Source organism: Campylobacter sp. RM16704 (assembly GCF_000816245.1).
Taxonomy (GTDB): domain Bacteria; phylum Campylobacterota; class Campylobacteria; order Campylobacterales; family Campylobacteraceae; genus Campylobacter_D.
On the sequence record NZ_CP007769.1, the window covers coordinates 456,513 to 514,183 of the forward strand.

Here is a 57,671-nt window from a genome sequence, read left to right on the forward strand (position 1 = left end):
TGCCTTGACTGGTAAAGGCGATGAAGGACGTACTAGACTGCGATAAGCTACGGGGAGCTGTCAAGAAGCTTTGATCCGTAGATTTCCGAATGGGGCAACCCAGTATATAGAGATATATACTACCATAATGGAGCGAACGTAGGGAATTGAAACATCTTAGTACCTACAGGAAAAGAAATCAATAGAGATTGCGTCAGTAGCGGCGAGCGAAAGCGTAAGAGGGCAAACCCAGTGCTTGCACTGGGGGTTGTAGGACTGCAATGTGCAATAGGTAAGGTTAGTAGAACACTCTGGAAAGTGTAGCCATAGAGGGTGATAGTCCCGTATACGAAAACCAAACCTTAGCTAGCAGTATCCTGAGTAGGGCGAAACACGTGGAATTTTGTCTGAAGCTGGGTCGACCACGATCCAACCCTAAATACTAATACCAGATCGATAGTGCACAAGTACCGTGAGGGAAAGGTGAAAAGAACTGAGGTGATCAGAGTGAAATAGAACCTGAAACCATTTGCTTACAATCATTCAGAGCACTATGTAGCAATACAGTGTGATGGACTGCCTTTTGCATAATGAGCCTGCGAGTTGTGGTGTCTGGCAAGGTTAAGCACACGCGAAGCCGTAGCGAAAGCGAGTCTGAATAGGGCGATTAAGTCAGATGCTGCAGACCCGAAACGAAGTGATCTATCCATGAGCAAGTTGAAGCTAGTGTAAGAACTAGTGGAGGACTGAACCCGCTAGCGTTGAAAAGCTATGGGATGACTTGTGGATAGGGGTGAAAGGCCAATCAAACTTCGTGATAGCTGGTTCTCTCCGAAATATATTTAGGTATAGCGTTGTGTCGTAACTAAAGGGGGTAGAGCACTGAATGGGCTAGGGCATACACCAATGTACCAAACCCTATCAAACTCCGAATACCTTTAGTGTAATCACAGCAGTCAGGCGGCGAGTGATAAAATCCGTCGTCAAGAGGGAAACAACCCAGACTACCAGCTAAGGTCCCTAAATCTTACTTAAGTGGAAAACGATGTGAAGTTACTTAAACAACCAGGAGGTTGGCTTAGAAGCAGCCATCCTTTAAAGAAAGCGTAATAGCTCACTGGTCTAGTGATTTTGCGCGGAAAATATAACGGGGCTAAAGTAAGTACCGAAGCTGTAGACTTAGTTTTACTAAGTGGTAGGAGAGCGTTCTATTTGCGTCGAAGGTATACCGGTAAGGAGTGCTGGAGCGAATAGAAGTGAGCATGCAGGCATGAGTAGCGATAATTAATGTGAGAATCATTAACGCCGTAAACCCAAGGTTTCCTACGCGATGCTCGTCATCGTAGGGTTAGTCGGGTCCTAAGCCAAGTCCGAAAGGGGTAGGCGATGGCAAATTGGTTAATATTCCAATACCAACATTAGTGTGCGATGGAAGGACGCTTAGGGCTAAGCAAGCTAGCGGATGGAAGTGCTAGTCTAAGGAAGTAGGAGCTTATATAGGCAAATCCGTATAAGAATACTCCGAGATCTGAAAGGCTCTTCAAAGTCTTCGGACAGCGAGGAGAATTGCTGATGCCGTCGAGCCAAGAAAAGTTTCTAAGTTTAGCTAATGTTGCCCGTACCGTAAACCGACACAGGTGGGTGGGATGAGTATTCTAAGGCGCGTGGAAGAACTCTCTTTAAGGAACTCTGCAAAATAGCACCGTATCTTCGGTATAAGGTGTGGTTCGCTTTGTATTAGGATTTACTCCGAAAGCAAAGAAACTTACAACAAAGAGTCCCTCCCGACTGTTTACCAAAAACACAGCACTCTGCTAACTCGTAAGAGGATGTATAGGGTGTGACGCCTGCCCGGTGCTCGAAGGTTAATTGATGGGGTTAGCATTAGCGAAGCTCTTGATCGAAGCCCGAGTAAACGGCGGCCGTAACTATAACGGTCCTAAGGTAGCGAAATTCCTTGTCGGTTAAATACCGACCTGCATGAATGGCGTAACGAGATGGGAGCTGTCTCAAAGAGGGATCCAGTGAAATTGTAGTGGAGGTGAAAATTCCTCCTACCCGCGGCAAGACGGAAAGACCCCGTGGACCTTTACTACAGCTTGACACTGCTATTTGGATAAGAATGTGCAGGATAGGTGGGAGGCTTTGAGTATATGACGCCAGTTGTATATGAGCCGTTGTTGAGATACCACTCTTTCTTATTTGGGTAGCTAACCAGCTTGAGTTATCCTCAAGTGGGACAATGTCTGGTGGGTAGTTTGACTGGGGCGGTCGCCTCCCAAATAATAACGGAGGCTTACAAAGGTTGGCTCAGAACGGTTGGAAATCGTTCGTAGAGTATAAAGGTATAAGCCAGCTTAACTGCAAGACATACAAGTCAAGCAGAGACGAAAGTCGGTCTTAGTGATCCGGTGGTTCTGTGTGGAAGGGCCATCGCTCAAAGGATAAAAGGTACCCCGGGGATAACAGGCTGATCTCCCCCAAGAGCTCACATCGACGGGGAGGTTTGGCACCTCGATGTCGGCTCATCGCATCCTGGGGCTGGAGCAGGTCCCAAGGGTATGGCTGTTCGCCATTTAAAGCGGTACGCGAGCTGGGTTCAGAACGTCGTGAGACAGTTCGGTCCCTATCTGCCGTGGGCGTAAGAAGATTGAAGAGATTTGACCCTAGTACGAGAGGACCGGGTTGAACAAACCACTGGTGTAGCTGTTGTTCTGCCAAGAGCATCGCAGCGTAGCTAAGTTTGGAACGGATAAACGCTGAAAGCATCTAAGCGTGAAGCCAACTCTAAGATGAATCTTCTCTAAGCTCTCTAGAAGACTACTAGTTTGATAGGCTGGGTGTGTAATGGATGAAAGTCCTTTAGCTGACCAGTACTAATAGAGCGTTTGGCTTATCTTTTTTATAAGCATCACTTCCTTGTTAAGGTTTTTATAAAGCTTTAAATGTTTTTTATAAAATATTTCAATAAATGATATTTAAGCTTGATAAAATCTTTACAAGTAAAGTTTATATTAGAATTTGCTCTTAACATTGTTTTTTAAGTATTCTAAAGTAAAACAATAAAGTATTTAGCTTAGATAAATAAAATATCTAAATACAAGACTAAGAGAAAACTAAAATAAAAATAGTTTTATTTGATTATTTTTTATTTTACTATGTTTTTATACTTTTAATGGAATATTTAAATAACAATGTCCGTGATTATACAGATGTGGAGACGCCTTGTCCCATCCCGAACCAAGAAGCTAAGCACATCGTGGGTGATGATACTACGCCTTACTGGCAGGGGGAAAGTAGCTCATTGCGGACTTGTTAATTCTTATTATTCTTACTACTACTTATATTCATTTTTTTGATTTAGTTTATTCTTGTTATTTATATTATTTATATTATTGATTGTATTAAGTTTTATTTAGATTGTTGAGCTAGATTAAATCTTATTAGCTAGGTTTATATTTTACTTTTTTATTTTTTAGTATGTATTGTTGATTGTATTATTCTAATAAGTTATTTGATGATTTGTTTGGGTTTATTAGTTTTTTAATATGTATAATTTAGAGGATTTAGTTGGATTATTATAGTTGTTTTTTTGTTGTTGGGTTATAGATTTAAATTTATTAGTTATATAGTGTAAGTTGTGTAATTGTTTGATTGAAATAAAACTGGTTTTAGTTTAAATTATTCAATGTTAGGTATATATGTTTTTAGTTGTTGTTTATAAATTAGTTTTTATGTTTAGTAACGTGTTGTTTTATGAATATTTACTAAGAATTATAAGATTTGATTGCTTTAATAATATAGGTATTCTTATAATTGTTTGAATTGTGAGTTGGTTTAATTGGTTGGTATTTTTTGTTTTTATGGTATTTATTGAATATTTTTTTGATATGGGATTTGGTTGTTAGTTAAAAGGAAGAGGAGATATTTTAGTTAGTTTTATGGTTGCTGCTTATGGGTTGTGGTTATTATTGTTGATATAGATTGGACTATTGATTTTATTATTATATTATTTGAGTTGACTTTAGTATGAAAAAAGTGAAAGTACGACCAGTATTGTTTGTATAATTAAAGTTATTTGGCAGTAAAGATATAATATAAAAGGAATAAATATTGCTGTCGAAATTTGTATTTTTATAAAAGAGGAATAATATGTTTCGTATTGAGCAAAATGGATTTTTTTAATCACTCATATGACGTTTTTTACTTTAAAACGAAAAAACGAAGATCAGTTATTCAAGATAAATCTAGTTTATACGATAGACCTTTAAAGAGTTATTTCAAGAAGCAAAAGATACTTCAGGGAATGCCTTAAAAGAATACAGAGAAGAAATGTATTGCAATAGAGAAATTGGTAAATACGAGAAGAAATTTGTAGAAAGCAGTGAAAATATAAAGAAAAGATAAAAGAGAAAATAGAAGAACAAATTAAAGATAATATACAAAATAGTGTGCAAAAATTTTCCCATATTAATATTCAATTGAGTCCTAAACAATTAATAACTCAAGTACAATTTGAAGAAAAATAAAAAGTTACTCTTAAAACATCAGATGTTTTTATGTAGTTATTTGAGAAAAGGAAAATTATGAAGAAAATTATATTGGTATTTTAATATTATCAAGTATAACTTTAATGAGTGGAGATAAATTATTAAATATTTATGAAAGTCCTACTTGTGGATGTTGTGATCTTTGGGTTGATTATATGAAAACTAAAGGTTATAAGGTGCTAGTGCATAAAAGTGATGATTTTTAAAGATAAAAAAAGAAATGAATATTCAGTCTATATATCAAAGCTGTCATACTAGTGTGATTGATGGTTATGCTATGGAGGGACATGTTCTTGAAGATGCAGTTGCTTGGCTTTTGGAAAATAAACCTAAAGATGTTATAGGTATTTCTGCTTCTGGTATGCCTCAAGGAAGTCCTAGAATGGAGCAGGGTTATGAAGAAAGAATATCCTGTTGTTTTAATGCTTAAAAATGGAGATTGTAAAATTTATGGAAATCTATAAAGGACATGATTTAATCAAGACAAATTAAGTAGTTTTGTTTAGTTTATTTTATATATCAATGGTATTTTTATATGAAAAGTTTTTTCATATTGTGGAAAATTCTTAGATGCTATGCGTATAGTTTCTAAGGCACTATCGTTTAATAATTTGTATTTTGATGGTTTTAATATTTTTAAGTTTAGTAAGTTTTTATCTTTAGTCCATGTAAATTCTACTAAAATTTCACCACTCATACGCATTTTTTTAGCTTGTCTAGGATAAACTAAAGCTTCATCTATAGCTTGTTTGACTTCTTTTAAAAGTTCATTATTGTTAGACAAGGTTATGTTTTCTTGAGAAGCTAGTTGAGTTTTTTGTTCTTGGGTGATAATGGGTTGTTGAGACTTTACTTCTTTTGGTTGATTTATTGTTTTAGTATTAGTTAAAGATTTTGCTTTTTTAGGCTGAATAATAGCTTTTTCTTTGACTTGCTCTATTTTTTCAACTCTTTTTTGTTTTGGTTGTTCGTTTTTTGCTTTAGAAGACTCTTCTAAGAATTGTTTTATGGCTATGTTAAATTTTTCTTCTTTTGTAGTGCTATGCTGTACATGTAAAAAATTTTTAGAATAAATGAAAACAAGAAATAAAGGTGTAAAAAGAAATAAAGTGATAAGAAATGATTGATTTTTATGGTTGCTTATAAAAGTTTTCATCTTTTTTGCTCTGTCAAGATTTGAAAATTTTCATGATTTTTATTTTTTAAAATATCAATAATTTGTATAAAACTCTCAAATTTTGCTTCTTTATCGCTTTTTAACTCTACTAATGTTTTAGAGTCTATAGTGTTAATTTTTGCTTTTATTTCTTCTAGGGAAGTTGTTTTTCCATCAATATAAAATTTATTTTCTTTATCAATCAAAATACTTATTTTATCTTTGTTTTCATTTGTAGAATTTGAATTTTCACTTTGAGGTAGATTGATTTTGATTTCACCATGTGCTATAAAAGTAGATATGCTTAAAACAATGGCTAGTAAAACTAACATTATATCTATAAAAGGAATAATGTTTAAACCTTCATTTTTTGGCAGTTTAAGCATTTTTGTCCTTAAAAATGCGATAGGAGTTACTTAAAAGAGATACTTTTCTAAGTAATCCATTGTAAGCCATCAAAGATGGAATGGCGACTAAAATTCCCAAAGCAGTAGCTTTTAAAGCTAGTGATAATCCAATAACGATGGATTGAACATCAATATTTCCACTTAAACCCATATCGTAAAAAGTAATCATTATTCCAACAACTGTTCCTAAAAGTCCTACATAAGGTGCATTGGTATAAATAATGTAAAGCATAGTGAGATTTTCACTAATAATATCATCAAATTTTTCTTGATTTGGATAATCATTGAGATTGATTTTTCTAAAAAATAAAATACGCTCTATTGTACACCAAAGAGCAACAAAAGCCATAATTCCTAAAACAATAAAAATGATTAAATCAATATAAGTCTTTAAAAATTCCATGTATTCCTCTAAAAAATATTTTTGGGATTATAGCAAGGAAAATTAAATTTTTAATTAATATCAATTATCATAATTAATATAAAATTTATTTAAAATTAATAATTGTTATCATAATATTTGATTTTTGAAATTATTTTTTACAAAGGAGAAAAATGAAAAAATTATGCCTATCAGTTTGTACCATTGGCTTTTTAATTTCTAATGCTATATCGCAAGTTGTAGAATTAGATAGTTCGATCGTTAGTGCTTCGGGATTTTCTCAAGATATCAAAGAAGCCCCTGCTACTATAAATGTGATTAACAAAAAAGACTTAGAAAGCAAACCTTATAGAGATGTTGCAGAAGCTATTGCGGATATTCCAGGGGTTGATTTGTATGCTAGTAAAGGAAAAACAGGCTCTTATAATATTACTATGAGAGGTATTACTGGATATACTTTGGTTTTGATTGACGGGCGTCGTCAAGGGATAGGCGGTGAAGTTGGTCCTAATGGTTTTAATGAAATATCAAACTCGTTTTTACCGCCAATTTCTAGCATAGAAAGAATAGAAGTTATAAAAGGACCTATGAGTACTTTATATGGTTCTGAAGCTTTGGGTGGTGTTGTAAATATCATCACAAAAAAAGTGAGCAATGAATGGGCAACATCAGTTAGTTTAGATGGTATTTTTAATGCACATAAAGATTGGGGTAATACTTATGGGACAAGTATATATTCTAGTGGTCCATTGATGAATGATCGTTTGGGACTTACTTTGCGTTTTAGAGAATTTTATAGAGAGCAATCTAATGTTGAATTTACAAACGGAAGCGGACAAAGGGTTCAAGGAGATCAAGCACAAAGTCCTACAAAAGCAAATAATTTTAATTTTGGAACTAGATTAAATTATTTAATTAATGATTATAATACTTTAATATTTGATATAGATTTTTCAAGAAATCATTATGATAATAAAAAAGGTCAATTAGGAACTATTACAAAACCAGGTAGTACGCCAGGTAGTTTAACTGGTGGTTATGCAGATACTATGCAAGTTGATAAATTAGTTACTTATTTAAGTCATGAGGGTGTTTATGAAAATTTTTCTATTATTTCTACTTTACAATACAATAGAGTGAGTAATGATGGACGCGAGGTTGTAGGACAAGCTACACAGCCATTCTTAGGAGAAAATAGAGATATAATTGCCGAAGATATTATTTTAGATACAAAATCGGTAATTCCTTTGGGGAAAAATCATATTTTGAGTGTAGGCGGTGAATATAGACTTGAAAAAATGCAAGATAAAATAGCCAATCCTACTAATTTTGATCAATATTTATTAGCAATTTTTGCAGAGGATGAATATAGTATAAAAGATGATTTAAGATTTACTTTTGGGGCAAGGTATAATCATCACGAAATTTTTGGAAATAATATTTCTCCAAGGGCTTATTTGGTTTATAACCCTACCAATGAACTTACTTTAAAGGGGGGTGTATCTACAGGATTTAGAACACCTTATGCAAATAGATTGATAAATGGAGCTTATAATTATAGTGGTCAAGGTAGATTTCCTATATATGGAAATCCTAATTTAAAAGAAGAGACATCTTTAAATTATGAATTAGCAGCTATTTATAATAATGACTTATTTTATGTTTCAGCCACTGGATTTTTAACAAATTTTAAAGATAAAATTTCCAGTCAAGGATACAGTAGTGGTATTATGATTCCTGGTATCGGTGTTTGTAGTGCTAGTAGATGTTTTAGGGCAATTAACCATGGCGAAGTTGAGTATAAAGGTATAGAATTTGGAGCAGGAATAAATCCCATTGAAAATTTAAATTTAGATTTTGCTTATACTTATCTTGATAGTGAAGTTAAAGATGCACAAGATAGAAGTATTGTAGGTAAACCTGAAGAAGATAGCTTAAAACATAATATCATGTTAAAAGCTGAATATAATATCTTTAATAAATTTACCCCTTGGGTAAAGGGAGAGTGGCAAATAGACCGCTATATGGGTGATGCTAATATTGATAGAGAATATTATAAAGATATATTTTTAGCTTCTATGGGTGTGCGTTATGATATTAATAAAAAATGGAATATTAACGCAGCTATTTATAATCTTTTTGATAAAAGTTTTACTAATGCTTGGGAGTCTTATAGTGGTAGTAGTGGTGTTAATTGGGTGAATACTTATAACCGCATAGAAGAGGGAAGAAGAATTTATATCTCAATCAATGGTAGTTTTTAATTTTGTATTGTTGGAGAACCAAAGAGTTTGTTAAGAGCTTCTTTGGTTTCATCTTTTGGATCATATTTCTTAGCATCTTTTTTAAAATTTTCAAAATGTTCATTTAAATTCGGAGTATTTTTTGCTTCTTGTTTTATAGGTTCTTTGAATATATTTTGTAATTTTTGTGTATCTATAGTTTCTATTTTTTGAATTTTAATTTGTGTTTTTTCTCCAAAAAGCTCATGAAGTAGAGTTTTGATTAGTTTAAAACCATTGTTTAAAACTATTCTATCATCATCTTTAGCATGCGAACTAATGCTTAAAATATCATCTTCAAAAGAAATAAATTGTGTCGTTTTTTTGAAAACTTCAGCCAAATCATAGTCTCTTTTATATATAGCATTTAAAAGATTTTCATAAGGACTAAACTTTTCTTCTTTAGGAATTTGTACAGAAAGAATTTCTTGTTGTTTTGGAATTAATATATTATCTTGTTTTGGACTTTTACTATAAATAGCCTCATCAATACTTTTTAAATAAGTTGCTTCTATAAGCATGAAAGCCATAACACAAAGTACAAAACTATCATCATCACTAGAAATTAACATAGTTTTAGCACGTGAAAGAATCCTGAAAAATCTTTCATAAATTAACATAGAAAAGAGACTATTTTTAGCAAAAAACGCTTCTTTTAGGTAAAATATCATCTCATCAATGATATTGCTTGCTTCATAATCTTCAAATTCTTTTAAAAACTCAAGAACTTTGTCTTTGTTATTAGCTAAGATAGCTTGATAAAATTCTTCAATTTTAGCTGGATCTAAAAAGCCCAACATAGCTGTGATTTTTTGTGTTTGTATATGGTTTTGACAATATATTATGGCTTGATCTAACAAAGTTAAAGTATCTCTTAAAGATCCATTTCCACTTCTTGCTATAAGTTTTAAAGCTTCTTTTTCATAGTTGATATTTTCTTTTTCTAAAATCCATTCAAGATGATTTAAGATATCATGAGTGGAAATTTGTTTAAATCTAAAATGTTGCGTTCTTGAAAGAACTGTAGCGGGAAGTTTTAAGGGATCTGTTGTTGCTAATATAAATTTTACATAGCTTGGTGGTTCTTCTAATGTTTTAAGTAAGGCATTTGCAGCTTGTGGGGTAAGCATATGCACTTCATCTATAATAAAAATTTTAAATCTAGCTAAAGATGGCGCGTATTTTACTTGCTCGATAAGTTCTTGAATGTCTTCTAAACCTCTATGACTTGCTGCATCCATTTCTATAATGTCTATATTAGATCCATTTAATGAAGATAAGCATTGAGAGCATTCGCCACATGGATTGGCTCTTGGTCCTTTTTCACATACTAGGGCTCTTGAAAAAATTCTTGCACTTGAAGTTTTTCCACTACCTCGTAATCCTGAAAATAAATAAGCATGTGCCAAACGATTGTTTTCAAGAGCATATTTTAAACTTGTAGAAACAGTATTTTGCCCTATGAGTTCATCAAAATTCTTTGGTCTATATTTTATAGCAAGTGCTTGAAGCATTACTACTCATTCATAATAGATAGCAATTCATCATTGCTTTTGGTTTTTAGCATTTTAGAGTATAAAAATTTTAAAGCTTCTATGTCATCCATTTGCGAAATAGCCGATCTAATTGCCCAAATTTTTTGAAGTTTTTCAACTCCTTGGAGTAATTCTTCTTTTCTTGTGCCTGATTTTATGATGTTGATTGCAGGATAAATTCTTCTATCTGAAATATTTCTATCAAGAACAATTTCGCTATTTCCTGTGCCTTTAAATTCTTCAAAAATAACTTCATCCATTCTTGAACCTGTTTCAATTAGAGCAGTTGCTATAATGGTTAATGAGCCACCATGCTCTATATTTCTAGCAGCTCCAAAAAATCTTTTTGGCTTATGAAGAGCATTTGCATCAACCCCACCGCTTAAAACTTTTCCACTACTTGGTGTAGCAGTATTATAAGCTCTTGCTAATCTTGTGATAGAATCAAGTAAAATAACCACATCTTTACCTGTCTCAACCATTCTTTTTGCTTTTTCTATAACAAGTTCAGCTACTCTAACATGGTTATAAGCAGGTAGATCAAAGGTAGAGCTAAATACCTCCCCTTTAACGCATCTTTGCATATCAGTAACTTCTTCTGGACGCTCATCAACTAATAAAACAATCAAATGAGCTTCTGGGTGATTTTTTGCAATAGCAGTAGCTAATTCTTTCATAAGTTCAGTTTTACCTGTTCTTGGAGGTGCTACAATTAGACTTCTTTGGCCTTTTCCAATAGGCGCAAAAAGATCAAGCATTCTACCTGTTAGTTTTAAAGGATCGTATTCTAATTTGATTTTTTCAGTTGGGAAGATTGGAGTAAGATTATCAAATAAAGGTCTTTCTCTAGCTTCTTTTAACGGAAGATAATTAATCGCTTCTATTTTTAATAAAGCATAGTATTTTTCTTGATCTTTGGGTTCTCTAACTTGTCCTGTTACTATATCTCCAACACGAAGAGCAAATTTACGAATTTGTGAGTTTGATACATAAGCATCATTTACACTATCACTTAAATTTGAATCCATTCCACGCAAGAAACCATAACCTTCGGGAGAAATTTCTAAAATTCCCGTAAAGAGTATAAAACCACCTTTTTTAGTTTGTGCTTTTAGAATCTCAAAAATAAGGTCTTGTCTTCTAAATTCTCTTGGGTTTTCTATCTCAGCTTCATTAGCTATTTTTATTAAGCTTTCTAAATCAAGCAACTTTAAGTCTTCAATCTTGTAACCTTCTACAGGAATGTGTGTTCTTTGATGTTGTTTTTTTTCTTTTTCCATATATCCTCTAAAATTGTAGAAAATGTAGTATTAAAATGAATATGAGATTTTATTAAAAAAATACTTTCTTGTCAAATTTATAAAATTATATGTATGTTTGTATAGTTATTTAATATACTTTTATAAAAAATGATAAAATATTTTGAAATATAAATTTGAAAGTTATAGATGAAATGTAAGCATTGTCAGTTAAATTTTAAACAAGAACAAATGATTAAAAAAAACGAAAACTATTTTTGTTGTAAAGGTTGTGAGAGTGTTTATGAGATACTACAAGAGAATAATTTAGAAGAATTTTATGAAAAACTTGGCAATCAAACTTTAACTCCAGCGACAATAAAACATATTCATAAAAATTATGAAAAATATATTCAAAAGACCAAAGAAGGGTTTAGTGAAATTTTTTTGCTTATAGAAGAAATTCATTGTGCAGCTTGTATTTGGTTAAATGAAAAAATTCTTATAAAAAGTGATGGGATTATAGAAGTAGATATAAATTCTATTTCACATAAAGCAAGAGTTGTTTTTGATGATAGCATTATTAGCATAGCAAAGATAATACAAAATATAGAAAATATAGGTTATAAAGCTAGTGTTTATTTACCTACAAAAAATGAGCAAAGAGCAACTCAAACTAAAAGAGATTTTTATGCAAAATTAATAGTTGCCATAGCTTGCGTGATGAATATTATGTGGATTTCTGTTGCAAAATATGCTGGATTTTTTAGTGGTATGGAAGAAGAAACTAAAGATATTTTACATTTTGCTGAATTTATACTTTGTTCTCCTGTACTTTTTTACACAGGTTCAGTTTTTTATAAAAATGCTTATTATGCATTAAAATTTAAAAATGTCAATATGGATACTTTAGTAATTAGTGGAGCAAGTTTAGCTTATATATATTCAGTGTGGGCGATGTTTTCAAGAGCTTCGCAGGTATATTTTGACTCTGTGGCGATGATTATTTGTTTTGTATTTGTAGGAAAATATTTAGAACTTTTAAGCAAGAAGAAAGCTCTTGATACGCTTGATCATTTACGTTCTTTTTTGACTAATGAAGTAAGAGTGTTAAAAAATGACAAAATAGAAAATATTGATGTAGAAGAAGTAAAAATAGGAGATATTATAGAGTTAAAAGAAGGTGATAGGATATTAATTGATGGAGTGTGTATTGGTGGTAATATCAGTTTAGATGTTTCAAGCTTAAGTGGAGAGAGTTTGCCACTTGATATACAAAAAGATGATGTGATTTATTCTGCTTCTTTGGTTTTAAGCGGCAATGCCTTATATAAAGCAAATGCACTTTATAAAGATTCTAAATTAGCTAAAATTATTACGCTACTTGAAAATTCAAGTACTAAAAAAGCAAAGATAGAAAAATTAGTACAACAAGTGAGCAAATACTTTTCGCCCGTTATCTTAACTTGTGCTTTGCTTTGCTTTGCTTTTACTTATTTTATTGCAAATTTAGGTTTTGAAGAGTCTATGATACGTATGGTTTCGGTGCTAATCATTGCTTGTCCTTGTGCTTTAGCTTTAGCTACTCCTGTATGTTCTTTGATGGCAATTAGTACAGGATTAAAAGAAAAAATTTTATTCAAAGAAGCTGGTGTAGTAGAAGATTTAAGTAAATGTGATATTGCTGTTTTTGATAAAACAGGAGTTTTAACAAAGGCTAGTTTAGAAGTTAAAAAAGGCTTTTTAGATGAAAGGTTAAATAAAAACGAATTATTAAATTTCTTACATTTAACTAACCACCCAGTAGCTAAAAGTATTTTGAAATTTTTAAATGAAAAAATCGATAACAGAATAAAATTTGAAAAAGTTCAAAATTTTCAAGCAAGAGGCTATAAAGCTTTTTTGGGTAAGGATGAATTCTTAGGAGGAAATGAGAAATTTTTAAAAGAAAATCATATACAAGTACAAGAATTTCAAACTACGCATTTTATATTTACTAAAAATAAAAAAGTAATGGCTATATTTGAATTAGAAGATAATATTAGAGAGTATTCTAAAGAATTAATTGAGTTTATAAAAGAACAAAAAATGGCAATTTATATGCTAACTGGAGATAATTTTTATGCAACAAGTAAAATAGCTCAAGAGTTAAAAATAAAAAATTTTGAAGCTTTATGTATGCCAGAAGATAAAATGCAAATGATAAATAGGTTAAACCAGCAAGGTAAGGTTTTGATGGTAGGAGATGGGGTAAATGATGCCTTAGCACTTGCTTATGCAGGAGTTGGAATTTCTTTAAAAGAAGGTTCTGAAATTGCTATGGAAAATAGTGATATTATTTTATTAAAAAATGATCTAAAAAGCTTACAAAAAGCCATACAAATAGCTAAAAAAACTTATCAAATTATTAAACAAAATTTAGCTTTTTCTTTATTTTATAATGCTTTGAGCATGCCTTTGGCGTTTTTTGGTTTGATTAATCCATTAATAGCTGCTTTATCTATGTCGTTTAGTAGTATAATAGTTATTTTAAATGCTTTAAGGATAAAAAAATGAATGGTGTTTTGATAATGATGATAGGGGTTTCATTGCTTGCTTTATTTTTGGCTATTATATCTTTGCTTTGGGGTATTAAGAATAAACAATTTGATGATGATCGTAAATTTACAATTTTAAATGACAGTGAAGATGCCTTAAAAGATGCTATTATCTTGGAGAAAAGAAAAAAAGAACTTTTAAACAAAAAATAATAACAGCCTAAGGCTGTTATTATTTTTTTAAGCTTTCTATATAGTTCTCAATTGCTTGAAAATCTGCTTCTGTTAGACCTTTAAGATTAATTTTCATAATAGCACCTTGTCCATAAGCATTTCTTGTGCCTGCTGCATACTCTTTCATGAACTGTAGTCTTTCTGCTTTAGTTAGCGAATTTAAAGCTGGAACTTTATTAAGATACACTTTATCTGCCTTAGCGCCATGACAAACTGCACATTTTTTATAAAGCGTTGCACCATCTGCAGCAAAAGTTGAAACACCAATACACGCTAAAGCTGATAAAATAATTAATTTTTTCATTATATCACTCCTAGTAAAATTTAAATAATTAGCATTTTTAATTATACGAGTTTTTATTTAAACTTACTTGAAAATTTTTGCTTGATAAATTATAAAAATCTTAACAAAAATACATTATAATTTTTTTATGAAAAAAAATGCCTTGTTTTTAGATAGAGATGGAGTTATAAATATAGATAAAAAATACGTTCATAAAATAAAAGATTTTGAATTTTGTGATGGTATTTTTGAGCTTTGTGAATTTTTTATACAAAAAGATTTTTTAATTTTTGTTGTAACAAATCAATCAGGTATAGCAAGAGGTTATTATACTGAAGATGATTTTCAAATATTAAGTTCATTTATGAAAGATGAATTTTATAAAAAAAATATAAAAATAGAAAAAATTTATCATTGTCCTCATTTAAAAGATTGTGAGTGTAGAAAGCCAAAGCCTGCTATGCTTTTAAAAGCACAAAAAGAATTTGATATAAATATGGAAAAATCTTTTTTTATAGGCGATAATATTACTGATATGCAAGCAGGAATAAATGCAAATATTAAAAATTTATTTTTGATAAATGAAAATTACAAAGATAATAAAGATTATAAAGTTTTTAAAAATTTAAAAGAACTTTTAAGATATTTAAAGGATTAAGATGAGAGTTGTTATAACAGGTGGAGCTGGTTTTATAGGTTCAAATCTTGCTTTAAAATTACAAGAACAAAATCATGAAATTTTAATCATAGATAAAATGAGAACTAATAATAAATTAGATAATGGAAATTTAGAATGTTTTGGTCATTTTAAAAATTTGTTAGATTTTAAAGGAGAAATTTTTACAGCTGATATAAACGAAATGCAAGTTTATGAAAAAATAAAAGATTTTAAACCTGATGTTATTTTTCATAAGGCCGCAATTTCTGATACAACGGTTTATGATCAAAACAAAGTTTTAACAACAAATTTAAATACTTTTAAATATTTAATAGATATTTGTTTAAAAAATAATTGCAAATTAATTTATGCAAGCTCAGCTTCTGTTTATGGAGATGCACCTAGCCCACAATGTGTAGGAGAGCATGAAATTCCAAAAAATCCTTATGCTTTTTCAAAATTAATGATGGATAATTTAGCAAAAAAATATTTTGATAAAATGCATATAATAGGGCTTAGATATTTCAATGTTTATGGTAAAAATGAATTTTTTAAAAATACTACTGCTTCTATGATATTGCAATTTGGTTTGCAAATTTTATCAAATAAAAATCCGTGTTTATTTGAAGGAAGTGATAAAATTTATAGAGATTTTGTTTATATAAAAGATGCTGTAAATGCAAATCTTGATTGTTTAAATTCAAAAAGTGGAATTTATAATGTAGCAACTGGAATTGCTAGAACTTTTCAAGATATAGTAGATATTTTACAAAAAGAATTAAATACAAATTTAAAATGCGAATATATACCAAATCCCTATGCAAAAGCTTATCAATTTCATACTCAAGCAAAATTAGATGAAAATTTTTCTTATAGACCAAAATTTAGTTTAGAAGATGGCATAAAAGATTATTTACCAGAAATAAAAAGAATTTTTCAAAAGGAAGTAAATGTTTGATTTTTTAACTTCTAAAAAGCCTAAAATTTTAGTAGTAGGCGATTTTATGGTAGATCATTATATATGGTGTGATTGTGAAAGGATAAGTCCTGAAGCACCTGTTATGGTAGTAAAATCAAAAAAAGAAGATAAAAGATTAGGCGGAGCTGGCAATGTTTATGCAAATTTAAAAAGTTTAGGTGCTGATGTTTATGCTATAGGTGTTATTGGCGATGATGAAAGCGGTAAATTTTTGCAAGAAAATTTAAATGCAAAATTATTTATAGAAAAAGACAGAAAAACGCCTTTAAAAAGTAGAATTTTATCTCACGCTCAACAAGTTTTAAGGCTTGATGATGAAAATGATTTTGAAACAAAATTAGAAGATGAATTAATAGACGAGTTTAAAAAAATAATAAATGATTTTAAAGCTGTTATTCTAAGCGATTATAAAAAAGGCACTTTAAGTGATAAGGTATGTAAAGAGCTTATAGGCATAGCAAATTCTTTAAATATACCAATTTTAGTAGATCCAAAAGGAAGTGACTTTTCAAAATATAAAAATGCAACTTTACTAACTCCAAATAAAAAAGAAGCTATGAATGCTTTAGGGGTTGATAATTTAGATGATTTGGAATTTTTTATAAAAAAATTAAAAGATGATTATAGTTTAAAATATTCTATTATTACTTTATCAGAAGAAGGAATAGCTGTTTTTGATGGAAAATTACACATAATTCCTGCTAAAGCTTTAGAAGTTTATGATGTAACAGGAGCTGGAGATAGTGTAATAGCTATGCTTGCTTATGCATTGTCTTTAAATATAGATATTTTAAAAGCTTGTGAATTAGCAAATAAAGTAGCAGCTGTAGTTGTAGCTAAAGTAGGAAGTGTGAGTGTAAGTTTTGATGAGGTTAAAAATCTTGAAAAATCATCTTTTGAAGATAAGATAAAAATAAAAGAAGATCTTGTAAAAATCATACAAAATAAAAAAATAGTTTTTACAAATGGATGTTTTGATATTTTACATTTTGGTCATATAAAATACCTTGAAAAAGCAAAAAAACTAGGCGATATTTTGGTAGTAGGTTTAAATTCTGATAAAAGTATAAAAAGATTAAAAGGAAATGATAGACCTATAAATAATGAATTTAATAGAGCTTGTATGCTTGCTAGTTTGTATTTTGTTGATTATGTTGTGATTTTTGATGAAGATACTCCTTATAAGTTAATTAGCTTTTTAAAGCCAGATATTTTAGTAAAAGGTGCTGATTATAAAGATAAAGAAATAATAGGCTCAAATTTAGTTAAAAAAGTCAAATTAATAGAATTTGAAGATGGTTTTAGTACTACAAATATTATAAATAGGATAAAAAATGATTAAGCAAATAGAACAAGAATTTAAAAATCATAGGGAAACACTAGAGAAAACACTAATATTAAAAGATGATATTGTCAAAGTGGTTAAGATTTTACTACATTGTTTAAATAACAATGGAAAAATTTTAATCTGTGGTAATGGAGGAAGTGCTGCTGATGCACAGCATTTTGCAGCTGAACTTAGTGGAAGATATAAAAAAGAAAGAAAAGCATTAGCTGCTATAGCGTTAACTACTGATACTTCTGCTCTTAGTGCTATAGGGAATGATTATGGTTTTGAATTTGTATTTTCAAGACAAGTAGAAGCTTTAATGAACAAAAATGATGTTTTAATAGGAATCTCAACTAGTGGAAAAAGCAAAAATGTGCTAAATGCTTTTGAAAAAGCAAAAGAACTAGGTGGATTTTGTGTAGGACTTAGTGGAAAAAATGGTGGAGATATGAATAAAATTTGTGATGTAAATTTAGTAGTTTCATCTAATGATACTGCTAGAATTCAAGAAATGCATATTTTAATTATTCATTGTTTGTGTGATTTAATAGATCAAAAATACTGAGCTTGACTATTTATTCAAGCTCAAATAGTATTCAATTTGTTCTTTTTGTAGGATTCTAATAAGGTTTGTGCTACCTGCAACCCCTATTGGAAAACCTGCAGTGAGCGTATAAACGCCATCTTTATTCATTAATCCTTTTTCAATGCCAAGTTTTACAGAGTTGCTTAAAAGTTTTGTTAAATTTTCGTGTTTTTCTATTAAAATAGTTGGTTGAACTCCCCACACTATGCTCAAAAAGTTTAATGTTTTTTTAGAATGAGTTATAGCTATAATATCTGTTTTTGGTCTATATCTTGCAGTTTTAATAGCCGAGGCACCGCTGCTTGTAAGAGTGAAAATCGCATCTGCATTTAAATTTGTTGCAAGCTGTGTGCTAGACTTAGCTATTATGTCTATTTCATTAAAACATTTAAAATTTTCAAATTTATTATACGGATAATTTTTTTCAGCTTCAATGATAGTTTGAGTCATTACATCTACTGCATTTGCAGGATCAATCCCTATAGCACTTTCTTCGCTTAACATTACCGCATCAGTTCCATCCAACACTGCGTTTGCAACATCTGAAATTTCAGCCCTTGTCGCGGTTTTGGATTTTGCTAATGAAAAGAGCATTTGTGTGGCTGTAATAACTGGTTTATTAGCTTCATTAGCTTTTTTGATGATTAGTTTTTGTATATTTGGAACTTTATAGTAAGGAACCTCTATGCCCAAATCCCCTCTTGCTACCATGATGCCATCGCTGCAGTTTATAATCTCGTCTATATTTTCTACAGCATCAAATTTTTCTATTTTTGCAAAAATAGCTATTTTAGCATTGTTTTCATCTAAAATTTTTCTTACTTCATCAATATCATGTGCATTTTGCACAAAAGATATGGCTAGAAAATCAACATCATTTTTAATACCCCATGCAAGATCATCTTTGTCTTTTTGAGTAATAATATCTATATTAATTTTTGTATTTGGAAAATTAATTCCTTTGTTTGAACTGAGTATTCCACTATTTTCTACCTGGGTTTGAATGAAATCATTTTCTACTTGTATAACTTTTGTTTTGATAGATCCATCACAAAGATAAATATATTCTCCTTCTTTTAGCATAGAAAGAATTTCTGGATGATTAATGCAAACTTTATAATGTTCGTTGGAAAGTTTTTCGCCATCAAAAGTATCCTTATAAAAATCAAGTCTATCGCCAGTTTTTAATTCAAAAGGTTCTAATATTTTCAAAGTTCTAATTTTAGGACCACTAATATCTTGTAAAATTCCAATTCTTGTATTTAATTCTGTGGCAACTTTTCTAATTGTATTTAAATTTTTATCATGATAGTCATGGCTTCCATGGGAAAAATTTAAGCGAAATACATTTACTCCGTTAATAATCATTTGTCTAATAATAGCTTCATTTTCACTAGCTGGACCAATAGTGGCAACTATTTTTGTTTTTTTTAGCATTTTAATCCTTTTTTATAATAATTCCTTGGCAAATAAATCTTCATTAAAGCTTGCACCTAAATACTGACATGTAAGTTTGGCATCTTTATAGCCATTTCCAAGACAGCTTGTGGCTCCAGGACTTGGTGTCATATTAAATATAATTCCTGGTATTTCTGTAATGCTAGCTTCTCCAAGCATTAATTCTCCTGATTTTTTATCAAGCACTTGAGGTCTTACTCCACCAAAATTTTTAGCATAATAAATATCATTTGTTGTTAAGCTAGGAATGATTTTTTTTGCATCTTTAACAAATAGCTTTTTATTAATATATGGAATTTCAAACAAATAGTTGTAAAGTATGTAATTTCTAATAGTTGAATCTTTAAAAAGATTAAAACAAATTTTAATTACATTCATATCAAGGTTTAGTGTTTTGAAAAATTCAGGTAAAGATTTAAAGCCATGGTATCTTTCAAGCATTGGAATAACTAAAGCAGTAGGTCCAAAACGTGTATTCATATTGGTTAATAAGTCAGGATCTCCATGTAATGCTGCAAAAGGAAGTTTTGGATTTTGAACCATATAGACCTTACCATTTAAAATTTTTTTATTTGCCATATAAAAACTTCCAGCAACTGGAAAACAAGATTTATCTAGACCTATTCCCATTTTATGTGCTAAAAATAGTGAATGAGCTCCAGCATTAACTATAATAGATTTAGCAGTGTATTCTTTAAAATCTCTTGTTTTTATATAAAAAATATCATCTTTTTTTTCTATAAATATTACTTCTTGGTTATATGCAACATAAGTATTTTTTCCTTGTAAACAAGCTTGTTCTATTAAATTTTGACTCATTAAACCAAAATCTACCGTAGTGAAGATTTCCCCTTCTTCTACGCCCATAGCCACAATTTCATCTGTCCTATCTGCTGTTTTATTTTCGTTTAGTACTACATTAGGCTCAATTTTTTTTATATCTTTTTTTGTAAAGAATTTGATATAAGGATATAATTGTTTAAATTCTTCATACCTATTTTTCATATATTCACACTCATTGTTTCCAACAGCAAGAGCCATTTTTTGATGTGAGTACATAAATTTATTTTGTGCGTTTTGTAAAATTCCATATTTAACTATCATATCTGCTGTTTTTTTTACTTTTTTAGCTTTCTCTAAAGTATAATTTGTTTCTATATCACCACAATGAATAGTTTGGGAATTGCTTGTGCTATGACTGTTTAATGTAGCAGCACTATTGTATTTTTCTAAAAGAGCTATGCTTTTGATATTTGTATATCTAGCTAGTTCATAAAAAACAGCAGCACCTGATATACCACCACCAATTACTATAGTATCAAAATGTTTTTGAACCATTGTATTTTCCTTTTTTCAAAGTATTTGTTCGGTTATAATATCAAAATATAATTGCTCTATGTTTAAATAAAGCTTATAGAATAATTAAAGTAAGAGTTTAAGTAAATTAAAGTTTAAAATTTTCACAAACAGCTTTTTTCATACCTCTAAAGATTAAAAATTTATCATATATTGCATAATCAAAAAAATTAGCGAGAAATTGTCCATCGCCACCTGTAAAATACAATTTTTTGTTATAGGCACTATCTTTTATAAGCAAATAAATACTTTTAAATACTCCATAGCTTAAAGCATCTGCTGTTCTTTGAGGAAAAGCATCAAAGCTAATTTGTGTATTAAATTCACATTTTAAACATGAAGAAATATTTATAAAAGATTTTTTATAACTTTCAATTCCGGGGAGTATAAACCCGCCTAAATGAATGGAATTAGATATTATATCCACAGTAATAGCTGATCCTGCATCTACCACCACTCCATCTTCTATAGTGTAGCAAGCTGCAATTCTATCAGTTCCTAGATTTTTATAGATTGTATCAAAATTAAAATAAGGAGCTAAATTAACATATAAAGGATTTTGTTTTAATTTGTCTTCTAAATTTGGATTGACATTTATATAATATATTTTTTCTGTTGGCTCATATTGCAAAAATTGCTCAATACTTATGGAGTGAAACTTTTGATCATCTAAGAAACTGGCTGTAGTATTACCTATATCACATAATAGCATAAAACTTATTTTCCTTAATCAAAATTTTTCAATTAAATTGCAATATTTTGTTTTGATAGAAAAATTTACCATTCGTCATAAAGCTTTTTTTATCTATAGCATCACTTAACTTATAAACAATAAAATTTTTTAAGTCTGTATCTATTTTTATTAAATAACCTGTTTTTTCAAATATATATAAAGAGTTATTATATAGCATACTTTTTGAAAATAATGCAAATTGGAATTTTATCTCATCAATTTTTCTAAGATTATAGTCTTTTTTGATGATTCTTCCATCTTTTGTTAATATAAAAATTTCGTTATCATTTGCGTTAACTTCTTTAATGTTTTCATTAAAATATAGTGTTTTATTTGGCGTCACAACGATTAACTTTTCAGCAGTTGATGCTATCATTGTATCATTTTTGATATGAAGATAGATAATATTGTTGAAAAATTCTTCACTACTAACTATAATTTCTTTGGTTACTTTTAATGTGCTTTTATTTACTATAGCTAATTTTCCATTAAGCATTGGAAATATAATAATGGTATTTAAAAAATACGGGCTAGCATAACGACTATCTTGTGCATAAGCCGTTCCTAAATTTTGTAAAATTCTAATTCCTAAATTTTTATTAGCATATACTAAAGTATTACTAGCTAATACTAATGCAATATCATCCCCATCTAAACTTGCACTAACAACACTTTCATTAAACTTATAAGAAAATAATTCTTCTCCTTGTAAATTTATAACTTTAAAATTTCCATTGTCATCAGCAATAAGAATTTCATCCTGATGTGTATTTATGATATGATAGTTTTCATCTAGCTTAAATTTAACAATATCTCCAAAACTATTTATGAATGTATTGTTGTTTAATTGAGCTATATTATTATTAAAATTGATAATCTTGCCATTAATATTTTTTGGTGTATTTGGCAGTTGGCTTATTTGAGATGGTTGGTAGTATTCTCTTTTTGTGCCACATGCGGTAAATAAAAATATTACTACAGCAAATAAAAAGAAATACCTCATTTTATTCCTTGATAATGTTTTAAACTTGTAATAATTTGCCATAAAGGAGAACTTATAGGTATTTTATTAAATTCTATATCCGCATCTTTAAAGTTGTTATTTTTTAAGAATTCAAACCCCTTTAATAAAGTGTTGTAATCTTTTAAAAAATCTGACTTTTGATTGTTTTGAGCTAAAACAATCTGTTTGAGTAAAGGATCTATATTAAGGCTTATAGTTTGGTTTAAATCATAGTTTGCTTGATTGATTGTAAAAATAGTATATAAATTTGCATTTTTTTGCTTTAAATCTTCAAGTAGTTTTTTATCGGTAGGATTTTTTAATAAGCTAACAAAAATAGCGTTACTTTCTTTTATATTTTTTTCTTGATTAATTTTATAAAAATAATTTCCACAAAAATAAACGAACAAAAGTGTTATTATAGTTATAAGATAATATTTGTATTTTTTTATAAAACGTTCCGATTTTATAAAACTTTCTATCATTTGTTCTTGAGAATTTAATTCTTGCTGCGCAGCTTTTAAATTTTCTTTTAAAGCCATATAATTCCTTTTTTTAATTTTTTAAGTAAATATCAAGAATATTATTTTTTTAGTTTTTATAAAGACATAATTGTATCATATAAAAATGAAAAATAAACTATTTTATGTTATAATTTTTATAAAATTAGTAAAAGTTTTTGGTTAAGATTTTAGTAAATATACAAAGGGTGATATAATGCAAATTGATGATAAACTATTAAGTAAGCTTGAAAAATTAAGTGCTTTGAAAATTGCTGATGAAAAAAGGAAAGAACTAGAAGAGCAACTGAGTCAGATTGTAAATTTTGTTGAAAAACTAGATGAATTAAGTCTTGATAGTACAGAGGCATTGATTAGCACGACACATGGTGGAACTCCTTTTAGGAGTGATGAAGTTAAGAAATCTGAAGTTATAAAAACAGTGAGCAGGTATGCTCCAAATTCACAAGATGATTTTTTTATTGTTCCTAAAATAATAGAATAATTAAATAAAATTGGAGTTTAGAATAAAATGGAAAATTTTTCATGGTTTGATGTTTTTGTTATAGGTTTAACTTTGGTTTTAGGCTTGAAAGGTTTAGTAAGTGGTTTATTTAAAGAAATTTTCGGACTTTTAGGTATAGTTGGCGGTGTTTTACTTGCTTCAAGATATGCCAAAGAAGTATCTGATATTATTAATAATAATTTTTATCAAATTCAAAATGAGAATCTTGCCGTTTTTACAGGTTTTTTAATTTTATTAATTATTATTTGGATTATTTGCATGATTTTAGGAAATATACTGTCAAAAGTATTTAGTATGAGTGGTCTTGGTTTTATAGATCGTTTAGGTGGATTTTTATTTGGTAGTGCTAAGATATTTTTGGTTTTTGCAATTTTAGTAGCCTGCATTAGTAATATTGAATTTTTAAATTTAATATTAAAAAAATATACAGAAAGTAGTTATACTATAGAATTACTTAGAAAAACAGGTGAATATATAATGAATACAGATTTTACACAAAATGGTTTAGAAAAAATAGAAGAACAAGTTAAAGATACTAATTTAAGTTTAAGCTCAAGTTTAAATTCGGAGGAAAGTTATGCAAATTGATAATATAGAATATGATGTTTTACACGAACGTTTTAAAAAAATATTAAAAGATAATGGTTTAAAGTACACCAAACAAAGAGAAATACTTTTGAAAACTTTGTATAATAGTGATATACATTATACGCCAGAGAGTTTGTATGTGGAGATCAAACGAAAAAATCCTGAATTAAATGTGGGTATTGCAACAGTTTATAGAACTTTAAACTTATTAGAAGAATCAGGTATGGCCACGTCTATATCTTTTGGTGCTTCTGGAAAAAAATTTGAACTAGCAAATAAACCCCATCATGATCATTTAATTTGTAAAAGTTGTGGAAAAATTGTTGAATTTGAAAATTCTATTATTGAGCAACAGCAAATGTTAATTGCAAAAGAATATAATTTTAAATTAACAGGACATTTGATGCAGCTTTATGGATTGTGTCCACAGTGCAGTAGAAGATAAGGGCTAATTGATGTTTGATAATATTTTAGAACAGCAAAAAATTCAAAAAGCACAAGAATTAAAAAAACAAGGAATAAATCCGTATCCTCATTTTCTTAAAAAAGAAATGAATATAAGTGAGTATAAAAATAAATTTGCTTATATTAAAGACATGGAAAATCAAAGAGATGAAAACGTTTATGGAATTTTAGCAGGAAGATTAAAACTTCTTAGAATAGCTGGCAAATCGGTATTTGCTAATATTGAAGATGAGCAAGACAATCTACAAATTTATTTTAACCAAAATATTTTAGGGGAAGAATATTTTACAATTTTAAAAAAATATCTTGAAGTAGGGGATATTATTTTAGTTAGAGGATTTCCATTTATAACTAAAACAGGAGAATTTAGCTTACATGTTGAGCAAATTCAAATAGCAACAAAAGCTATAGTGCCTTTACCAGAAAAATATCATGGATTAACTGATATTGAACAAAGATATAGAAAAAGATATCTTGATATGATTATGAATATCGAAGTCAGGAGAGATTTTATTTTACGTTCTAAAATTGTTTCGTATATCAGATCTTTCTTTGATAATAAAGGCTTTTTAGAAGTGGAAACTCCCATGATGCACCCTATTGCTGGAGGGGCAAATGCAAAACCTTTTGTAACATTTCATAATGCTTTGGGGGTAGAAAGATTTTTAAGAATTGCTCCAGAGTTATATTTAAAACGCCTAATAGTAGGTGGTTTTGAAGCGGTTTATGAGATTAATAGATGCTTTAGAAATGAAGGAATGGACTTAACCCACAATCCTGAATTTACTACTATTGAATTTTATTGGGCTTATCATAATTATTATGATCTTATGGATTTGACTGAAGAGCTTTTTGCTGTACTTTTAGACAAGTTAGGTTTGAATAAAAAATTAGAATTTGATGGAAAGATGATTGACTTTTCCAAGCCTTTTGAGAGAATAACTTATAAAAATGCTTTGAAAAAGTACGGTGGTTTAGATGATGAGCTTATTAACAACAAAGAATTGATTTTAGAAAAACTAAAAAAAGATGGTTTTGAAGCTAATAAAAAATTAGAATTAGGTCATTTGCAAGCTGAGCTTTTTGATAATTATGTCGAAGATAAGCTTATAGATCCTACTTTTGTAATAGATTTTCCAATTTCTATAAGTCCGCTTTCTAGGAGAAGTGACAAGGATACAGAGATTGCGGAAAGATTTGAATTATTCATTGCAGGTAGAGAAATTGCCAATGGTTTTAATGAATTAAACGATCCGCTTGATCAGTATGAGAGATTTTTAAAACAAATTGAAGCTAAACAAGCAGGTGATGAAGAAGCATGCGAGATGGATGAAGACTTTGTAAATGCATTAGGTTATGCTATGGCACCTACGGCAGGACAAGGCATAGGGATAGATAGACTAGTTATGCTTTTAATTAATAAAAAATCAATTCGTGATGTAGTGCTTTTTCCGGCAATGAGACCGCTGAAGAACGAAATAAAAGGAGAGTAGATGCTAGAAAATTTTGATAAAGAAATTTTTGATTTAACTCAAAAGGAATTAGTAAGGCAGTGCAATGGCCTTGAAATGATAGCAAGTGAAAACTTTACTATTCCAGAGGTTATGGAAGTAATGGGAAGTATTTTAACAAATAAATATGCAGAAGGATACCCTGGCAAAAGATATTATGGTGGGTGTGAATTTGTAGATGAGATTGAGACAATTGCTATAGAAAGATGCAAAAAACTTTTTAATTGTAATTATGCTAATGTTCAGCCAAATTCAGGTTCTCAAGCAAATCAAGCTGTATATATGGCTTTGTTAAATCCAGGCGATAAAATCTTAGGTATGGATTTAAGCCACGGAGGACACTTAACCCATGGAGCTAAAGTAAGTTCTTCTGGAAAAGTTTATGAAAGTTTTTTTTATGGAGTAGAGCTTGATGGAAGGATTAATTATGACAAAGTTAAAGAAATTGCAAAAGATGTAAAACCTAAACTGATAGTATGTGGAGCAAGTGCTTATCCTAGAGTGATTGATTTTGCTAAATTTAGAGAAATTGCAGATGAAGTTGGTGCGTATTTGTTTGCTGATATTGCACATATTGCAGGTTTGGTTGTAGCGGGTGAGCACCCTAGTCCATTTCCTTATGCACATGTAGTAAGTTCAACTACACATAAAACATTAAGAGGTCCAAGAGGTGGGATTATTATGTGTAATGATGAAGAAATTGCAAAAAAAATCAATTCAGCAATTTTTCCAGGAATTCAAGGTGGTCCTTTAATGCATGTAATTGCTGCTAAAGCAGTTGGTTTTAAATATAATTTAAGTGATGAGTGGAGAATTTATGCTAAACAAATCATCAAAAATACTGCGATATTAGCAAAAGTGCTAATAGATAGAAAATACGACTTAGTAAGTGGTGGAACAGATAATCATTTAATTTTATTGAATTTTTTAAATAAAGAATTTAGTGGTAAAGAAGCAGATTTAGCTTTAGAAAGAGCAGGTATCACTGCAAATAAAAATACTGTTCCAGGTGAAACAAGAAGTCCATTTATAACAAGTGGTTTGAGACTTGGGACTGCAGCGTTAACTGCGAGAGGTTTTAAGGAAGAACATATAAGTATTGTTGCAAATTATATAGCTGATATTTTAGATGATATACAAAATATAAAATTACAAGGAGAAATTAAGATCAAATTAAAAGATTTAGCAAGTAATTTTGTTATTTACGAAAAGGCTTTGTTTTGATTACAACGATGGATTTAGCTTTAATTAAAATGGTTACAAGTCATTATTATATTAAGCGTGATGTTATAATTAATAAATATGAATATAAAGGTAGAATTTTTTTTGATAAATTTGAAAAAATAAATGCACCATTAACTGCTAATGTTATACAAGAACATATGGAAAAAAAGATTGTTGTAGCACATTCTTTAATCAATAGTTTTGATAAAGTGGAAAATATTGTGTTTGATTACAATGGTTTTAACGCAGAGCGTTTTTGGCATAGAGCACAACTTATTTTAAGAGAAGAGGGCTTTATTAATTTTACTGCATATAAAACTAGATCAAACAATCACTTACATTTATACATTCATAAAGGACATACAACTTTTAATGAAGCTTGTTCTTTGGGGTCTAAATTATCTTTGTTATTTTCTCAAAAAATGCCAGTAGAGTGGAAAGTGTTTCCTAGTATGGATATACCTAGAGAATTTAATATTCTCACTTTGCCTTATGAAGTATATCAAAAAGAACGTGGTGCATCTTGGTCTAAACATATGTAAATAAAGAAAGGATTTAAAATGGAAGAAAACAAAAAAAATGAATTTGATGATATTATTTTGCAAAAAAGCAATAAAAGTGAAAAACTAAAAAAGATTCTTTTAAGATCTATTATTTTAGTTATTGTTTTTTTAGTTGTTATGATAGTTATGAAATTGATTAACAACCCAAGTGAAGACAAAACATTACAAATGCCAGCTGAACCTCAAAATCAAGGCTCTTATGATAAAAATTTTAATTCTTTGCCTATCACTGATAACAAAGAAGAAGATGAATTTGAAGCTTTAGCAAGGAAATTAAAAGAAGAAAATGCTTTAGTTGATAGCAATATTACAATAGAAGAAAAAAAAGAAATTCCAACCACAAACAATAGTGTATTAGATCAAATTTCTACAATAGAACCAAAAGAAGAAATTGTTCAAAATGAAGCAAAACAAGAAGAAAACAAAAAAGAGGAAAAATCTTTAGATAAAGTTACTTCAAAATCTGTAGAAAAGCCTAAAACAAAAACTACTGAAGGACAAAAAAAATCAGAGCAGGCAAGTACTAGTGAGTTATTTGAAAACATAACAACAAATACACAAACTCAATTACAACCAGGTGCCTATATACAAGTATTTTCATTAAATAATTTGGATCCAAAATCTAAAGAATTAAATATTCTTAAATCAAATGGTTATGAATATAAAATCTATAAAACAAATGTTAATGGTAAAGAACTTACCAAGGTTTTAGTTGGACCATATAAAGAGAGTGACTTAAAAGCAGAATTGGAAAAAGTACGTTCTAAAATAACAAAAGGTGCTTTTACTTTTAGGATAAAATGAAGCTTTTTGCAGTTATAGGTGATCCTATTGTGCATTCTAAGTCCCCAAGAATGCACAATAATGCTCTACAAGTTCTCATGAAAAATGCAGTATATACAAGATATCACTTAAAAGATAATGCAAAATTAAAAGAAATTGTGAATTTTTTTAATGGCGTTAATATAACCATACCTTTTAAAGAAGAAGCTTTTAAAATTGCTGATTTTAAAGACAAAAGTGTTGTAGATATAGGTTGTGCGAATACTTTATTGAATAAAAATAATAAAATTTATGCCTATAATACGGATTATTTGGGCTTCTTAAAAGCTATAGATAATTTTTGTAATATAAAAAATGCTTTAATTTTGGGTGCAGGAGGGACAGCTAGAGCCTTAGCTTTTGCTCTAAAAATAAAAAATATCCAAGTAACAATATCAAATCGCTCAAGTAATAGACTAAAACATTTATCCGACTATGAATGTTGTTTATATAGCAATTTGAATTTGCATAAAAAATTTGATTTAGTTATCAATACTACTAGTGCAGGGCTACATGATACGGATTTACCTTGTAATGAAATTATTTTAAAAAATATTTTTTCAAATGCTCGTTATGCTTTTGATGTTATTTATGGCAAAAATACGCCTTTTTTAAATTTGGCAAAAAAATATAATTTAAAAACAAAAGATGGATTAGATATGCTTTTATGGCAAGGAGTATTTGCTTTTGAACTTTTTTTAGATTGTAAAAAAACAAAAGAAATTTTTAAAGCCATGGAAATAGCTTTAAAACTTCCCTAGTGATTAAACCAAGATTTAATTTTGTCCAATAGTCCTTCTTGTTCTATAATAGGTTCTTCTTCTGTTATTCCAAAACTTTTTTCTAGTTGTTGTAGTAGTTTTTTTTGTTCTTCATTGATGTTTTTAGGAAATTTAATATCAATTTGTACTATATGGGAGCCAAGTTTTCCATTATGTATGTTTTTAACACCTTCATTAGCAAGTTCAAATTTTTGTTTATCTTTTGCTCCAATTGGAAGCTTAAGATCTGCTTCTCCTCTAATAGTTGAAATTTTGATAGTTTTTCCAAGTGCAACTTGAGTGAAGAATACGGGTACTATGGTATAAATATCATCCTCGTGTCTAACGAATTTACTATCATCTTCTACTATAATTTTAATATATAAATCACCTCTTTGGGCTTTATTTGGAAGTTCATTTGCTTTATTTTGTACCCTAAGACTCATGCCACTATCAATACCTTCTGGTATGTCAAGTTCAATATTATCATTAACCTCTTTATATCCTTTGCCTTGACAAGTTTTGCATTTGTTTTTTACAATTTTACCATTTCCATTGCAGTATGGACAAGTTTGCACAAAAGTCATAAATCCTTGTCTTACACCCATTTGACCTTTGCCTTCGCAATGTAAACAAATATCTTCTTTTCCATTTTCAGATCCGCTTCCATTGCAGCTTTTACAAAATGTTTTATATGTAAAATCAGTTTGCTTTTTACATCCAAATATAGCTTCTTTAAATGATATTTTCATTGTAATTTTTAAATCGTGAGGATATTTACTATCTTTTTCCCTTTTTTTAGTTGATCCTCTAAAACCAAATCCTTCTCCAAAAAAACTTGAAAATATATCACCTAAATCAACATCATCAAATCCACTAAAGCCCCCTGATTGTCCTTTTAGTCCATCTTTTCCATATTTATCATATATATTTCTTTTTTCATCGTTACTAAGAACTTCATAAGCTTCGTTAATAAGTTTAAATTTTTCCTCAGCTTCTTTATTGCCTTGATTTCTGTCTGGGTGATACTTTAATGCCATTTTTCTATATGCTTTCTTTATTGTATCTTTATCCGAATTTTGAGATATTTCTAGTATTTCATAATAGCTTAATTCCACTTTTTTCCTCTCTAATGTTTTAATAATATAATTTTAGCAAAAAAATAAATGATTGATTAAAATTATGTGTTATAATATAACCTTTTAGTATATTTATAAGAAAAAAAAAGGGGTAAAAATGATTAACGTTTTAATGATTGAAGATGATCCAGATTTTGCAGAATTTTTAGCAGAATATTTAGCCCAATTTAATATAAAAGTTACAAATTACGAAGATCCTTATTTAGGAATGAGTGCTGGTATAAAAAATTATGATTGCTTAATTCTCGATTTAACTTTACCAGGGCTTGATGGGCTAGAAGTTTGTCGTGAAATAAGAGAAAAATATAGCATACCTATTATTATTTCTTCAGCAAGGAGTGATTTAAGTGATAAGATTGTAGGACTTCAAATTGGTGCAGATGATTATTTACCAAAACCTTATGATCCTAAAGAAATGCATGCAAGAATCATGAGTTTGATTCGTCGTTCTAAGCGCGTAAATGAAATTCCAGAAAAAATTATCAATTCGGCATTTAAAATTGATGAAAAAAGGCATGAGATAAGTTATAATGATGAGGTTTTGGTGTTAACTCCTGCAGAATACGAGATCTTAAGTTATATGATAAGGCAGCATGGTTTTTCGGTAAGTAGAGAACAACTTGTATATCATTGTAAAAGCTTGAAAGATAAAGATTCTAAAAGCTTGGATGTAATTATAGGCAGGCTTAGAACTAAAATAGGTGACAGTTCAAAAGCACCAAAACATATTTTTTCAGTTAGGGGAATAGGTTATAAATTAATAGGATGAAAGTAACCATCAACCTTAAGATTACTGTTCTTTTTGCGGCAGCATTTTTATTTGTTTGTGCATTGTTTGTTTTGCTTGGTAAGGTTCAAATTGATTCTTATCTAACCAATGAACAAAACAGGCAAAAAGAAATCGTAGAAAAAATTATTTATAATTTGGAGATGAGAGAAGATTTTTCTATACATGATTATCTTCTTTCTAAATCTTTTGTATTAGTTGAAAATGAACGTGATATAAAATATATTATTGCAAAGGGTGAAAAAGTCCTTCGAGTTGATTCAGTATATGGTAGTTTTTCGTCTATTATTTATCATAATCAAATTTTCTTTTATGTTAAACAAGCAGATTCAAAACAACTATTATATGAATTAAACACTTCAGCACGTTTAGAATATCTGTTTTTGTTTAGCTTCTTTTTTAGTTTAATTTTAATTGTGTTTTTATATTTTTCTGTTTTACGTTCTTTAATGCCTTTAAAAATTTTAAAGAGAAAAATTGAAAATATTAATGCTGGTAAAATAGAATCTTTACATGAATATTCACAAATTAATGATGAAATTTCAGAAATTTCTTTTGAATTTGATCATGCGATAAATAAAATTCAAGAACTTATAAAGTCGAGACAATTTTTTTTAAGAATGATTATGCATGAGATTAAGACTCCTATAGGAAAAGGTCGAATAGTATGCGAAATGCTAGATGATCAAAAACAAAAGGAAAGATTAATAACCATATTTGAAAGACTTGAATTGCTAATTGATGAATTTGGAAAAATAGAAAAAGTTTTGTCAAGAAACTATCAATTAAATTTACAAACCTATCATTTGAGCTTGATTTTAGAACAAGCTGAAGATTATCTAATGAGAGATGATTTTTATCAAAAAGTAAAAATAACTTATAAAGAAGATGCTATGATAGTAGCAGATTTGGAACTATTTTCTTTGATGCTTAAAAATTTGATTGATAATGCAATTAAATATTCAGATGATAAAAGTTGTGAGATAATATGTTCTGCTGATTATATTATTGTTCGAAATACTGGCATGCAGTTTAAAAAAACTTTTGATTACTATTTAAAACCTTTTGTAAGAGAATATAATGCCCAAGTTAAAGGAATGGGGCTTGGACTTTATATTATAAACAATATATGTAATCTCCATGGTTATAATTTAACTTATAGTTATGAAGATGGTTACCATACTTTTAAAATTATATTTTCAAGATTGAAATGATATGAAAGGTATAGAAAAATTTAACGAATTGGTAAAAGCTTTTTCTTCCCTTCCGACCATAGGAAAAAAAACTGCTTTAAGACTTGCTTATCATGTATGCATAAAAGATCCTTTGCTTGGTTTAAAACTTTCGTATAATATAGAAGATGCAATTAGAATGATAAAAAAATGTGTTCAATGTGGAGCATTAAGTGAAAACGAACTTTGTGAAATTTGCTCAAACGAAGATAGGGATCATACTATAATTTGTATAGTTCAAGATCCAAAAGATATTCTTGTGTTAGAAGAGAGCGGAAGTTTTGATGGTTTTTATTTTGTTCTTGATGATACAAATGAAGAAAATATTTTTAAGTTAAGAACTATGATAAAAAACAAAAATATAAAAGAAGTTTTTTTTGCTTTTACTCAAGGAATAAATTCAGATACAATAGTATTTTTTATAGAGGAAAAACTAAAAGATTTGAATTTAAAATTTTCTCAAATTGCCCAAGGTATCCCAAGTGGTGTTAGCCTTGAAAATGTCGATTTTATTTCATTACATAAAGCGATTAACCATAGAACTAAACTTGATTAATATATTTTTTTAACAATAAAATCCAATCTTTTTTGCTAATATCATTTAAAATTTTGTCTGCAAAATTGCAATTTTTTATTCTTTCTTTGGAAAAAAGTAAAACATTAGTATGTGGATTTTGGATTTTATAATTTTCTAAAATATTGCTTATAAGTTGTATATCATATTTTATAACTTCATAATCTAGTAAAATTAGTTTATAATTTTTTTCTAAACTTTTTTTAAAATCATATAAATAGCCTACAGCATCATTGTGGGAAAAATATTGATTTGCAATATTTAAAAATAAATTATTTTCGAAAATTGTTGATTTAAATATAAGAACATTATATTCTTTTTGTTTATTAGAACAAAGATGACTAAAGTTTTCTTGTAAAAATAATAGTATTGATTTTGCATCTATATACGTGAAAACAAAACATAAAATATTATCTTTTATTATTTTTTCTTTTGATACAATTAAAGAATATTCTTTTGAAATATTTTGAGAATTTTTAAAAATTTCGCTATGGATATTAAACTCTAAAAGTATATTTTGCAATAAAAAATTTTCAAGTTCATTATTATTAATGATAGCTACATTGAGATTGTTGAAAACAATATTACCATCTTCTAAAGATAAAAGGTTTTTATATTGAGTTTGAAGATTTTTGACAAAAGAGATGTTATCTTCATTTTTTAAATATTTTAAACTTTTAAGTAGATAGTTTATATGATTTTCTAAAATAAAATTTTTATTTTCTTGGTCTTTTAATGATTTTTCTAATGTATATATTTTATTTTTTAGCATTTGTTTTAATTCTATTAGATTGCAAGAAGATGAGAGATTACAGAAATTGTTAATATATCTTACAAAGGCTTTGTTTTGATTATTTTTAATAATCATATAACCAGCTATTGTGGTTAAAATTAAAAATATAATAAAATTATATATAAAAAATAGATTTTCATTTATAGGCAAAATAAAATAGTAGTTTAAAACAAATAAAATCAAAGTCAAAATTGCTAATATCATAAATTTTCCTTAATTAATTTTGCAATTTTTGTGTTAGAAAGTAGTTTTAATTCATTAAAATCAGCATTTAAGATTTTATCAAAACTACCATAATAATCTAAAAATTTTTTAATATATCCTTGAGAAATCCCAAGTTGTATCAATTTTGAACTTTGTAAATCTTGTTTTCTTTTTGTTCTTTGATGAAAACTAATAGCAAAGCGGTGTGCTTCATCACGTAATTTTTGAAAAAATTGTAGTTTTTTGTCTTCAGGTAAAAGTTGGATTTTACCTTCTAATGTATAAAGTTTATCTTTAGCACTCCCTTTTGCTCTATGGGCTTTTGCATCAATTTTTTCTTTAGATATAGCTAATATATCTACATTTGCCCCTGAACTTTTTATAATATCATTTGCTAGTTTTAATAACGCACTCCCTCCATCAATAATCCATAAATCAGGTGGTGGGTTTTTGTCAAAGGACAAAGCTCTTTTGCTAAGAATTTCAAGCATTTGTTCGTAATCATTTTTATGTTTTAAATGATAGTGTCTATAAGATTTTTTATCAAAACCTCCATCTTTAAATACCACCAATCCACCAACATTTGCAATTCCTTGCATATGAGAATTATCAAAAATCTCTATACGATTAGGAAAATTTTGCAATTTAAAATATTCTTTGATTTCTTTTAAGATTAAATAATGTTCATTTTTTAAATGTTTTTGTATATTAATTTTTGCATTTTCTAGAGCTAAACTACATAGATCTTTTTTTTCTCTAAGTTTTGGTGTTTTGATATAAAATTTTTTAGAAAACCTTTTGCTAAGTAAATCTTGTAAGAGTTTCATATCTTCAAATTCTTCATATGTATAAATATGATTTGAATTTATAGGTGCTTCTTTGGTGTAATTTTCTAAAATATATTGTTTATAGATTGCATTTTTATCAAATTCATTGTGATTTTTCAAAACTAAAATTTTATAATTTGAGCTAATTACTTTTCCATTATTTACTACAAAACGTACCATAGAAAGTATGTTTTCTTCGCAATATATAGCAAAAATATCAAAATCTTCTAATTTAGCAAGATCAATTTGTATTTTTACACTTAATTCTTGAATGGTTTTAATTTGATCCCTAATAATAGCAGCATCTTCATAGTTTTCATTTTTTGCATATTCAAGCATTTTACTTTCTAAATTTTTTACCAAAGATAAAGGGTTTAAAAGAGCTTGTGTTGCTTTTTGTATGATTTTTTCATATTCTTGCTTGGAAATTTTTTCTTTACAAGGTCCTTTACAACGTTTTATTTGATAAAACAGACAAAGTTCTTTACAAGTTTTTTTTTGTCTCAATGGAAAGGTTAGATATAAAGCATTTATAAGTTCTTTTGCTCCTTTAAAAAAAGGTCCAAAATATTTGATTTTGTTTTTTTTAATAATTTTTCTTGTAATTTCAAATCTTGGAAAGTCATCACTAAAATCTATATAAATATAAGGATAAGTTTTATCATCTCTTAATAGTATGTTATATTTTGGATGAAGTTGTTTTATGAAAGAATTTTCCAAAATTAAAGCATCAGCTTCACTATTTGTTGTGATGAATTCTAAATGATGAGTTTGGCTAATCATTTTTTGAATTCTTAAACTATTATTTGGATTAGGACAAAGCTTTGGGGCAAAATTAAAATAACTTTTTACTCTATTTTTTAAATTTTTAGCCTTTCCTACATATAAAAGCCTACCTTGAATATCAAAATACTGATATATACCTGGTAAATTGGGTAAAGTTTTAAGTTCATTTTCTAGCATTTTTTATAATTTTTCTTAATTCTTCAAATTTTTTATGCAAGAGAGGATTTTTGATATTATTTTTAAAATTTGCTTCAGATAACTCTAAAAAATTTTGATTTTTATTAGAAATATTTTTTTGTATTATATGGTTTCTGTCGCTAAGTATTTTAATATTTTTTACTTTGATAAAATTACTCATTGGTTTAGCTAAAACATAGCTTTTTATGAGACTTTTAATCATTTTTTTGGTATTATCATGATTTAGCTCAATATATCCAATATGATGCTTAGCTAAAATAATCAAAGTATCGTTTTTGATGAAGAGTTTGCTTATCATTTTTTGGTGATTTTGAGAGAAATAGCTTAAAAACTCTTTATAATAGAAAAATGTTTTTAAAGGTTTATAATGGTCGTTAGTAAGTTTATTAATAATATCATTACTTGTTTTAATTTTCATTTGTTCCATTTGTTTATTTTATCATTTTTTTTATTAATATTTTTAAATGCTTGTGGTTACAAAGATGTGCCATTTTATGAAATAAAAGATGGCAATGGTAGTATTGTTGAGATCAAAAAATTTCAATCATTGGAGAATGAAATATGATAAAAATATTTTTATCACTTTGTTTGGGGGTAAATTTTTTACTAGCACAAAACCATGAATTAAATTTAGCTTTCAGTGGTTTAGGTATTGGAATTTTAATAATTTTTATAATAGGTTATTATTTTATTGCTACAGAAGAAAAATATCACATTAATAAAACAAAACCAGCGTTATTTATAGGCACTTTTTCTTTTATAATAATTGGTATATACATGGTGATTAATGATTTAGATACGCAAATACTCGAAGAAAGTGTTAATCATCTTATTTTAGAAATTGCACAGATTGTATTTTTTTTAGTGGCCGCAATGACTTTTATAGAGGCTTTAATAGAAAGATCAGTTTTTGAAACTCTAAAATATAAATTAATTAGCAAAGGTTTTACTTATAGAAGATTATTTTGGCTTACAGGTTTTTTAGCATTTTTTATCTCCCCAATAGCAGATAATCTTACTACAGCATTAATTTTATCAACGGTGCTTTTAACTATAGATAAAAATAACAAAGAATTTTTAATTCCTGGTGCAATTAATATAGTAGTAGCAGCAAATGCGGGCGGAGCTTGGTCTCCTTTTGGTGATATTACAACTTTAATGGTATGGACAGCTAAAAAAGCAACTTTTTTTGAATTTTTTGCTCTTTTTCCAGCTTCTTTTATTGGTTGGATACTTACTGCTTATTTGTTATCTCGCTATGTGCCTAATATTCAACCTAAACAATATCAAGACAAATTAGAAAAGATTGAGATTAAACCAGGAGGAAAAGCGTTTATTGTCTTAGGTTTTTTAACTATAGCTTCAGCTGTTTTTGTTCATAGTGTTTGTGAGTTGCCTGCTATGTGGGGTATGATTTTTGGACTTTCATTGCTTAGTTTATATATATACATATATAACAGAAAACAAGGAAAAAAAGATATAAATGTTTTTTATTATATGACACGTATTGAAATGGATACTTTGCTATTTTTCTTTGGAATTTTATCTGCTGTAGGTGCTTTGCATTTTGTTGGATGGCTTGCCTATGCTTCAGAATTTTATACCAAATTTGGTGCTACAAGTATTAATATAGGTGTAGGATTTTTATCTGCTATTGTAGATAATGTTCCAGTTATGAGTGCAGTATTAAAAGCAAATCCTAGTATGGATGATACTCAGTGGCTTTTAGTAACTCTTACAGCTGGAATTGGAGGTTCTTTAATTAGTTTTGGTTCAGCAGCTGGTGTGGGTGTTATGGGAAAAATGAAAGGAATTTATACTTTTAATGCTCATTTGAAATATGCTTGGACGATTTTAGTGGGTTATATAGTATCTATTTTAATTTGGTATATACAATTTCAATTATTAAAATCATAAAGGAGTTAGATGAAAAAAGCAGATATTTTAGTTTTAGATTTTGGATCGCAGTATACGCAATTAATTGCTAGAAGATTAAGAGAACAAGGTGTATATGCAGAAATTTTACCTTTTAATGTAAGTTTAGATGATATTAAAACTAAAGAACCTAAAGGTATTATTTTAAGTGGTGGACCAGCTAGTGTATATGCAAATGATGCATACTTTTGTGATAAAGGCATTTTTGAGCTTGGTATACCTATTTTAGGAATCTGTTATGGTATGCAACTTATGGCACATCATTTTGGAGCAAATGTTGCTCCAGCTGGTCATAAAGAATATGGCAAAGCAACTATAGATATCCAAAATGATAGTGATTTGTTTAAAAATTTACCAAAAAAACAAACGGTTTGGATGAGTCATTCTGATAAAGTAGAAAATTTACCACAAGATTTTGAGGTTTTAGCAACTAGCGAAAATAGTCCATTTTGCGTGTTTGGAGATGAAAAGCGTAAATTTTTTGCACTACAATTTCACCCTGAAGTGCAACATAGTGAATTTGGAAAAAGTATTCTAAAAAATTTCGCTAAATATGCATGTAATTGTGATAGCATATGGAATATGGGTTCGTTTGCAAAAACTCAAGCACAAAAAATTAAAGAAGAAGTTGGCAAGGATAAGGTTTTATGTGCTGTTAGTGGCGGTGTTGATAGTAGTGTAGTAGCTGCATTACTAGCAAGTGCAATAAAAGATCAAGTTGTAGTGGTTTTTGTTGATAATGGGCTTTTAAGAAGTGGTGAAAAAGAACAAGTTGAGTATATGTTTAAACATACTTTAGGTATTGATTTAATTAGTATTGATGCTAGAAAGATTTTCTTAAGCCGTTTGGCAAGTGTCACAGATCCTGAACAAAAAAGAAAAATTATAGGAAATACTTTTATAGAAGTTTTTGAAGAAGAAGCAAAAAAACATAAAGATGTAAAATATTTAGCACAAGGAACCTTATATACAGATATTATTGAGAGTTCAGTTGTGGGAGCTAGTAAGACTATCAAATCTCATCATAATGTTGGTGGTTTACCTGAAAAAATGAATTTAAAATTAATTGAACCTTTAAAAGAAATTTTTAAAGATGAGGTAAGAGCTTTGGGAATTGAACTAGGACTTAGTAAAGATGTTGTATATCGCCACCCTTTCCCAGGTCCTGGACTTGCTATACGCATTATGGGCGAAGTAAATGAACCTAGTTTGGATCTTTTAAGAAAAGCAGATGTAATTTTGATTGAAGAATTAAAAAGTAGTGGCTGGTATGATAAAACATGGCAAGCATTTTGTGTGCTTTTAAATGTACAAAGTGTTGGTGTAATGGGCGATAATAGAACTTATGATAATGCAGTTTGTGTGCGTGTAGTTAATGCAAGTGATGGCATGACAGCTACTTTTTCTCATTTGCCTTATGAATTGTTAGAAAATATTTCACGCCGTATTATTAATGAAGTTGAAGGAATTAACCGCGTGGTGTATGATATTTCTAGTAAACCACCAGCAACTATTGAATGGGAATAATCATTTAGTACAAAAATAAACAAAAGCAGGTGGAAGATTTTGCCATACAATAGGCGAAATTTCCACTTTGCTAAAAGTGTGAAAAAGTTTTTTCTTAAATTTTCTTCCTTTAAGAGTAGGAAATATATAAGCAAAAGTAGCAAAACAACCTTTTTTTTCCAATGAATTATGAATAGAATTTAATAAAATATCTTGCTCTTTGTTTTTTAACATGGCCCATGGAATTCCTGATATTATCAAATCTACTTTATTGATAGAACGTTTTTTTAGCATATCTGGTAAAAATTCAGCTGATTGTATTTCTATGTCAATATCTTTTATATTTTGTTTTAATTTTTTAGCCATGTGAGAATTGATTTCAACAGCAAAAAAATTTGCCTTATGGTTTTTTTGCTTGAGTATATATTGAGTAAAACTTCCAGTGCCAGGTCCTATTTCAATGATATTTTTTGCATATTGAACATGAGAAGTTATAAGCTTGCTAAGTTTTTTTGAACTCGCGCAAAAAGCTCCTATTTGTTTTGGATTTTTGAAATATTGATATAAAAACATAATAAACCTACGATAATTTAGTAAATTTTCTAGAACATTATTGCAAATTTACAAAAACAAAGTTAAAATAGTGCTTTAATTTTTCTTTAAAGTAAGGATTTGAATATGCATGGAAAAATAATGGTTTATATAGATGATACTGGAAGAGGAACGGTGATTAATCTAGCAAAAACATTTTTTGAATTTAACAAACATGCATGGCATGATAAAAGAAGTATGCCAACAGTTGGTATGTTGGTTGAATTTAGATCCGATGGCAAGCATATTACAGATCTACGTCCTTCAAAATTTCAAGAATTCGGAGAAAATGATTTTATCAAAGAAAGGGATTTTTGGAAAACAAATAGTGATGATGAATTAGAAGATTTAAAATTAGCTAGACGTGATACTTATGTTCAAGAGCTTTATAGAGAAACAAATTACGATGAATTAGATAAGATAATTTTAAATTTAACAATACCGCAAGCTATTCAAATGTATTTTTATAATGAAACCTTATCTCTTAATGCTATTAGGGATATTAATATTAATACCGATGAAGCTCCTTATACTTTAGATTTTTTTGTTGTGAAGCGTTTTTTATATAAAGCATTAGATACCCTACTTTTTTCCGATAATACTATCAATCAAGCCGATTTTTCAGCTATGAAAAATATTATTGTTCATCTAGAAATGGCTTATAAAGATATCAAAGACAAGCAAAATCATATTGATATGAAGCGTTTATATACTGAAATATTTTTATCCCATCAGTGCCATTATCAAGCACTTATAGCTTCTATTGATAATCGTAAAAATAGAAGATTAGCTTTAGAACGCCAAATGAGCACTTTAATAAGTGATATAAAAACCAAACAATCTAGATTGGAAATAGAAACTGGGAAAAAACACCAAGAATTGCAAAAATTGATTGAAGAAAAAAAACAAAAACTACTAGAAGTTAAAAATGAGCTAGAGTATTTTTCAAAAAGCATAGAAAGACTTGAAAATTTGAAAAGATCATTCAATGAAAAAAATTTTGCAATCTTTGCAAATACTTTTAATATGGCTAGAGAAAAACTTTTTGATAAAATTAAACAAGGATTGAATATTTGTGCTACAAAGTTGGATGTGCAAATATGGAAGAAATCTTTAAAATCTGCTGGTATTAAAAATTCATATTTTAAAAACGCAATCGAAATTTCTTTTTGTACTTTATCTTTTGCAGAATTATATTTAAATAGACTTAATAAACACGCTTTAAATCCCAATGATCAATTACTTTTTTCTTATATAAAAAAAGTTAAAAAAGAATGTGAAAAGAATTTTTTAATTGTTAGCGCTAATCCAGAAGTATATGTTAATATGAAAATTCAAATTTTTGAAATGAGTCCTTATTATGTAGTCAAGCACGCACCTAAAAAAGTTAATTACCAAGGATTAATGAAAAATACTGAATTTGATGTTGTTTATGTTGATGAAAAAACAATATGGGCTCCAGCAGCTGATGTAATTTTAGAAGGTAAATATTTTTTAAAAAAAGATTCAAAAACAAAATTTAAAATTCTATAAAAGTCTTTTAAATCTTATATTTAATTTTTTTTAGCTATAATTAGAGTGCCTAGATGGTTTGATATGGTATTAAAGAGGATCCAACACATTTATTGTAGGCTATGATGTGTGATTTACCGTGTTCTGTGACTTCGTTTGAGTTTGTAAAAGCGAGAAGCTGCAGCCTTTAAAAATCACCTAATGGCAAATTTGACTTTTTAGGGTCAGACATTTATACTTCGGCCATTTGGGTTTTGTAAAGCTTTAAGGAAACAAATGAAAATTTTAATTTTAGGAAGCGGTGCGAGAGAATATTCAATTGCTCTAGCTCTTCAAAATACAAATGAAAATATAGAATTTTATTTTGCTCCAGGCAATGGTGCTACTGCTACAATGGGAACTAATCTTAATATGAAAGATCCAAAAGTGATTACCGCTTATGCTAAAGCTTCTGAAATAGATCTTTGTATAGTGGGAAGTGAAAATTTTTTAGCAGAGGGTATAGTAGATCTTTTTAAAGAAAACAATATTGCTATTTTTGGTCCAACTAAGGCTGCTGCTATGCTTGAAGCTTCGAAATCTTACATGAAGAGTTTTTTAAAAAAATACAAAATTAAAACTGCTAAATTTTTAAATACAACTGATTATGAAAAAGCTAAAAAATTTATTATGAACTTAACTCCCCCTATAGTAATAAAAGCTGATGGATTATGTGCGGGAAAAGGTGTTATTATAGCACAAACTTATGAGGAAGCACTAGAGGCTACTAAAAATATGCTTAGCGGAGAAAGTTTTGGTGAAGCTGGAAAAATAGTAGTTATAGAAGAATATCTTAATGGTTTTGAACTTAGTGTATTTGCAATATGTGATGGTAAAGATTTTATTTTGCTTCCTGCTGCACAAGATCATAAAAGATTGCTAGATGGTGACAAAGGACCAAATACTGGTGGAATGGGTGCATATGCACCAAGTAATTTAGCTAGTGAAAATTTATTAGAACAAGTAAAAAAAGATATTGTAATACCAACTCTTAAAGGTATGCAAAAAGAAGATAGTGAATTTGTTGGCGTGTTATTTATAGGGTTAATGGTAGTAAACGGCAAGCCTTATGTATTGGAGTATAATGTCCGATTTGGGGACCCTGAATGTGAAGTTTTAATGCCGTTAATTGAAAATCCATTGGATTTATTTTTGGCTTGTGTGAATAAAAATCTTATTAATACTAAAATAACAATTAAAAACAAATTTGCAGTAGGTGTGGTTTGTGCAAGTAAAAATTACCCTTACAAAGACTCTCCAAAAGCTTTAATAACTATTGATAATATTCCACAAAATTCTCATATTTCATATGCTGGTGTAAGTTTGGAAAATAATAAATTATATGCTAGTGGCGGTCGTGTATTGGTTTGTGTTGGTTTGGGTGATGATATTTATGAGGCGAAAGAAAATGCCTATAAATTATGTGAAAATGTTCACTTTAAGGGAAAACAATATAGAAAAGATATTGCATTTCAGGTTCTTAAATGAGCAATCAAGAACTATTTGATAAATTAGAAAAAGAAGAAATTAAGTTAGCAAGTTTTAGAAAAAGACTTCTAGCTTATATTATTGATAGTTTTATAATACTATGTATTGTAAGTATTATTTTATTTGATAAATTTAATTCTATGCAAACTTATGATGAGATTCACAATCTTTTGGTACGCTTTGCTGGCGGAATTTTAATTTTGCAATTTAGCTATCATTTAATATTTACCTATTTATATGGTGCCACATTAGGAAAAATAGTTTTTAAGATTATGGTCGTTGATCAAAATATTTTAGACAAACCAAATTTTATACAAAGCTCTTTAAGAGCTGGTGTAAGACAAATTAGTGATATGTTTTATGGCTTAGGTTTTGCTTGGGCTTTAAGTAATGTAGTTTTAAAAACATGGCACGATTATGCTGCTAAGACGGTGGTGATAGATCTTGCGTAAAATATTTTTATCTTTAGCTTGTGTTGGAAGTTTATATGCTTCAAAAGTTGATATTTATGCTTTGGATGTGGTTAAAAATCAAGATATAATAAATGCTAAAAATAATGTAGTCGTTGTTTCTAATTTGTACTTAATCACAGCAGATGAAGCTAAATTTAACGAAACAACTAAAGATTTAGAACTTTTTGGTGATGTGAATATTTTAAGAGGACAAAAAGAGAGAGTCCAATCTTCATATGCTAAAATTAATCTTAAAGATAATTCTACTAATTTTAAAAATTTATTTTTTTCAAATAATGATCTTGAAGTATGGATGCAATGCCATCAAGCTGATTTAAATGATAAATTTATTATTACAGAAAATTCTGTTGTTTCAAGTTGTAATGTGGAAAATCCTGATTGGGAAATCCGTTTTAATAAAGGAAAATTAAATAAAGAAAACAATTTTTTACATCTTTATAATGCAAAATTGTATGTGAAAAATACTCCAGTAATGTACTTGCCTTATTTTGGTTTTAGCGTAGATACTAAAAGAAAAAGTGGTTTATTAATACCTCAAGTGGTGTTAAAACAAAGCGAAGGTTTATATTATAATCAACCAATTTATTATGTGATTAATGATAGTGTAGATATACAATTTGAACCTCAAATTAGAACCAAAAGAGGCTATGGTTTGTATTCTACCTTGAGATTTATCGATACTCCAAATTCTCAAGGTGAAATTAGTGGTGGTATTTTTGGAGAAAAAACAAGCTATCAGAAAGAAGAAAATTTAAAAAACAAAGAACATTATGGCATTGAGATAAAATACTCAAGTGAAGCTCTTTTAAAAAGTCTTTTAAGTGATGAATTTCAAGAGGGATTGTGGGTTGATATTACTTACTTAAATGATGTAGATTATATGAATTTAAGTTCAAGAGCTAGTACAGAAGCTTCGCTAGTAACCTCAAAAATTAATTATTTTTTATCAGATGATGATAACTATTATGGGGTTTATGCAAAATATTATATAGACACATCTAAAATTAGCAATAAAGATACCATGCAAGAGTATCCTTCTTTTCAATATCATAGATATTTAAATAGTTTTTTTGATAATTATATACAATATAGTTTAGATGCTACATTTCATAGATATTATAGACATACAGGAATTTATGCTAAAACTTTAGATTTTAACTTGCCTTTAATATACCATACTAGTTTTTTAGATGATTTTTTAAATTTTACATTTACAGAAAGAATATATGCAAATTTTGTAGATTATTCTAATACTAATATAAAAAATCAAGAACATTTATTTAGAAATTCGCATAATTTTTCTTTATATACAGATCTTTCTAAACCTTATAAAAATTTTTATCATACTATTTATTTAGGGGCAAATTATTTTTTACCAGGAGCTAAATCAGGAAAAATAACTGAAAATTTTGTTAGTATTGAGAATGAGCCTGAGCAGTTTAATTTCTCAATATTTCAGTATTTTTATAGTGCCTTGGGTAAGAAAAAACTATACCATAATCTAAAGGCAAAATATTTTGTTGATGATGAAAAATTTGGTGGCTTTGATAATACTATAGAATATTTTTACAATGATTATATTAGCTTTAGAAATGAAGCTGAATACTCTGGTATTGATTATCGTTTTGACAAGATTTTTAGCGAAGTATTATTTGGTTATGGTGAATGGAATTTTAGTTTAAATCATGCATATAGAATATACGAAAACGAAAAATATAACTTTTTAGGAACTAAAGCTCAATATGATATAAATGCTAATTATCAAATTTTTGGTGGTTTGTGGTTTGATCTTGGTAAAGATCCGCAAAAATGGGAAGTAGGTTATACTTATCAAAGAAAATGCTGGAATTATTCTTTAATGTATAGAAAAGATGTTTCACCTAAATTAACAAGTGGTGGTATTAGTGCTAAAGACCAAAGTGGAGTATATTTTATTTTTAATTTTTATCCCTTAGGTGGCGTTGCTTATGATTTTTCATTAGAAGAAAGTGAAAAGGCTATATGATGATATATTTTGAAGATGAAAAAGATGCACTTGAAAGATTATGTGAACAATTACCAATTAATAGATTAAAAGATTATATTATCATTACTCCATCATTAAAATCAATTGTTTTTGTAGATATGTTTGCTAAAAAAATAGAAATCCCTTATAATTTTTTATTTACTGAGCAAATTAAAGCTCCAAATAACGAAGAGTGTCAAATTGCTATGATTAGCGAAACTAAGGAATTGGTTTATAATGAAGCTTTAGTTAAAGCTTTTGATATAAGTTTGGATTATATTTATGGTGAAGCTAATAGAACATATGAAGAAAAAATTTTAAAAAATGTTTATCGTTATAGAAAAGGTAATCTTTTAAAAGATTTAAAAGGAAAAAATGTTTTAATATTACACGAGGGATGTGAGAGTGGAATTACGGCTTCTTCTTGTATTGAAAGCTTATTAAAAGAAGAAGTTAATAGTATTATATATGCTACAGCTTTGATGCCTAGTGATGTATATGATTATATCAGCTCTTTTGTAGATGAGATTTATTGTGCTCAAAAAATTGATCATTTTGTAGATATTGAATTTTATTTTAAAAATAAAACTACTCTACAAACTCATGAAATTTTAGAAATTTTAGAGGAGAGTCAATACTATTTACCTTTAAAGAAATAAATTTACATCTAAGCAATAAAGTTGCTTAGATGTAAATTTATAGACAAATAAAACAGGCTTTTTAAGTTTTAAGTATTAAGATTTAAAAAGCTTATTTGGTTTTGTCTATAAACAAAATACAAGGAAATGATTATGCGACATGAAATAAATATTAACAACCATTTAGAAATATTTGACACAGATAAGGTTGCTAAACAAGCAGCTGGTGCGGTTTTAATGCAGGAAAAAAATGCTGTTGTTTTAGCTACTGTGGCTAGAGAAGAAAAAATGGTAGAGGAAGATTTTTTACCACTTACGGTTCAATACATTGAAAAAGCTTATGCTGCAGGTAAGATTCCAGGAGGCTATGTTAAAAGAGAAACTAAACCTGGTGATAATGAAACTTTAAGTGCTAGAATCATAGATAGAAGTCTAAGACCGCTTTTTCCAAAAGGTTATGCCTATCCTACACAAATTGTAGTTATGGTGCTTTCAGCAGATCCTGAAGTGGATTTACAGGTAATGAGTTTAAATGCAGCAAGTGTTGCTTTATATTTGAGTGATATTCCTATTAAAGCACCAGTTTGTGGTGTGAGAATAGGGCGTATTAATAATGAGTTTATTTTAAATCCTAGTAATAGTGAATTAAAAAATAGCTCACTAGATCTTTATGTAGCAGGTGTTAAAGACGAGCTTTTGATGATAGAAATGAGAGCTTTGGTCAATAAACAAAATAACATCCATCATATAAATGAATTAAGCGAAGATGATACTTTAAAGGCTTTGGAATTTGCAAGTAATGCGATATTAAGAGGTTCAAATGAATACGAAAAAGCATTTGCAGCTTATAGAAAAAATTCTAATCTTGAATTTAAAACAGAGTCAGATAATGCTGAAATAATTGAATATATAAAAAATTCTTATATGACAAAACTTAAAATTGCTATAAATCAAATGGCAAAAAGCGAAAGAGCTAGTGAAATTTTACAAATTGCGAAAGAAATAGAAAAAGAAGCCATATCTAGTCAAAAAGAATGGTGTTTTGAAGATATAGAAAAAGCTTTACATATATGCAAAAGAGAACTTGTTAGAAGTCAAATTATCAATGAGTTAAAAAGAGCTGATGGTAGAGGCTTAAAAGATGTTAGAAAAATAGATATTGAAACGAATATTTTACCAAATGCTCATGGTTCTTGTCTTTTTACAAGAGGACAAACTCAAGCTCTAGTTGTTGCTACTTTAGGCAATGATGGTGATGCACAAATGTCAGATTTGCTAACAGAAAAAAATCCAGTATGTGAAAAATTTATGGTTAATTATAATTTTCCAGGTTTTTCAGTAGGAGAGGCTAGCCCTATAAAAGCTCCAGGTAGAAGAGAGTTAGGTCATGGAAATTTAGCAAAAAGAGCATTGCATCCTAGTGTAGATAGCGAGTATGCACACACTATACGCTTGGTTTCTGAAATTTTAGAGAGTAATGGCTCAAGTTCTATGGCTACGGTTTGTGGTGGTGCTTTAGCCTTAAGGGCAGCTGGTGTTCCTAGTGAAAAATTAATAGCAGGTGTTGCAATGGGTCTTGTTTTTGAGAATGATAAATATGCTATATTAACTGATATTATGGGACTTGAAGACCATGATGGGGATATGGATTTTAAAGTTGCTGGAAGTTTGGAAGGAATTACTGCTTTACAAATGGATATTAAACTTGGTGGTTTAGAACAGCATATTTTAAAAGAAGCTTTATATCAAGCTAAGGAAGCAAGAGAATATATTTTAAATTTAATGGAAGAAGCTAATAGCAAAATCATAGTAAATGAATCAATTTTACCAAAAGTTGAAATATTTAATATTGACGCTAATAAAATTCCTGATATTATAGGACAAGGTGGCAAAACTATAAAAGAAATAATTGAGAAATTTGAAGTTAATATAGATTTAGATAGAGATAAAGGTGAAGTAAAAATTGCTGGTTTAAATTATGATTTAATTAATCAAAGCAAAGAATATATATTAAATTTAATACAGTCAAAATCTTCAAATAAAAAGCGCGAAAAAAAAGAAATGCCTAAATTTGAAATAGGAGAAGAATTTGTAGGAAAAGTTCAAAAAGTGGTGGATTTTGGAGTATTTGTTGAGCTAAAAGAAGGTGTAGATGGTTTATTGCATAATTCTAAGATAAAAGAAAAATTAGAATTAGGTAACGAAGTAAAAGTTAAAGTTTTTGAAATAAAAAATGGAAAAGTTTCTTTAGATTTAGCAGAGTAAATAGGCATATTAAAAATATGCCTATTTTTAGCTTTATACCTTGACAAAAACATATTCTTTTGGCATAATTTCATTTTTTTGGTTGTCTCGTTAGCTCAGCCGGTAGAGCATCTCCCTTTTAAGGAGGGGGCCGTTGGTTCGAATCCAACACGGGACACCACTAAATCTTTTTTTGGTCGCTTAGCTCAGTTGGTAGAGCGCCACCCTTACAAGGTGGATGTCATAAGTTCGAGTCTTATAGTGACCACCATTCTTTTATTTATTTTTTAGGTGCGGCGGTAGTTCAGCTGGTTAGAATATCGGCCTGTCACGCCGGAGGTCGCGGGTTCGAGCCCCGTCCGCCGCGCCATTGTCTCGTTAGCTCAGCCGGTAGAGCATCTCCCTTTTAAGGAGGGGGCCGTTGGTTCGAATCCAACACGGGACACCACTAAATCTTTTTTTGGTCGCTTAGCTCAGTTGGTAGAGCGCCACCCTTACAAGGTGGATGTCATAAGTTCGAGTCTTATAGTGACCACCATTCTTTTATTTATTTTTTAGGTGCGGCGGTAGTTCAGCTGGTTAGAATATCGGCCTGTCACGCCGGAGGTCGCGGGTTCGAGCCCCGTCCGCCGCGCCATTGTCTCGTTAGCTCAGCCGGTAGAGCATCTCCCTTTTAAGGAGGGGGCCGTTGGTTCGAATCCAACACGGGACACCACTAATTGACCCTTTCGTCTAGTGGCTCAGGACATCACTCTCTCTGTGTGGTAACAGAGGTTCAAATCCTCTAGGGGTCGCCAAATATATTAGTATTGTTTCTAATTTATTTTTATAGTTGTTTATCTCTAAGCTTAAATTTATAAACATAATATTAACATTTCCTAATATAAACTATTAATTAGTTATTATTATTAATACTATTAATAATTTTATATAATTACAAACATAAACACACAACAATAAATATTTTTTGAAAGGACTTTTTCAATGAATACAAATTTATCTAAAAAATACTCTATGGGGGGGGGGAACGATAGTTTTCGTTTTAGCCTAACTTCTTTACATTATAAAAAATCCAATCTTTTAAAACTTTCTTTATTAACCATTCTTTCAATCAATTCTTTATATGCAGCTACCCAAGCAAATTATGATAAAACTTTAAATGCTTATGTAATTAAAAAACATAGTTTTAATAATGAAAGTGTATATGATTATACTAATAATACTTATAAATTTTTAAATGGTATAAATTATTATGGTCAAATGGCTACTAATAAAAACCTCTCTAATATTACTTTAATTTATGATAATCCTAAATCTGCAAAAAACAATAATATAAGTGATATGATATTAAAACAAGAAATCCTTACTCCAAGTATTAAAGAAGATATATTTGTAGTTAATGGCTTTCATGGAGCATATTCTATTAATGATATTATTAGTCAAGTAAGCTATATACCTTTTTTAGTTTCTGCTTATGTATTTAATGCTAAAGCTAATAATAATACTTTAATGTTAAAAACAGGAGAGCTTTCTTCAGTATATTATTTAAAACCTAGCAATAAAGATATAATGAATCCTAAAGCTAGTGGATATGATAATAAATATAATTTCTTAATCACTCCAGCTATAGCTAGAAAGGGTGAAGCTAATAATAATACTTTAATTTACTCCAAAGATACCTATGTTAATATGGGTGTTGAAAACACCTATACTCTTCCTTTAAATGGTGCTCCTTATGTAGTAGGTGCTTTTGGTATTGATGCTAATGTAAATTATAATAGTGTTATACTCAATAAAGGAGCAAAACTAGACTTTCATGCTACCCCCTATAAGCAAAACATCTTAGGTGATAATGTATTTGATGAGAGAATGACTCATATAGTAGGTGCTATGACTTATAATGGAAATGCTAAAAATAATAAAGTTGTATTAGATGGAGCTACTTTAATTATCCATGGACCAAGTGGATCTTATTCAACATCAGCTGCTACTCATTTAGCAGGAGCCTTTGTAGATGTAAATAATAACCAAAACTATGAAGTAAGTAATAATAATGTATTCATTAATGATTTAAAACTAGATTTAAGAGTAGATACTAAAAATACTCCATTAGCTTATAATGCTGTATTAAATGGAGAAGTTTATGGAGGTAAGATAGTTCAAGGTAGCTCTAATAAAAATACTATAGAGATTAAAGACTTACAAACCTTACTTGCCCTTAATACCAATGTAGAAGTAAAAGCACTCTTAGACTTTTATGCAGGTATTACTAAAAATGGTTATGCTAATGATAATAGCATTAATGTTCATCTTAAAAAACCTTTTGAAATTAATGCTAATTTTACAGGTAAGAATGAATTTAATTTTTATGGTGGAGTAGCTACTAAAGGTGCTAATAGAAATAGTATTAATATAAAAGGAGATTTAACTCAAGAAAGTGTAGTAGAAAACTACCAAGATAAAATTCAAATCACAGCAGCTACTACAGCTAGTGGTAAAGCAAATAATAATAAAATTACTCTAAGCTCTTCTAATATCTCTATGCCTTTATATTTATATGGAGTAGCTAAAACTACTTTAGACAATAAAGACTATTATGCAAATAGTGCTAATGCTAATAGTATAACTTTAGATAATGTAAAATCAGGTAGAAATCTAACTACTATTATAGAAGCTGATAATTTAGAAAAAAATACTATACATTATAATTTAGTCCAATCTTTATCTAATGCTTCAAGTATAGATAAAGGCTCTAAAATCATTTTAAGAGCTAATGAAAATGCTAATGAAAATATTTTTAATATAAAAGATTATTCTAGTGCAGCTCATGATAATGTATATATTATTAGAGCTTATAACGAAAGTGCTAATAATAAAATCATTTTTACAAATATTGCACTAGGAACAGCTTCTGATACAAGAGAAGGAGATATATTAATTAGTGCTGGTATTGCTAAAAATACTCATGATAATTATACTCATATAACTAATTTAAATATAGATGAGTATAAAAACAATTCTACTATTTTTATAACTGCTTCTGGTATATATAATCAAGATGATAAAAGTTATAATAATAGCTTATATTTAAGTGGAACTACTAATATTTATAAAAATACTAATATAGATGTATTAGCAGGTAGCTTTTTAAGAGAAAAAACCAATGATAATACTTATATCTCAAAAGCACTTACTCATAAAAGTGGAACTAATAATCATCTTTATTTAAATACTAATATTAATGCTAAATTAGTAAATTACTTTGATCATTATAGCTTTATACTAAAAGATAATACTAAAAATTATTTAAATACTAAAGAAGCTATTTATCTAAGTGAAAAAACTTCTATTAATGTTTATACCAATAATACTTTAAAAAATAAAAGTTTTATTTTAATGCAAAGTGAAAAAGGCTTTGTAGATGAAAACAATAAACACTTAGATAAAAAAGATTTACAAAAACTATTAAATCAAATACATAAAAATCAAAAAGCCTTAGATAAAAACATTAAAGAAAAGGTTCAAAGAGCTACTTATACTTTAAGTATTAGTGATGATGCTAAAAGCATCATAGTAAATTTAAATTAAAACTACAAAGGAGCAAATATGAAAACAACAAAACTAACTCATCATATCATACTTTCAGGTATAACAGTATCTTTACTTTTTTCTCCACTAATGGCTTTACCTAGTGGAGGTAAATTTACTCATGGAACAACAGGAACTATAAACATTAATGGTAATACTATGAATATTAATGGTCATAAAGTTAGTTCTGTCATTCAATGGGGTGGTGGATTTAGTATTAATCAAGGTGAGAGTGTAAATTTTGGAGGAAGCAATAAAAACTATCTAAACATTGCTCATGGAACAAGTAAATCTACTATAGCTGGTTTATTAAATGCTAATGGTAATAATGTATTTTTAATCAATCCTAATGGAGTAATCATTACTAAAACAGGAACTATCAATGCTAATCGCTTTGTGGCTTCTACTTCATCTATGGATAGTGCAGCTATGCAAAACTTTGCTAATATGAATAATTTCAATGATGGTTTAAGCTTTTCACCTGTATTTAAACCATCTAAAGCTGGTAATGTAGTTAATATGGGTAATATTAATGCAGATAAAGTGTTGCTTATAGGCAATAAAGTAGATATACAAGGTGGTAAGCTAGGTAATTCTACTACACACTTAGTAGGAAATAATGTATATATAGATGCAGATAGTGCTAATTTAAATTCAACTATAAATGTAACAGCTATACAAGGTGGTTATATACAAAGACAAATGAATAAATTTGCTAATGATGGTTATAATTTTGGAAATAACACCAATATACAAAATACAAACTATACAGAAACTAACGGACAAACTCATATAGGAAGTAATAACTTCAAAAAAGCCCTAACTATAGGTAATATGGAAAATGAAAAAGCTAATGCTACAGAATGGTTTTACTTTGCTAAAGGGTGGAATGAAGATAAAGGTTATACACGAAATGTTGATGAGTTTAGATTAGTAGGGAATGTGGATTTTAGTGGTAACAAAGGACAAGGAGTAGAAGGTAGAGACTGGCAAAACTATGCTAATTATTGTTTAAGTGCAGGTAATTGTACTAATATGATAGTTGGTCATAATGAAAATTTTTATTATGGTGGTTTTAACAAAACCTTTGATGGACAAGGCTATACTTTAAAAAATATCAATATAGACACAACTTCTTTAAGTAATAAACCTAGATATGTTGGTATATTTGGTGGTGTTCTTGGTGCCACTTTTAAAAATATCAATGTAGATTATATGGGTGGTGGGATAAAGACTAATAATTATGGCCATGTTGGTGGCTTTGTGGGTTATGCTATAAGTGGTTCAACCTTTAGCAATATTTCTTTAAATAATATAGGGGATATTAGTAGTAGTGGTGGAAGTAATGGTGGTAATGTTGGTGGTTTTACTGGGTATGCTGAGAGTGCAACCTTTAGTAATATTTCTTTAAATAATATAGGGGATATTAGTAGTAGTAGCTTTGTCGGTGGTTTTATTGGTTATGTTTATGAAAGCACTCTTACCAATATTTCTTTAAATAATATAGGGGATATTAGTAGTAATAGTGTTGGTGGTAGCTATGCTGGTGGTTTTACTGGGTATGCTGTTGCTGCAACCTTTAGCAATATTTCTTTAAATAATATAGGCAATATTAGTAGTAGTAATAGTGTTGGTGGTAGCTATGCTGGTGGTTTTACTGGGCATGCTGAGAGTGCAACCTTTAGTAATATTTCTTTAAATAATATAGGGAATATTAGTAGTGTTAATGATAGTGGCAGCTTTGCCGGCGGTTTTGCTGGTTATATTTACACTTTTGGTACTTCATCACTTACCTTCAAAAACATTTATATATTTTTTAATCCCAACATGAGTATAAGTGCAAGTGGTAATTATATTTATGCAGGTAAATTCTTTGGTAAAGGTGATTTTACTGGTACCCTTGACAATATCCATATCTATCATCATACAAATGATTTAGCTAATGCAACATACGATCAAAATTACTGGGGTAGTAGCAATGATAAAATCCAAATCCACACCTACAACAACTCAAACCAAGAAAGTTTCTATCAAGACTTTTTATCTAAAGTAAATACTATAAGCAGACCTACCCCACCAACTAACCCATCTACCCCATCTAACCCAACCAATCCTGATGTAATCTTAGGTAGTGATGATGTAATTAGTGCAAATGATTTAAATACTTGGTTAAGAGAAATTCTTGCAGGTAATTACTGGATAGATATAAATGATCTTAGTTCAATCAAAGGAATAAGTGAAGAACTAAAACAAAGTATATCTTTCCTAGAAGCCTTATATGGTCAAGAAGGTATGAAAGAAATACTAGAAGGTTTTGGTAATGACTATAAAACAAATTATAGAAATTATCAAAGATTTGCTACAAATAAAGCAAATCTTTTAGCCTTTATCAATGATAAATTAAAACCTTTAGTCAAACAATCTAACAAAGCCTTTATAGATTTAAAAACAGCTCAAGAACAATTAAAAACAGCTATAGCTAAATATAATGACTATGTTAAAAAAGTCAATGAAAATCCTAGCTTAAAAAATGATGCAACTTTAAATTCTTTAAAAGCTGAAGTAGATAGATTAAACAATCTTAGTAAAGAACTTTTTGCTAGTATAAATAATAATCAAGTATTATTACAAACTTGGCAAAACAAAACAAGCAATGATTCAAATAATCACTTTAAAATAATAGGTGAGTTTAAAAACTTAGCCTTACTTACACCTAATTTAGATGAAGTAATAGTTAATGGTAATGAAAATGAAGACTATAAAAAAGTATCACGCCAAGTAGCTAATGCTCAAAAACAAACACCTACTTTTGAATATGAAGAAAACGAAAAAGAAGAAGTAGAAGAAACAGCCCTAATGCAAAAAGGAAAGATTTGTATAGTAAGTGATAATTTTAAAACTATGAATCCTTGTGTTACTGGAAGTTTTTAAAAACAATCTATATAAACTACTAATTTTTAGTAGTTTATATAATTAAAAACAAATAAATAAAAAAACAAAAACTCTTAACTTTAAAATAAAAGATTAATTAAAATAAAGGAAAAAACCAATATGAAAAAACTTTTACTTAGCACCATAGCAATTAGTTCTTTAGTTTATGCTAATAATGGAAGTATCACTATAACTAAAAATGATATAGGAAAAATTATAGAATTATCCCCTGATAAAAACATCCCTCAAAATAAAGCTATCAAAGAAAATCTAAAAACCCAAGATGATTATAAAAAAAGCCAAGAAGCTAAAAAAGACTTTGAAGAAAAAAAACAAGAATTAGAAGAAAAATTTAAACAAGAAGATGAAAAAGCTAAATCATCTACTAATAACTTAAACAATCAAACTAATACCAACCCAACCACTAATACAAAAGATAAAACTAACAATAATAATTCTAATACTACTACTAATAAAAAAATACTCACTCAATATAAATTTGTTCTTACTAATGAAAACACTAGCTTTGAAAAACTAGGTATTAAAGAAGAAGATTTACAAAGCTTAGTGAGTGAGTTTAAAACAAGAAGATTTAGCTTACAAGATTTACAAGATATATCTAATATCATTGCTTATTATTTTCAAGTAAATGGTTATCCTGCAGCAACAGCTTATATTCCTCAACAAGAATTTGATGGAAAAAACATTCAAGTTAATATTTCTTTAGGAGTATTAGGTAAGTATATAATAAAAAATAAAACTACTATAAAAGATCATTTTTTAGAAAGTAAGCTCAATCAAAGAATCAAAGGTAAAATCATTTCTACTAAATTAATAGAAGATAGTGTATATAAAGTCAATGAAATGTATGGACTTCAAACCTTAGCAGGTTTACAAGCAGGAGAGAATGTAGGTGAAACTGATATTCTTATAGAAGTAGAACCTGATACTAAGGCTAATGTATTAATATATAGTGATAATTATGGTATTAAGAGTGCAGGAGAATATAGAGCTGGTATTAGTATGGGATTTAATTCTATACTTAATATGGGAGATTATTATAATTTTTACTTACAATCTAGTGATGAAAAACAAATCAATTATGGAGCCAGTTATACTTTCTTTGTAGGTAATTTAAAAATTACTCCTAGTATATCTCAAGGAACTTATTATTTAGGAAGAGAATATGAGGGTTTAGGTTTTAGTGGTACTTCTAGGAATTTTGGTATAGATTTTTCTTATCCTATATGGATTAATACTAATTCATCTTTTTATATAACTTCTAGTATATATCATAAAATACTTAGTGATGTAACCTTAGATCTTTTAACCTTTGATAAAAGTTCTAATGTAGGAAGTGTAGGTTTAGAAGGTTTATTTAGAGGCTTTGAAAACAATACCTTAAGTTATAGTGCTAAAATAAGCATAGGTAAGGTAAAAGATGATGGAACTACTGTATTTGGAGATACATCTAAAAGTGGTGGTAATGGCTTTGGTTGGTTTAGAAAACTCAATGCTAGTTTGAATAATTATTATAGTTTTAATGAATATATTACTCATACTGTTAATATAAACTATCAAAAGGTATTAGGGAATTTTGAGCTTGATTCTTCTGAAAGTTCATCTTTGGGTGGAGCTTATGGAGTAAGAGCTTATGATAATGGAGAAGGTGATGGAGATAATACTATAGTAGCTAACTTTGGTATAAGAATAAATATACCAAATACTAATTTTTATTTTACTCCCTTTTATGATATAGGTTATGCTTGGTATGAAAAAGATTCAGGTAATAGATTAGTAGATGATCATTTCTTAGATGCACTAGGCTTACAAATACTTTATAATAAAGCTAATGAGTATTATATAAAACTTGATGGAGCAAGAGCATTACACAAATACAAATTAGATGATGATCATAGAATGAAATTATATTTAAGTGGTGGGGTGTATTTTTAACACCCTAGGTTTTTTAACCTTTAAAAAACACCTATTCATTTTTTATCTTTCTTGTTCTAACTATCCAAATTTCTTTCTATCCTAATAAAACTTTAAGCTTATATAGATATAATTTCATTTCCTTTTCTTAAAAAAAGGTAAGTAAAAATTAAGATATTTCAATCTCTAATTTTTAATTGTTCTTTAAATTATTAATATTGTTAATCAAATCTTATAGTCAATCTTTGAAATCTAAATAAGTGATCGATTGAGCCAGAGATTTACTTTATTTATGTAAATCTATCAATTAAATAATTAAAGATTATTTTTATTAATCTTTTAAATACTTTTTCTTTGAAGAAAAAGATTAAACTATCTATAATTTTATGGAGAGTTTGATCCTGGCTCAGAGTGAACGCTGGCGGCGTGCCTAATACATGCAAGTCGAACGATGAAGCAACTAGCTTGCTAGTTGTGGATTAGTGGCGCACGGGTGAGTAAGGTATAGTTAATCTGCCCTACACAAGAGGACAACAGTTGGAAACGACTGCTAATACTCTATACTCCTGCTTAACACAAGTTGAGTAGGGAAAGTTTTTC

At 28.7% G+C, this 57,671-nt stretch carries 45 protein-coding genes, 8 tRNA genes, 3 rRNA genes and 1 pseudogene (2 of these 57 cut by a window edge); 41 read left to right on the top strand and 16 right to left on the bottom strand.

Annotated features, from left to right (window positions below):
- From CAQ16704_RS02420 to CAQ16704_RS02430, 3 genes and pseudogenes are all read left to right on the top strand, one after another.
- Positions 1-2,880: ribosomal RNA gene (locus CAQ16704_RS02420) — 23S ribosomal RNA — on the top strand; it begins 28 nt to the left of the window's first position.
- Between the two features lie 295 nt (positions 2,881-3,175).
- A 5S ribosomal RNA gene (gene rrf, locus CAQ16704_RS02425) occupies positions 3,176-3,292 on the top strand.
- 1,320 nt (positions 3,293-4,612) lie between these two features.
- Positions 4,613-5,021: pseudogene (locus CAQ16704_RS02430) on the top strand (DUF411 domain-containing protein).
- Positions 5,022-5,031: 10 nt separating this feature from the next.
- Here the strand turns inward: CAQ16704_RS02430 and CAQ16704_RS02435 are convergent.
- From CAQ16704_RS02435 to exbB, 3 genes are read right to left on the bottom strand one after another with little or no spacing between them, the layout of a single operon-like run.
- Positions 5,032-5,685 carry an energy transducer TonB family protein gene (locus CAQ16704_RS02435; protein WP_039666725.1) on the bottom strand — a complete coding sequence of 218 codons (654 nt, stop codon included), beginning with the start codon at positions 5,683-5,685 and terminating at the stop codon, positions 5,032-5,034.
- Entirely contained in the window at positions 5,682-6,071 is a 390-nt protein-coding gene (exbD, locus tag CAQ16704_RS02440; protein WP_039666726.1) for a TonB system transport protein ExbD, read from the bottom strand. The genes CAQ16704_RS02435 and exbD overlap by 4 nt, the downstream gene beginning before the upstream one ends.
- Positions 6,064-6,495: a TonB-system energizer ExbB gene (gene exbB, locus CAQ16704_RS02445; RefSeq protein WP_039666727.1), complete on the bottom strand. Its 432-nt coding sequence runs from the start codon at positions 6,493-6,495 to the stop codon at positions 6,064-6,066. Before exbB ends, exbD begins: the two co-directional genes overlap by 8 nt.
- Positions 6,496-6,647: 152 nt before the next feature.
- Between exbB and cfrA the strand changes: the two genes are divergently transcribed.
- Positions 6,648-8,738: a TonB-dependent ferric enterobactin receptor CfrA gene (gene cfrA, locus CAQ16704_RS02450; protein WP_039666728.1), complete on the top strand. Its 2,091-nt coding sequence runs from the start codon at positions 6,648-6,650 to the stop codon at positions 8,736-8,738.
- On the opposite strand, the gene CAQ16704_RS02455 is transcribed toward cfrA, so the two are convergent.
- Both CAQ16704_RS02455 and rho read right to left on the bottom strand, forming a co-directional pair.
- A complete protein-coding gene (locus CAQ16704_RS02455) occupies positions 8,735-10,270 on the bottom strand; it encodes a DNA polymerase III subunit gamma/tau (protein ID WP_039666729.1) in 1,536 nt (511 codons plus the stop codon). The genes cfrA and CAQ16704_RS02455 overlap by 4 nt on opposite strands.
- Positions 10,271-10,272: 2 nt before the next feature.
- Complete coding sequence (gene rho, locus CAQ16704_RS02460; RefSeq protein WP_039666730.1) at positions 10,273-11,571, bottom strand: transcription termination factor Rho; 1,299 nt, start codon at positions 11,569-11,571, stop codon at positions 10,273-10,275.
- Positions 11,572-11,739: 168 nt separating this feature from the next.
- Between rho and CAQ16704_RS02465 the strand changes: the two genes are divergently transcribed.
- Positions 11,740-14,085, top strand: a complete 2,346-nt coding sequence (locus tag CAQ16704_RS02465; protein WP_039666731.1) for a heavy metal translocating P-type ATPase — start codon at positions 11,740-11,742, stop codon at positions 14,083-14,085.
- Complete coding sequence (ccoS, locus tag CAQ16704_RS02470; protein ID WP_039666732.1) at positions 14,082-14,279, top strand: cbb3-type cytochrome oxidase assembly protein CcoS; 198 nt, start codon at positions 14,082-14,084, stop codon at positions 14,277-14,279. Before CAQ16704_RS02465 ends, ccoS begins: the two co-directional genes overlap by 4 nt.
- Before the next feature lie 19 nt (positions 14,280-14,298).
- Here the strand turns inward: ccoS and CAQ16704_RS02475 are convergent, their stop codons facing one another.
- Positions 14,299-14,604, bottom strand: a complete 306-nt coding sequence (locus CAQ16704_RS02475) for a cytochrome c553 (protein ID WP_039666733.1) — start codon at positions 14,602-14,604, stop codon at positions 14,299-14,301.
- Between the two features lie 127 nt (positions 14,605-14,731).
- On the opposite strand from CAQ16704_RS02475, the gene CAQ16704_RS02480 reads away from it, so the two are divergent.
- From CAQ16704_RS02480 to gmhA, 4 genes are read left to right on the top strand one after another with little or no spacing between them, the layout of a single operon-like run.
- On the top strand, positions 14,732-15,241 hold the full coding sequence (locus CAQ16704_RS02480; protein ID WP_039666734.1) for a D-glycero-alpha-D-manno-heptose-1,7-bisphosphate 7-phosphatase: 510 nt from the start codon (positions 14,732-14,734) through the stop codon (positions 15,239-15,241).
- Between the two features lies 1 nt (position 15,242).
- Positions 15,243-16,199, top strand: a complete 957-nt coding sequence (gene rfaD / locus CAQ16704_RS02485; RefSeq protein WP_039666735.1) for an ADP-glyceromanno-heptose 6-epimerase — start codon at positions 15,243-15,245, stop codon at positions 16,197-16,199.
- The gene (gene rfaE1 / locus CAQ16704_RS02490) at positions 16,192-17,562 is read left to right on the top strand and encodes a D-glycero-beta-D-manno-heptose-7-phosphate kinase (RefSeq protein ID WP_039666736.1); all 1,371 of its coding nucleotides are present in this window, start codon (positions 16,192-16,194) and stop codon (positions 17,560-17,562) included. The genes rfaD and rfaE1 overlap by 8 nt, the downstream gene beginning before the upstream one ends.
- Positions 17,555-18,115: a D-sedoheptulose 7-phosphate isomerase gene (gene gmhA / locus CAQ16704_RS02495; protein WP_039666737.1), complete on the top strand. Its 561-nt coding sequence runs from the start codon at positions 17,555-17,557 to the stop codon at positions 18,113-18,115. The genes rfaE1 and gmhA overlap by 8 nt, the downstream gene beginning before the upstream one ends.
- Before the next feature lie 6 nt (positions 18,116-18,121).
- On the opposite strand, the gene pyk is transcribed toward gmhA, so the two are convergent.
- The 5 genes from pyk to CAQ16704_RS02520 all read right to left on the bottom strand — a co-directional run bounded on the left by pyk (position 18,122) and on the right by CAQ16704_RS02520 (position 23,228).
- Positions 18,122-19,573, bottom strand: coding sequence for a pyruvate kinase (pyk, locus tag CAQ16704_RS02500; RefSeq protein WP_039666738.1), 1,452 nt, complete (start codon positions 19,571-19,573; stop codon positions 18,122-18,124).
- A gap of 12 nt (positions 19,574-19,585) precedes the next feature.
- On the bottom strand, positions 19,586-20,932 hold the full coding sequence (locus tag CAQ16704_RS02505) for an FAD-dependent oxidoreductase (protein WP_039666739.1): 1,347 nt from the start codon (positions 20,930-20,932) through the stop codon (positions 19,586-19,588).
- Positions 20,933-21,038: 106 nt separating this feature from the next.
- Positions 21,039-21,662, bottom strand: a complete 624-nt coding sequence (locus CAQ16704_RS02510; protein ID WP_039666740.1) for a type III pantothenate kinase — start codon at positions 21,660-21,662, stop codon at positions 21,039-21,041.
- A gap of 28 nt (positions 21,663-21,690) precedes the next feature.
- On the bottom strand, positions 21,691-22,686 hold the full coding sequence (locus CAQ16704_RS02515) for a hypothetical protein (RefSeq protein ID WP_039666741.1): 996 nt from the start codon (positions 22,684-22,686) through the stop codon (positions 21,691-21,693).
- Complete coding sequence (locus CAQ16704_RS02520; RefSeq protein ID WP_039666742.1) at positions 22,683-23,228, bottom strand: hypothetical protein; 546 nt, start codon at positions 23,226-23,228, stop codon at positions 22,683-22,685. The genes CAQ16704_RS02515 and CAQ16704_RS02520 overlap by 4 nt, the downstream gene beginning before the upstream one ends.
- Positions 23,229-23,403: 175 nt before the next feature.
- Here CAQ16704_RS02520 and gatC point away from each other — a divergent pair, with 175 nt between their 5' ends.
- Genes gatC through CAQ16704_RS02560 form a run of 8 tightly spaced genes read left to right on the top strand, consistent with a single transcriptional unit; the run spans position 23,404 to position 29,646 of the window.
- Positions 23,404-23,691, top strand: coding sequence for an Asp-tRNA(Asn)/Glu-tRNA(Gln) amidotransferase subunit GatC (gatC, locus tag CAQ16704_RS02525; RefSeq protein ID WP_039666743.1), 288 nt, complete (start codon positions 23,404-23,406; stop codon positions 23,689-23,691).
- 27 nt (positions 23,692-23,718) lie between these two features.
- Entirely contained in the window at positions 23,719-24,300 is a 582-nt protein-coding gene (locus CAQ16704_RS02530; protein ID WP_039666744.1) for a CvpA family protein, read from the top strand.
- A complete protein-coding gene (locus CAQ16704_RS02535; protein ID WP_039666745.1) occupies positions 24,290-24,745 on the top strand; it encodes a Fur family transcriptional regulator in 456 nt (151 codons plus the stop codon). Before CAQ16704_RS02530 ends, CAQ16704_RS02535 begins: the two co-directional genes overlap by 11 nt.
- Positions 24,746-24,755: 10 nt before the next feature.
- Positions 24,756-26,258, top strand: coding sequence for a lysine--tRNA ligase (gene lysS, locus CAQ16704_RS02540; RefSeq protein WP_039666746.1), 1,503 nt, complete (start codon positions 24,756-24,758; stop codon positions 26,256-26,258).
- Positions 26,259-27,500: a serine hydroxymethyltransferase gene (locus CAQ16704_RS02545; RefSeq protein ID WP_039666747.1), complete on the top strand. Its 1,242-nt coding sequence runs from the start codon at positions 26,259-26,261 to the stop codon at positions 27,498-27,500. It begins immediately after the preceding gene.
- The gene (locus CAQ16704_RS02550) at positions 27,497-28,042 is read left to right on the top strand and encodes a DUF1882 domain-containing protein (protein WP_039666748.1); all 546 of its coding nucleotides are present in this window, start codon (positions 27,497-27,499) and stop codon (positions 28,040-28,042) included. Before CAQ16704_RS02545 ends, CAQ16704_RS02550 begins: the two co-directional genes overlap by 4 nt.
- Positions 28,043-28,060: 18 nt before the next feature.
- A complete protein-coding gene (locus tag CAQ16704_RS02555) occupies positions 28,061-28,867 on the top strand; it encodes an SPOR domain-containing protein (protein ID WP_039666749.1) in 807 nt (268 codons plus the stop codon).
- Entirely contained in the window at positions 28,864-29,646 is a 783-nt protein-coding gene (locus tag CAQ16704_RS02560) for a shikimate dehydrogenase (protein ID WP_039666750.1), read from the top strand. The genes CAQ16704_RS02555 and CAQ16704_RS02560 overlap by 4 nt, the downstream gene beginning before the upstream one ends.
- On the opposite strand, the gene dnaJ is transcribed toward CAQ16704_RS02560, so the two are convergent.
- The gene (gene dnaJ / locus CAQ16704_RS02565; RefSeq protein ID WP_039666751.1) at positions 29,643-30,764 is read right to left on the bottom strand and encodes a molecular chaperone DnaJ; all 1,122 of its coding nucleotides are present in this window, start codon (positions 30,762-30,764) and stop codon (positions 29,643-29,645) included. The genes CAQ16704_RS02560 and dnaJ overlap by 4 nt on opposite strands.
- A 118-nt stretch (positions 30,765-30,882) precedes the next feature.
- On the opposite strand from dnaJ, the gene CAQ16704_RS02570 reads away from it, so the two are divergent.
- From CAQ16704_RS02570 to recR, 3 genes are read left to right on the top strand one after another with little or no spacing between them, the layout of a single operon-like run.
- Complete coding sequence (locus tag CAQ16704_RS02570) at positions 30,883-31,554, top strand: response regulator transcription factor (protein WP_039666752.1); 672 nt, start codon at positions 30,883-30,885, stop codon at positions 31,552-31,554.
- Positions 31,551-32,786: an ArsS family sensor histidine kinase gene (locus tag CAQ16704_RS02575; protein ID WP_039666753.1), complete on the top strand. Its 1,236-nt coding sequence runs from the start codon at positions 31,551-31,553 to the stop codon at positions 32,784-32,786. The genes CAQ16704_RS02570 and CAQ16704_RS02575 overlap by 4 nt, the downstream gene beginning before the upstream one ends.
- A gap of 1 nt (position 32,787) precedes the next feature.
- The gene (gene recR, locus CAQ16704_RS02580; RefSeq protein ID WP_039666754.1) at positions 32,788-33,360 is read left to right on the top strand and encodes a recombination mediator RecR; all 573 of its coding nucleotides are present in this window, start codon (positions 32,788-32,790) and stop codon (positions 33,358-33,360) included.
- Here the strand turns inward: recR and CAQ16704_RS02585 are convergent.
- From CAQ16704_RS02585 to CAQ16704_RS02595, 3 genes are read right to left on the bottom strand one after another with little or no spacing between them, the layout of a single operon-like run.
- On the bottom strand, positions 33,347-34,375 hold the full coding sequence (locus CAQ16704_RS02585) for a hypothetical protein (RefSeq protein WP_039666755.1): 1,029 nt from the start codon (positions 34,373-34,375) through the stop codon (positions 33,347-33,349). The genes recR and CAQ16704_RS02585 overlap by 14 nt on opposite strands.
- A complete protein-coding gene (gene uvrC / locus CAQ16704_RS02590) occupies positions 34,372-36,165 on the bottom strand; it encodes an excinuclease ABC subunit UvrC (protein WP_039666756.1) in 1,794 nt (597 codons plus the stop codon). Before uvrC ends, CAQ16704_RS02585 begins: the two co-directional genes overlap by 4 nt.
- Entirely contained in the window at positions 36,152-36,604 is a 453-nt protein-coding gene (locus tag CAQ16704_RS02595) for a hypothetical protein (protein WP_052244975.1), read from the bottom strand. The genes uvrC and CAQ16704_RS02595 overlap by 14 nt, the downstream gene beginning before the upstream one ends.
- A gap of 143 nt (positions 36,605-36,747) precedes the next feature.
- Here CAQ16704_RS02595 and nhaD point away from each other — a divergent pair, with 143 nt between their 5' ends.
- Both nhaD and guaA read left to right on the top strand, forming a co-directional pair.
- Entirely contained in the window at positions 36,748-38,103 is a 1,356-nt protein-coding gene (gene nhaD / locus CAQ16704_RS02605; RefSeq protein ID WP_039666759.1) for a sodium:proton antiporter NhaD, read from the top strand.
- 9 nt (positions 38,104-38,112) lie between these two features.
- A complete protein-coding gene (guaA, locus tag CAQ16704_RS02610) occupies positions 38,113-39,648 on the top strand; it encodes a glutamine-hydrolyzing GMP synthase (RefSeq protein ID WP_039666760.1) in 1,536 nt (511 codons plus the stop codon).
- Here the strand turns inward: guaA and CAQ16704_RS02615 are convergent, their stop codons facing one another.
- Positions 39,649-40,200, bottom strand: a complete 552-nt coding sequence (locus CAQ16704_RS02615) for a class I SAM-dependent methyltransferase (protein ID WP_039666761.1) — start codon at positions 40,198-40,200, stop codon at positions 39,649-39,651.
- Positions 40,201-40,305: 105 nt separating this feature from the next.
- On the opposite strand from CAQ16704_RS02615, the gene CAQ16704_RS02620 reads away from it, so the two are divergent.
- The 18 genes from CAQ16704_RS02620 to CAQ16704_RS02705 form a co-directional block, all read left to right on the top strand.
- Positions 40,306-41,751: a hypothetical protein gene (locus CAQ16704_RS02620; protein ID WP_039666762.1), complete on the top strand. Its 1,446-nt coding sequence runs from the start codon at positions 40,306-40,308 to the stop codon at positions 41,749-41,751.
- A gap of 255 nt (positions 41,752-42,006) precedes the next feature.
- Positions 42,007-43,257 (top strand): phosphoribosylamine--glycine ligase, encoded by a 1,251-nt coding sequence (gene purD / locus CAQ16704_RS02625; protein ID WP_039666763.1) that lies wholly within the window; start codon positions 42,007-42,009, stop codon positions 43,255-43,257.
- Positions 43,254-43,709 (top strand): RDD family protein, encoded by a 456-nt coding sequence (locus CAQ16704_RS02630; protein ID WP_039666764.1) that lies wholly within the window; start codon positions 43,254-43,256, stop codon positions 43,707-43,709. Before purD ends, CAQ16704_RS02630 begins: the two co-directional genes overlap by 4 nt.
- Positions 43,699-45,735 (top strand): LPS-assembly protein LptD, encoded by a 2,037-nt coding sequence (locus CAQ16704_RS02635; RefSeq protein ID WP_052244976.1) that lies wholly within the window; start codon positions 43,699-43,701, stop codon positions 45,733-45,735. The genes CAQ16704_RS02630 and CAQ16704_RS02635 overlap by 11 nt, the downstream gene beginning before the upstream one ends.
- Positions 45,735-46,394, top strand: coding sequence for a phosphoribosyltransferase (locus CAQ16704_RS02640; RefSeq protein WP_235361620.1), 660 nt, complete (start codon positions 45,735-45,737; stop codon positions 46,392-46,394). The genes CAQ16704_RS02635 and CAQ16704_RS02640 overlap by 1 nt, the downstream gene beginning before the upstream one ends.
- Before the next feature lie 132 nt (positions 46,395-46,526).
- Complete coding sequence (locus CAQ16704_RS02645) at positions 46,527-48,638, top strand: polyribonucleotide nucleotidyltransferase (protein ID WP_039666766.1); 2,112 nt, start codon at positions 46,527-46,529, stop codon at positions 48,636-48,638.
- Between the two features lie 84 nt (positions 48,639-48,722).
- A tRNA-Lys gene (locus CAQ16704_RS02650) sits at positions 48,723-48,798 on the top strand.
- Positions 48,799-48,812: 14 nt separating this feature from the next.
- A tRNA-Val gene (locus CAQ16704_RS02655) sits at positions 48,813-48,888 on the top strand.
- A 22-nt stretch (positions 48,889-48,910) separates the two neighbouring features.
- A tRNA-Asp gene (locus CAQ16704_RS02660) sits at positions 48,911-48,987 on the top strand.
- A gap of 2 nt (positions 48,988-48,989) precedes the next feature.
- Positions 48,990-49,065 (top strand) — tRNA-Lys (locus CAQ16704_RS02665).
- A 14-nt stretch (positions 49,066-49,079) separates the two neighbouring features.
- Positions 49,080-49,155: transfer RNA gene (locus CAQ16704_RS02670), tRNA-Val, on the top strand.
- Between the two features lie 22 nt (positions 49,156-49,177).
- Positions 49,178-49,254, top strand: a tRNA-Asp gene (locus CAQ16704_RS02675).
- Between the two features lie 2 nt (positions 49,255-49,256).
- A tRNA-Lys gene (locus CAQ16704_RS02680) sits at positions 49,257-49,332 on the top strand.
- 6 nt (positions 49,333-49,338) lie between these two features.
- A tRNA-Glu gene (locus tag CAQ16704_RS02685) sits at positions 49,339-49,414 on the top strand.
- 187 nt (positions 49,415-49,601) lie between these two features.
- Positions 49,602-52,205: a hypothetical protein gene (locus tag CAQ16704_RS02690; RefSeq protein WP_052244977.1), complete on the top strand. Its 2,604-nt coding sequence runs from the start codon at positions 49,602-49,604 to the stop codon at positions 52,203-52,205.
- An 18-nt stretch (positions 52,206-52,223) separates the two neighbouring features.
- Positions 52,224-55,136 (top strand): two-partner secretion domain-containing protein, encoded by a 2,913-nt coding sequence (locus CAQ16704_RS02695; protein WP_039666767.1) that lies wholly within the window; start codon positions 52,224-52,226, stop codon positions 55,134-55,136.
- 120 nt (positions 55,137-55,256) lie between these two features.
- Entirely contained in the window at positions 55,257-57,092 is a 1,836-nt protein-coding gene (locus tag CAQ16704_RS02700) for a ShlB/FhaC/HecB family hemolysin secretion/activation protein (protein WP_039666768.1), read from the top strand.
- 362 nt (positions 57,093-57,454) lie between these two features.
- A 16S ribosomal RNA gene (locus CAQ16704_RS02705) occupies positions 57,455-57,671 on the top strand; it runs 1,296 nt beyond the window's last position.

Excerpts from the sequence above, each read along its gene's own strand:
- CAQ16704_RS02435 (WP_039666725.1), bottom strand. The coding sequence starts at position 5,685 with ATGAAAACTTTTATAAGCAACCATAAAAATCAATCATTTCTTATCACT.
- exbD (WP_039666726.1), bottom strand. The coding sequence starts at position 6,071 with ATGCTTAAACTGCCAAAAAATGAAGGTTTAAACATTATTCCTTTTATA.
- exbB (WP_039666727.1), bottom strand. The coding sequence starts at position 6,495 with ATGGAATTTTTAAAGACTTATATTGATTTAATCATTTTTATTGTTTTA.
- cfrA (WP_039666728.1), top strand. The coding sequence starts at position 6,648 with ATGAAAAAATTATGCCTATCAGTTTGTACCATTGGCTTTTTAATTTCT.
- CAQ16704_RS02455 (WP_039666729.1), bottom strand. The coding sequence starts at position 10,270 with ATGCTTCAAGCACTTGCTATAAAATATAGACCAAAGAATTTTGATGAA.
- rho (WP_039666730.1), bottom strand. The coding sequence starts at position 11,571 with ATGGAAAAAGAAAAAAAACAACATCAAAGAACACACATTCCTGTAGAA.
- CAQ16704_RS02465 (WP_039666731.1), top strand. The coding sequence starts at position 11,740 with ATGAAATGTAAGCATTGTCAGTTAAATTTTAAACAAGAACAAATGATT.
- ccoS (WP_039666732.1), top strand. The coding sequence starts at position 14,082 with ATGAATGGTGTTTTGATAATGATGATAGGGGTTTCATTGCTTGCTTTA.
- CAQ16704_RS02475 (WP_039666733.1), bottom strand. The coding sequence starts at position 14,604 with ATGAAAAAATTAATTATTTTATCAGCTTTAGCGTGTATTGGTGTTTCA.
- CAQ16704_RS02480 (WP_039666734.1), top strand. The coding sequence starts at position 14,732 with ATGAAAAAAAATGCCTTGTTTTTAGATAGAGATGGAGTTATAAATATA.
- rfaD (WP_039666735.1), top strand. The coding sequence starts at position 15,243 with ATGAGAGTTGTTATAACAGGTGGAGCTGGTTTTATAGGTTCAAATCTT.
- rfaE1 (WP_039666736.1), top strand. The coding sequence starts at position 16,192 with ATGTTTGATTTTTTAACTTCTAAAAAGCCTAAAATTTTAGTAGTAGGC.
- gmhA (WP_039666737.1), top strand. The coding sequence starts at position 17,555 with ATGATTAAGCAAATAGAACAAGAATTTAAAAATCATAGGGAAACACTA.
- pyk (WP_039666738.1), bottom strand. The coding sequence starts at position 19,573 with ATGCTAAAAAAAACAAAAATAGTTGCCACTATTGGTCCAGCTAGTGAA.
- CAQ16704_RS02505 (WP_039666739.1), bottom strand. The coding sequence starts at position 20,932 with ATGGTTCAAAAACATTTTGATACTATAGTAATTGGTGGTGGTATATCA.
- CAQ16704_RS02510 (WP_039666740.1), bottom strand. The coding sequence starts at position 21,662 with ATGCTATTATGTGATATAGGTAATACTACAGCCAGTTTCTTAGATGAT.
- CAQ16704_RS02515 (WP_039666741.1), bottom strand. The coding sequence starts at position 22,686 with ATGAGGTATTTCTTTTTATTTGCTGTAGTAATATTTTTATTTACCGCA.
- CAQ16704_RS02520 (WP_039666742.1), bottom strand. The coding sequence starts at position 23,228 with ATGGCTTTAAAAGAAAATTTAAAAGCTGCGCAGCAAGAATTAAATTCT.
- gatC (WP_039666743.1), top strand. The coding sequence starts at position 23,404 with ATGCAAATTGATGATAAACTATTAAGTAAGCTTGAAAAATTAAGTGCT.
- CAQ16704_RS02530 (WP_039666744.1), top strand. The coding sequence starts at position 23,719 with ATGGAAAATTTTTCATGGTTTGATGTTTTTGTTATAGGTTTAACTTTG.
- CAQ16704_RS02535 (WP_039666745.1), top strand. The coding sequence starts at position 24,290 with ATGCAAATTGATAATATAGAATATGATGTTTTACACGAACGTTTTAAA.
- lysS (WP_039666746.1), top strand. The coding sequence starts at position 24,756 with ATGTTTGATAATATTTTAGAACAGCAAAAAATTCAAAAAGCACAAGAA.
- CAQ16704_RS02545 (WP_039666747.1), top strand. The coding sequence starts at position 26,259 with ATGCTAGAAAATTTTGATAAAGAAATTTTTGATTTAACTCAAAAGGAA.
- CAQ16704_RS02555 (WP_039666749.1), top strand. The coding sequence starts at position 28,061 with ATGGAAGAAAACAAAAAAAATGAATTTGATGATATTATTTTGCAAAAA.
- CAQ16704_RS02560 (WP_039666750.1), top strand. The coding sequence starts at position 28,864 with ATGAAGCTTTTTGCAGTTATAGGTGATCCTATTGTGCATTCTAAGTCC.
- CAQ16704_RS02570 (WP_039666752.1), top strand. The coding sequence starts at position 30,883 with ATGATTAACGTTTTAATGATTGAAGATGATCCAGATTTTGCAGAATTT.
- CAQ16704_RS02575 (WP_039666753.1), top strand. The coding sequence starts at position 31,551 with ATGAAAGTAACCATCAACCTTAAGATTACTGTTCTTTTTGCGGCAGCA.
- recR (WP_039666754.1), top strand. The coding sequence starts at position 32,788 with ATGAAAGGTATAGAAAAATTTAACGAATTGGTAAAAGCTTTTTCTTCC.
- CAQ16704_RS02585 (WP_039666755.1), bottom strand. The coding sequence starts at position 34,375 with ATGATATTAGCAATTTTGACTTTGATTTTATTTGTTTTAAACTACTAT.
- uvrC (WP_039666756.1), bottom strand. The coding sequence starts at position 36,165 with ATGCTAGAAAATGAACTTAAAACTTTACCCAATTTACCAGGTATATAT.
- CAQ16704_RS02595 (WP_052244975.1), bottom strand. The coding sequence starts at position 36,604 with ATGAAAATTAAAACAAGTAATGATATTATTAATAAACTTACTAACGAC.
- nhaD (WP_039666759.1), top strand. The coding sequence starts at position 36,748 with ATGATAAAAATATTTTTATCACTTTGTTTGGGGGTAAATTTTTTACTA.
- guaA (WP_039666760.1), top strand. The coding sequence starts at position 38,113 with ATGAAAAAAGCAGATATTTTAGTTTTAGATTTTGGATCGCAGTATACG.
- CAQ16704_RS02615 (WP_039666761.1), bottom strand. The coding sequence starts at position 40,200 with ATGTTTTTATATCAATATTTCAAAAATCCAAAACAAATAGGAGCTTTT.
- CAQ16704_RS02620 (WP_039666762.1), top strand. The coding sequence starts at position 40,306 with ATGCATGGAAAAATAATGGTTTATATAGATGATACTGGAAGAGGAACG.
- purD (WP_039666763.1), top strand. The coding sequence starts at position 42,007 with ATGAAAATTTTAATTTTAGGAAGCGGTGCGAGAGAATATTCAATTGCT.
- CAQ16704_RS02630 (WP_039666764.1), top strand. The coding sequence starts at position 43,254 with ATGAGCAATCAAGAACTATTTGATAAATTAGAAAAAGAAGAAATTAAG.
- CAQ16704_RS02640 (WP_235361620.1), top strand. The coding sequence starts at position 45,735 with ATGATATATTTTGAAGATGAAAAAGATGCACTTGAAAGATTATGTGAA.
- CAQ16704_RS02645 (WP_039666766.1), top strand. The coding sequence starts at position 46,527 with ATGCGACATGAAATAAATATTAACAACCATTTAGAAATATTTGACACA.
- CAQ16704_RS02690 (WP_052244977.1), top strand. The coding sequence starts at position 49,602 with ATGAATACAAATTTATCTAAAAAATACTCTATGGGGGGGGGGAACGAT.
- CAQ16704_RS02695 (WP_039666767.1), top strand. The coding sequence starts at position 52,224 with ATGAAAACAACAAAACTAACTCATCATATCATACTTTCAGGTATAACA.
- CAQ16704_RS02700 (WP_039666768.1), top strand. The coding sequence starts at position 55,257 with ATGAAAAAACTTTTACTTAGCACCATAGCAATTAGTTCTTTAGTTTAT.